The sequence below is a fragment of the Streptomyces sp. NPDC055140 genome (assembly GCF_053607285.1).
Genome location: NZ_JBSGTG010000025.1, coordinates 54,222 through 111,892, shown reverse-complemented (window position 1 = coordinate 111,892; position 57,671 = coordinate 54,222). Strand labels below are relative to the sequence as shown.

37 protein-coding genes and 5 pseudogenes (2 of these 42 cut by a window edge) are annotated in these 57,671 nt (G+C 68.6%); 24 read left to right on the top strand and 18 right to left on the bottom strand.

Annotated elements, in window-relative coordinates; translation table 11 throughout:
- A pseudogene (locus ACWFR4_RS36075) lies at positions 1-151 on the bottom strand (integrase core domain-containing protein) (its annotated part extends 762 nt beyond the left edge of the window); the annotation flags it as partial.
- A gap of 448 nt (positions 152-599) precedes the next feature.
- Between ACWFR4_RS36075 and ACWFR4_RS36070 the strand changes: the two are divergent.
- The 3 genes from ACWFR4_RS36070 to ACWFR4_RS36060 all read left to right on the top strand — a co-directional run bounded on the left by ACWFR4_RS36070 (position 600) and on the right by ACWFR4_RS36060 (position 4,170).
- Complete coding sequence (locus ACWFR4_RS36070) at positions 600-1,172, top strand: helix-turn-helix domain-containing protein (protein WP_453461264.1); 573 nt, start codon at positions 600-602, stop codon at positions 1,170-1,172.
- Between the two features lie 65 nt (positions 1,173-1,237).
- Entirely contained in the window at positions 1,238-2,668 is a 1,431-nt protein-coding gene (locus ACWFR4_RS36065; RefSeq protein ID WP_453656099.1) for an NAD(P)/FAD-dependent oxidoreductase, read from the top strand.
- Positions 2,665-4,170 carry a peptide MFS transporter gene (locus ACWFR4_RS36060; RefSeq protein WP_453461259.1) on the top strand — a complete coding sequence of 502 codons (1,506 nt, stop codon included), beginning with the start codon at positions 2,665-2,667 and terminating at the stop codon, positions 4,168-4,170. Before ACWFR4_RS36065 ends, ACWFR4_RS36060 begins: the two co-directional genes overlap by 4 nt.
- 79 nt (positions 4,171-4,249) lie before the next feature.
- On the opposite strand, the gene ACWFR4_RS36055 is transcribed toward ACWFR4_RS36060, so the two are convergent.
- Positions 4,250-6,220, bottom strand: a complete 1,971-nt coding sequence (locus tag ACWFR4_RS36055; protein WP_453656098.1) for a potassium transporter Kup — start codon at positions 6,218-6,220, stop codon at positions 4,250-4,252.
- A gap of 228 nt (positions 6,221-6,448) precedes the next feature.
- On the opposite strand from ACWFR4_RS36055, the pseudogene ACWFR4_RS36050 reads away from it, so the two are divergent.
- Positions 6,449-6,684, top strand: a pseudogene (locus tag ACWFR4_RS36050) (transposase family protein); the annotation flags it as partial.
- A 471-nt stretch (positions 6,685-7,155) separates the two neighbouring features.
- Here the strand turns inward: ACWFR4_RS36050 and ACWFR4_RS36045 are convergent.
- Positions 7,156-7,929: a polysaccharide deacetylase family protein gene (locus tag ACWFR4_RS36045; protein WP_453656097.1), complete on the bottom strand. Its 774-nt coding sequence runs from the start codon at positions 7,927-7,929 to the stop codon at positions 7,156-7,158.
- Positions 7,930-8,498: 569 nt separating this feature from the next.
- A complete protein-coding gene (locus ACWFR4_RS36040) occupies positions 8,499-10,508 on the bottom strand; it encodes a GxGYxYP domain-containing protein (RefSeq protein ID WP_453461252.1) in 2,010 nt (669 codons plus the stop codon).
- Between the two features lie 229 nt (positions 10,509-10,737).
- Between ACWFR4_RS36040 and ACWFR4_RS36035 the strand changes: the two genes are divergently transcribed.
- Genes ACWFR4_RS36035 through ACWFR4_RS36010 form a run of 6 tightly spaced genes read left to right on the top strand, consistent with a single transcriptional unit; the run spans position 10,738 to position 18,842 of the window.
- Positions 10,738-12,090, top strand: a complete 1,353-nt coding sequence (locus ACWFR4_RS36035; protein ID WP_453461249.1) for an extracellular solute-binding protein — start codon at positions 10,738-10,740, stop codon at positions 12,088-12,090.
- Between the two features lie 2 nt (positions 12,091-12,092).
- The gene (locus ACWFR4_RS36030) at positions 12,093-13,001 is read left to right on the top strand and encodes a carbohydrate ABC transporter permease (protein WP_453656117.1); all 909 of its coding nucleotides are present in this window, start codon (positions 12,093-12,095) and stop codon (positions 12,999-13,001) included.
- A complete protein-coding gene (locus ACWFR4_RS36025; RefSeq protein WP_453461243.1) occupies positions 13,001-13,822 on the top strand; it encodes a carbohydrate ABC transporter permease in 822 nt (273 codons plus the stop codon). The genes ACWFR4_RS36030 and ACWFR4_RS36025 overlap by 1 nt, the downstream gene beginning before the upstream one ends.
- A 4-nt stretch (positions 13,823-13,826) precedes the next feature.
- Positions 13,827-17,918 (top strand): glycoside hydrolase family 38 N-terminal domain-containing protein, encoded by a 4,092-nt coding sequence (locus tag ACWFR4_RS36020; RefSeq protein WP_453656096.1) that lies wholly within the window; start codon positions 13,827-13,829, stop codon positions 17,916-17,918.
- Complete coding sequence (locus tag ACWFR4_RS36015) at positions 17,915-18,484, top strand: DUF7158 domain-containing protein (RefSeq protein ID WP_453656095.1); 570 nt, start codon at positions 17,915-17,917, stop codon at positions 18,482-18,484. The genes ACWFR4_RS36020 and ACWFR4_RS36015 overlap by 4 nt, the downstream gene beginning before the upstream one ends.
- 22 nt (positions 18,485-18,506) lie before the next feature.
- The gene (locus tag ACWFR4_RS36010) at positions 18,507-18,842 is read left to right on the top strand and encodes a nucleotide pyrophosphohydrolase (RefSeq protein ID WP_453461234.1); all 336 of its coding nucleotides are present in this window, start codon (positions 18,507-18,509) and stop codon (positions 18,840-18,842) included.
- Here the strand turns inward: ACWFR4_RS36010 and ACWFR4_RS36005 are convergent.
- Together ACWFR4_RS36005 and ACWFR4_RS36000 are read right to left on the bottom strand one after the other, a co-directional pair.
- Complete coding sequence (locus ACWFR4_RS36005) at positions 18,814-20,013, bottom strand: extracellular solute-binding protein (RefSeq protein ID WP_453656094.1); 1,200 nt, start codon at positions 20,011-20,013, stop codon at positions 18,814-18,816. The two genes, ACWFR4_RS36010 and ACWFR4_RS36005, sit on opposite strands and share 29 nt — an antisense overlap.
- Positions 20,013-21,881: a glycoside hydrolase family 2 protein gene (locus ACWFR4_RS36000; protein ID WP_453656093.1), complete on the bottom strand. Its 1,869-nt coding sequence runs from the start codon at positions 21,879-21,881 to the stop codon at positions 20,013-20,015. Before ACWFR4_RS36000 ends, ACWFR4_RS36005 begins: the two co-directional genes overlap by 1 nt.
- A gap of 937 nt (positions 21,882-22,818) precedes the next feature.
- Between ACWFR4_RS36000 and ACWFR4_RS35995 the strand changes: the two genes are divergently transcribed.
- Positions 22,819-23,829 (top strand): NAD-dependent epimerase/dehydratase family protein, encoded by a 1,011-nt coding sequence (locus ACWFR4_RS35995; protein WP_453656092.1) that lies wholly within the window; start codon positions 22,819-22,821, stop codon positions 23,827-23,829.
- A gap of 428 nt (positions 23,830-24,257) precedes the next feature.
- Here the strand turns inward: ACWFR4_RS35995 and ACWFR4_RS35990 are convergent, their stop codons facing one another.
- Together ACWFR4_RS35990 and ACWFR4_RS35985 are read right to left on the bottom strand one after the other, a co-directional pair.
- A complete protein-coding gene (locus tag ACWFR4_RS35990) occupies positions 24,258-26,000 on the bottom strand; it encodes an FG-GAP-like repeat-containing protein (RefSeq protein ID WP_453656091.1) in 1,743 nt (580 codons plus the stop codon).
- Positions 26,000-26,587 (bottom strand): hypothetical protein, encoded by a 588-nt coding sequence (locus ACWFR4_RS35985; RefSeq protein ID WP_453656090.1) that lies wholly within the window; start codon positions 26,585-26,587, stop codon positions 26,000-26,002. Before ACWFR4_RS35985 ends, ACWFR4_RS35990 begins: the two co-directional genes overlap by 1 nt.
- A gap of 1,549 nt (positions 26,588-28,136) precedes the next feature.
- Between ACWFR4_RS35985 and ACWFR4_RS35980 the strand changes: the two genes are divergently transcribed.
- The 5 genes from ACWFR4_RS35980 (at position 28,137) to ACWFR4_RS35960 (ending at position 38,319) form a co-directional block, all read left to right on the top strand.
- The gene (locus ACWFR4_RS35980; protein WP_453656116.1) at positions 28,137-35,726 is read left to right on the top strand and encodes a DNRLRE domain-containing protein; all 7,590 of its coding nucleotides are present in this window, start codon (positions 28,137-28,139) and stop codon (positions 35,724-35,726) included.
- Positions 35,720-36,247, top strand: a complete 528-nt coding sequence (locus tag ACWFR4_RS35975) for a hypothetical protein (protein WP_453656089.1) — start codon at positions 35,720-35,722, stop codon at positions 36,245-36,247. Before ACWFR4_RS35980 ends, ACWFR4_RS35975 begins: the two co-directional genes overlap by 7 nt.
- A gap of 200 nt (positions 36,248-36,447) precedes the next feature.
- Positions 36,448-36,972 (top strand): YcxB family protein, encoded by a 525-nt coding sequence (locus ACWFR4_RS35970; protein ID WP_453656088.1) that lies wholly within the window; start codon positions 36,448-36,450, stop codon positions 36,970-36,972.
- Positions 36,973-37,103: 131 nt separating this feature from the next.
- Positions 37,104-37,763, top strand: coding sequence for a hypothetical protein (locus tag ACWFR4_RS35965; protein ID WP_453656087.1), 660 nt, complete (start codon positions 37,104-37,106; stop codon positions 37,761-37,763).
- Positions 37,756-38,319 carry an SMI1/KNR4 family protein gene (locus tag ACWFR4_RS35960; protein ID WP_453656086.1) on the top strand — a complete coding sequence of 188 codons (564 nt, stop codon included), beginning with the start codon at positions 37,756-37,758 and terminating at the stop codon, positions 38,317-38,319. Before ACWFR4_RS35965 ends, ACWFR4_RS35960 begins: the two co-directional genes overlap by 8 nt.
- 67 nt (positions 38,320-38,386) lie before the next feature.
- Here ACWFR4_RS35960 and ACWFR4_RS35955 read toward each other — a convergent pair whose 3' ends face one another.
- Positions 38,387-38,812, bottom strand: coding sequence for an integrase (locus ACWFR4_RS35955; protein ID WP_453656085.1), 426 nt, complete (start codon positions 38,810-38,812; stop codon positions 38,387-38,389).
- A gap of 181 nt (positions 38,813-38,993) precedes the next feature.
- Here ACWFR4_RS35955 and ACWFR4_RS35950 point away from each other — a divergent pair, with 181 nt between their 5' ends.
- Positions 38,994-41,534 carry a PEP/pyruvate-binding domain-containing protein gene (locus ACWFR4_RS35950; RefSeq protein ID WP_453656084.1) on the top strand — a complete coding sequence of 847 codons (2,541 nt, stop codon included), beginning with the start codon at positions 38,994-38,996 and terminating at the stop codon, positions 41,532-41,534.
- Positions 41,535-41,852: 318 nt separating this feature from the next.
- On the opposite strand, the gene ACWFR4_RS35945 is transcribed toward ACWFR4_RS35950, so the two are convergent.
- From ACWFR4_RS35945 to ACWFR4_RS35915, 7 genes and pseudogenes are all read right to left on the bottom strand, one after another.
- Positions 41,853-42,515, bottom strand: coding sequence for a recombinase family protein (locus ACWFR4_RS35945; protein ID WP_453656083.1), 663 nt, complete (start codon positions 42,513-42,515; stop codon positions 41,853-41,855).
- Between the two features lie 14 nt (positions 42,516-42,529).
- Entirely contained in the window at positions 42,530-42,955 is a 426-nt protein-coding gene (locus ACWFR4_RS35940) for a DUF4267 domain-containing protein (RefSeq protein WP_453656082.1), read from the bottom strand.
- A 325-nt stretch (positions 42,956-43,280) separates the two neighbouring features.
- Positions 43,281-43,493 (bottom strand): annotated as a pseudogene (locus ACWFR4_RS35935) (anthrone oxygenase family protein); the annotation flags it as partial.
- A pseudogene (locus tag ACWFR4_RS35930) lies at positions 43,493-43,807 on the bottom strand (transposase); the annotation flags it as partial. The pseudogenes ACWFR4_RS35935 and ACWFR4_RS35930, both read right to left, overlap by 1 nt.
- Before the next feature lie 43 nt (positions 43,808-43,850).
- Positions 43,851-44,237, bottom strand: a complete 387-nt coding sequence (locus tag ACWFR4_RS35925) for a VOC family protein (protein ID WP_453656081.1) — start codon at positions 44,235-44,237, stop codon at positions 43,851-43,853.
- A gap of 140 nt (positions 44,238-44,377) precedes the next feature.
- A complete protein-coding gene (locus tag ACWFR4_RS35920; protein WP_453656080.1) occupies positions 44,378-44,728 on the bottom strand; it encodes an antibiotic biosynthesis monooxygenase family protein in 351 nt (116 codons plus the stop codon).
- A 180-nt stretch (positions 44,729-44,908) separates the two neighbouring features.
- On the bottom strand, positions 44,909-45,355 hold the full coding sequence (locus ACWFR4_RS35915) for an anthrone oxygenase family protein (protein WP_453456063.1): 447 nt from the start codon (positions 45,353-45,355) through the stop codon (positions 44,909-44,911).
- Positions 45,356-45,446: 91 nt separating this feature from the next.
- Here ACWFR4_RS35915 and ACWFR4_RS35910 point away from each other — a divergent pair, with 91 nt between their 5' ends.
- Together ACWFR4_RS35910 and ACWFR4_RS35905 are read left to right on the top strand one after the other, a co-directional pair.
- Complete coding sequence (locus ACWFR4_RS35910) at positions 45,447-46,025, top strand: TetR/AcrR family transcriptional regulator (protein WP_453456060.1); 579 nt, start codon at positions 45,447-45,449, stop codon at positions 46,023-46,025.
- A gap of 62 nt (positions 46,026-46,087) precedes the next feature.
- Positions 46,088-46,438 (top strand): annotated as a pseudogene (locus tag ACWFR4_RS35905) (LysR substrate-binding domain-containing protein); the annotation flags it as partial.
- Between the two features lie 62 nt (positions 46,439-46,500).
- Here the strand turns inward: ACWFR4_RS35905 and ACWFR4_RS35900 are convergent.
- Positions 46,501-47,688, bottom strand: coding sequence for a permease (locus tag ACWFR4_RS35900; RefSeq protein WP_453656079.1), 1,188 nt, complete (start codon positions 47,686-47,688; stop codon positions 46,501-46,503).
- Positions 47,689-48,556: 868 nt separating this feature from the next.
- Between ACWFR4_RS35900 and ACWFR4_RS35895 the strand changes: the two genes are divergently transcribed.
- Positions 48,557-49,438 carry a universal stress protein gene (locus ACWFR4_RS35895; RefSeq protein WP_453656078.1) on the top strand — a complete coding sequence of 294 codons (882 nt, stop codon included), beginning with the start codon at positions 48,557-48,559 and terminating at the stop codon, positions 49,436-49,438.
- A 13-nt stretch (positions 49,439-49,451) separates the two neighbouring features.
- Here the strand turns inward: ACWFR4_RS35895 and ppk2 are convergent, their stop codons facing one another.
- Positions 49,452-50,255 (bottom strand): polyphosphate kinase 2, encoded by an 804-nt coding sequence (ppk2, locus tag ACWFR4_RS35890; RefSeq protein WP_453456054.1) that lies wholly within the window; start codon positions 50,253-50,255, stop codon positions 49,452-49,454.
- A gap of 48 nt (positions 50,256-50,303) precedes the next feature.
- On the opposite strand from ppk2, the gene ACWFR4_RS35885 reads away from it, so the two are divergent.
- The 4 genes from ACWFR4_RS35885 to ACWFR4_RS35870 all read left to right on the top strand — a co-directional run.
- Positions 50,304-52,688, top strand: coding sequence for a phosphoketolase family protein (locus ACWFR4_RS35885; protein WP_453656077.1), 2,385 nt, complete (start codon positions 50,304-50,306; stop codon positions 52,686-52,688).
- Between the two features lie 80 nt (positions 52,689-52,768).
- On the top strand, positions 52,769-53,515 hold the full coding sequence (locus ACWFR4_RS35880; protein WP_453456048.1) for an HAD family hydrolase: 747 nt from the start codon (positions 52,769-52,771) through the stop codon (positions 53,513-53,515).
- Positions 53,516-53,517: 2 nt separating this feature from the next.
- Entirely contained in the window at positions 53,518-55,896 is a 2,379-nt protein-coding gene (locus ACWFR4_RS35875; RefSeq protein ID WP_453656076.1) for a glycoside hydrolase family 65 protein, read from the top strand.
- A gap of 344 nt (positions 55,897-56,240) precedes the next feature.
- Positions 56,241-57,671, top strand: partial view of a GAF domain-containing protein gene (locus ACWFR4_RS35870; protein WP_453656075.1) — the 5' portion only. The gene runs 294 nt beyond the window's last position; the window shows 1,431 of its 1,725 coding nt (coding positions 1-1,431); the start codon lies at positions 56,241-56,243; its stop codon lies off the right edge, out of view.

Genomic DNA, 57,671 nt, shown 5'->3' with positions numbered 1-57,671 from the left:
TAGCGCACCGGCTTCGTGAGCTGCCTGCGCAGCACCGCGTTCTCGTACCGCAGCACCAGCAATTCCGCGTCCTTGGCCACGTCCCGGCGTAGCAGCACCGCCGGGACTGCGAGCAGCTCCGTGCCACCTGGTACTCCAGTGAAGCGATCACTCGGACAGGGTTCCAGCGGACAGTGGTGCCGCGCCAGACCGCCTCCGAGCGGTAGCGATGAGTTTCCGAACGGCACACGGCGACCCGCAGCCTGTGGGTGCGGTGTTCGAGGGCGCCGGCTGTAGGGCCGCCTGCCGGTGATCGTGTCGACGTGGGAAGAGTCCGCCGTGAGGATCCCGTCGGCCTGTGTGGTGAGGAACTGAGGTCCAGCTCGGGCCTGTTCGGCGCGGGGCCGAGGCGACGCCGGTCGCGTGCAGGATCTCCAGTCACCGTCGATCACGCTCTACGCAGCGCCTACCTGCAGCGATGACTTACGAGCCCTACGGGACGAGCCGGTGGGAGCTGACCGTGGCCCCGTCGGTAACAGCGTTCCACTCCTCATCTAAGAAAAAATTGATGAAACTACAGACCATTGTGATGTCGGCACAGTGTTGTTAGGTTTCCGGCCATGGTGAAAGATCACTCCGGCCCTCTGGCCGAGGTCGGCGCACGGCTGCGCCGCCGCAGAAAGGCCCTGCACCTGACCCTCAAGGAAGTGGCCGAGCAGAGCGGACTCACAGAGGGCTATCTCTCCCAGGTGGAGCGTGACCAGGCCAATGCGAGCGTGCGCACCCTTCAAAGACTGTGCGACGTCCTGAAGCTGACGGTCGGTGACCTGTTCGACCACGGGGGGAGCGAGACCGGCTGCGTTCTGCGGTTCCGTGACACCCACGGCATGTCGTTCGGGGAGGGTGCCACGAAGATCAAGCTCACCCCCGGATCCTTCGACCACCTGGAAGTGCTCCTCGGTCACTTCGCACCGGGCGGCTCCACTGGAGTCGAGCCCTACACCCATGGCAGTTCCGAGGAGTTGCTCCTGGTCCTGACCGGTGAGGTGGACGTCTGGGTCCGGGACCAGCATCACAGGCTCTCCGCACTGGACTCGATCCACTACCGCAGCAGCGACCCGCACCGCGTCGCCGAGGCCACGGGTACGGACGAGGCCAGGGTGCTGTGGGCCATGGCACCCCCCACCTACTGAGCGCACGCGCTGATCCGACGCATCGAACCTGTGCCGACGCACCATCGCATAGCCAAGGAGTCAGGATGACCGCCTACCGCAACGGCGAGATATCGCACTGGATGAGAGCCTCCCGAACCGCAGGCGTTCCGCCTGAACCCAACGCTCAAATGCCGGACGAGATGCAGGATTTCGTCATCGTCGGCGGAGGCCTCACCGGACTGTGGGCCGCCTACCACGCCGCTCTGGCACACCCCACCGCGAAGATCACCGTGCTGGAGGCCGAAGAGGTCGGCTACGGGGCCTCGGGGCGTAACGGTGGCTGGCTCTCCCCGCTCATCCCGGGCAACCGCGCCGTGTACGCGAAGGCCGCGCGCAAGCGAGGCCAGGACGGCGCCGCCGCCGTTGCCGCCTTCCAGCGCGCCATGGACGGCGCTGTCGACGACACCCTCCGCGTCCTCGAACAGGAGGGGATCCAGGCAGACCAACAGCGCGGCGGACACCTGCGCGTGGCCACCACCCCTGCGGCGATGAAGCGCCTCGAACTCACCCACGCCGCAGACCTGGCCAATGGCTACCGCGCCGACGATCTCGAACTCCTCGACGTCGACGCCGTCAAGAAGCGGATCGCCATCAGCCCGGCGCTCGGCGGCCTGCTCACCCGCACTACGGCACGCGTCGACCCGGCCAAGCTCGTCCACGGCCTCGCCGACGTCGTGACAGCCAAGGGCGTACGCATCCTGGAGCACACCCGCGCCACCCGTATCGCGTCCGGCGCCGTCACCACCTCGCGCGGCACCGTGCGCGGCACAACGATCCTCACGTGCCTGGAAGCCTATTCGGGACAGGTCGACAGCGACGTCCGCGCTCTCGGTGCCCGCGAGGTCATCCCGGTCAACTCTTCGATGGTCGTCACGAACCAGCTCCCCGACCACGTCTGGGAACAGATCGGCTGGCAGGGCCGGGAATGCCTGGGCGACGCGGCCCACACCTTCGTGTACGCACAGCGCACCGAGGACGGCCGTATCGCCATCGGCGGACGCGGTACTCCCTACGCCTTCAACTCCGGCACCCCCGGTCAAGGGTGTGTGGACGCCCGCACTGTGCAGACCTTGAGCGAGCGGCTCCAACTCTTCTTTCCCGACGTGCGGTTCACCATCGAGCACGCCTGGCGGGGCGCCATCGGTGTGACCCGCGACTGGTGTGCCGGCGTCACCTTCGACCCCGCCACGCGGATAGGTGTGGTCCGCGGTTTCGCCGGCCACGGCGTCACGGCCACACAGCTCGCGGCACGCACTCTGCTGGAACGCGCCGAGGGACGTGACACCGACCTGACCCGGCTGCCGTGGAACGACCACGACTCCGGCCGCTGGGAACCCGAACCCTTGCGCTGGATCGGCGTGCACGCCATGTACCGGCTCTTCGGCGTCGCCGACCGCTGGGAGGAGAAGCGGCACTCCCAGAACACCTCGCTCATTGCCCGTGTCGGCTCCCGATTGGCAGGACTCAGCGAATGACAAGAACCACCACGCCATCCACCGCACGCCGCGACGACACCCACCCGACACCGGCCGACGTGAATGGGCGTTCCCTGCGGCGCGGCCTGTGGAGCATGGCCTTCACAGAGTTGTGGGAGCGATACTCGTTCTACGGTCTGCAGGGCATCCTCTCCTTCTACCTGCTGTATGAGGCGGCGGATGGCGGTCTGGCCCTCGATCCGGCCGTGGCTGCGGGCACCGTGGGTGCGTACGGCGGCGCGGTGTACCTGTCGCAGATCCTCGGCTCGTGGATGGGGGATCGGCTGGTCAGTCCGCGGAACATGGTGCTGTACGGCGCCGTGGTCATCACCGCCGGACATGTGGTGCTCGCTTTCGCGCCGGGCCTTGCGGGTCTGGGTGCCGGACTGATCTGCATTGTGCTGGGCACAGGAGCGCTGAAGACGAACATCACCTCGATCGTGGGGTTCGTCCTGGACCAGAACCCGGACGAGCGGTACCGGGATGCCGGGTTCTCCTACTTCTACATGGCCATCAACATCGGTGCGGTGGTCGGCCCGCTCACCACCGGCCTGGCCCAGAACGAGCTCGGTTTCCACTACGGGTTCGGGCTTGCTGCCATCGGTATGGCTGGTGCGCTGGTGCAGTACGTGGCGTCGATGAGGCACCTTCCCCAGCGGGCCCGGATCGTCAACAACCCTCTCCCGGCAAGACGGCTGCCGCTGCTTGCCGTGGGGGCCCTGGGATTCATTCTGGCAGTGGGCGCTGCCGTTGCCACCGGACTGCTGAGGGCGGAGAACCTGTCCACGGTGGTGACCGTGTCCGCTCTGGTGGTTGCTGCCACCTACTTCCTGACCATGACCACCTCGAAGGCGGTCACCCGCGACGAACGCCGGCGCGTCCTCGGCTACCTGCCGCTGTTCCTGGCCTCCGGCGTGTACTTCGGCTTCCTGTTCCAGAAGTTCACGGCGATCTCAATCCTCATCACCGAGCGCATCGACCTGCACCTGGGTGGGTGGACCTTCCCCGTCGCCTGGATCACGACTGTGAGTCCGCTCGCGGCGGTACTGATCACACCACTCATCGCTCGGATGTGGAGCCGCCTGGGGGAGCGCCAGCCGGGGCCGGTGACCAAGGTCGCCATCGGCCTGACCCAGATCGGCTGCGCCTACCTGTTCCTGCTCGTTCTGTCCGAAGCCACCGGGGATGCGGAGATCCCCTTGGCGCTCATTCTGGTGTTCATGATGGCGGCCGGTTCCTCGGAGGTCTTCGTCGGCCCCATCGGACTGTCTTTGGCCACGCGAATCGGCCCGGCGACGTTCCGTTCCCAGATGGTTGGCCTCAACTTCCTCACGCTCGCACTGGGCTCGTCGCTGGCAGGTCTGCTCGGCCAGCTGTTCACCGCGATCGACAACGCCTCCTATTTCACGATCACGGCTGTGTGCGGTATCGGCATCGGCCTGGCACTGATCGCCACCCGCAGGCCGCTGGAACGCCTCCTGCGTGCGGGACTTGATCAGTAGGCGGGCAGCGGGTGTCTGGCTGCTGAGTCTCTCTGCTCCCCGCGCAGGCCGAACGGGCCCGGCTTCCCGCGGTGCGCGCCTACACCTCGATGTGCGAGCCCATGATGACCGTGCGGTCGCGGGGCAGGCTGAAGTACTCGGCGGCGTCGGACGTGATGTAGGAGGTGGCAATGAACAGCCGCTTGCGCCAGGGCGCCATCGTCGGTGTCTTCCCGCGTCGGAGCTCGATCTTCGACAGGAAGTAGGACGCCTGGTCGAGCTGCAACGGCCCTTCGGTATCGGCCGGGTCGAGCGAGGCCAGCAGACCGGGCACGTCCGGTGTCTCCATGTAGCCGAACCGGGCGGTGACGTGGACGATCCCGTCGTCGGCGTAGCCGAGGTCGTCCACGACGACCCGCTGGTCGGCCGGGACACGGGGCACCGGCTCGGTCTGCAGGGCGAGGATCACGACCTGCTCGTGCCGGACATGGTTGTGCACGACGTTGGCCCGCATGGCCAGCGGCGTGGTCTCCTTGCCCCGGTTCAGGAAGACGGCCGTGCCGGGGACCTGGAGCGTGGAAGCCTTGCCGCTGCGGAGGTCGTCGACGAACTCGGGCAGCGGTCCCTCGGCGCGAGCTCGTTCCGCGGTGACCAGCTCGCGGCCCCGCTGCCAGGTCGTCATGACGGTGAACGCCGTGAGGCCGATCAGCAGCGGCAGCCACGCGCCGTGGACGAGCTTGGTCATGTTGGCCGCCAGGAACAGCAGGTCCACGAAGAGGAGCACGCCCGCGCCGATGCCGAGCAGCCACCGAGGCGTGCCCCACCTGGCACGGGCGACGTAGAAGAACAGCAGGGTGGTGATGGTGATGGTGCCGGTGACCGCCATGCCGAACGCGTAGGCCAGCGCCGCGGAGCTGCGGAAGGCGAAGACCAGGGTGAGGACCGAGACCATCAGGAGCCAGTTGATCCAGGGGACGTAGATCTGACCGATGGTGGATTCGGAAGTGTGCGCGATGCGCAGCCTCGGCAGATAGCCCAGCTGGGCCGCCTGGGAGGCGACCGAGTACGCGCCGGTGATCACGGCCTGGGAGGCGATCACGGTCGCCGCCGTAGCCAGGAGGACCATCGGCCAGCGCCCCCAGTCGGGCACGAGCAGGAAGAACGGGCTGCTGATGTTGGCCGGATCGTCGAGGATCAGCGCGCCCTGGCCCAGGTAGCTCAGGACGCAGGCGGGCAGTACGAGGAACAGCCAGCCTCGGGTGATCGCCCGGCGGCCGAAGTGCCCCATGTCGGCGTAGAGCGCCTCGGCGCCGGTGACCGAGAGCACGATCGCGGCCAGGGCGAAGAAGGCCGTACCCCAGTGGCCGAACAGGAAGCCCAACGCGTACGTCGGTGACAGGGCCTTGAGGATGTCCGGGTGGTCGGTGATGCCGACGACGCCGCACGCACCGATGGCCACGAACCAGGCGATCATGACCGGCCCGAACACCCGGCCCACCGCCGCGGTTCCCCTGCGCTGCACCAGGAACAGGATGACGATGATCACCGCGGTGATGGGCACGACGGCGTCCTCCAGGGACGGCTCGACGACTTTGAGTCCTTCGACCGCGGACAGCACCGAGATCGCCGGGGTGATCATGCTGTCGCCGAAGAAGAGCGACGCGCCGAAGATGCCGAGCGCGGCCAGGACGACGGCGGCCCGGCGTCCGCGCTGTGAACTCAACCGTCGCAGCAGGGTGATGAGCGCCATGATGCCGCCCTCGCCGTCGTTGTCGGCGCGCATCGCGAGCAGCACGTAGGTGACCGTGACGATGATCATCACCGACCAGAACACCAGTGAGACCACCCCGTAGACGTTGTCCGTGCTGACCGGGACAGGGTGCGGGTCGTCGGGATTGAACACCGTTTGCAGCGTGTAGATCGGGCTGGTCCCGATGTCGCCGAAGACCACGCCGAGAGCACCGATGACCACCGCCAGGCGCACCGTGTCTCGGGCGCTCGCCCGACGGGGGTCCAGTGTCCGCGATGGGGATCCGTCATCCGAGGCGGGTTCCTGTCGGCGATCGGCCATGGTGCTCCTCCTCGTGCGGGCCGCTGAGCCGCGGACCGGGGCGTCGGGGCGGACGATACCGATCCCATGGCGCAATCGTCGGTAGGGGCGCCACTTCGTCTCGGCGACGGTCGCCGGCGCGAATCCAGGGCCGGCAGGGAGCACGTCGGCGGCGTGGCCGTGTCGTATCTGAGGGGTGGCAGGCCGAAGTCCTCCCGATCGAGGAGGTGGGGCGTGGCACAGGTGAGAGTCGCGGCCTACTGGCGCAGAAATGTGACGTTGCGCCAGCTCGGCTCGCTGTTCGGGGTCTCGAAGTCGGCCGCTGACCGGGTCATCGACCATCTGGGGCAGCTGCTGGCGCTCCAGCCCCGGCGCGTTTCGCAAAGGACACCGTGCTCATAGTGGACGGCACCCTGGTGCCCATCCGAGACCACACGATCGCTGAGAAGTCCAAGAACCACCGGTACTCCACCAACCACCAGGTCGGGCGACCATGGCAACGGACTCTGCGGTGGCCCCGCCGCGGGTTCTCCTGTGCCAGGCGCAGGACGAGCTTCTTGAGGGCTGCCGCGGTGGGCGGGCAGCCGGTGCGCCGGTCGGAGTGGTTGTACGTGCCGGCGATCAGCCTGCGGTGCCAGGCCAGCAGCGTTCCCGGCGTGATGGGAAGACGTCCCTCCAGCAGCGGCGGGGTATCAGCGACGACAGCGCGGCCAGCCGGACTCGGTCCGTGGGCTCGTAGCGGAGCGGACCGTTGAGCTGTCGTCGCAGCACCGTGTTCTCGTTCCGCAGCAACAGCAGTTCGGCGTGCCCCTGCCGAGAACCTCATCCGTGCAGGTGGGAGGGCTTCCGGTAGCTATGGGCTTCTCCCTTGGGTGACGTCGGCGGCGATGCCACTGTGGGCTGCGTGCCAGCTGCGTGCGGGCATCGACCCCGAAGCACCGAGCCAGGGTCGAGGTTCAGCGCACCGGGAAGCCGAAGGAGTAGCCCTGTTCCTTGAGGCGGGGGAGAGTGCGGCGCAGGGCCTCGACGGTCTGGGAGCGGTCGCCGCCCGCGTCGTGGAAGAGGAGCGTCGGTCCGTTGGGCAGCTCTCGTTCGACGGTGGCGACGATGGTGTCCGTACCTGGACGCTCGAAGTCCTTGCTGTCCACGTTCCAGCCCAGCGGGCGCATGCCCCTGGAAGCGGCGAGCTTGCGGCTGTAGGGGGTGAAGGCTCCACCGGGTGCCCGGTAGTACATCGGCCGTACGCCCCCGGAGGCCCTGGTGATCATGCGTTCGGCGTCGAGTACCTGCTGCGACTGGTAGGCCTCGGACTTCTTGTCCATGGCGGTGTCGTGCGAGACCGAGTGGTCGCACAACCGGTGCCCGGCCGCGACGACCTTCTTCACGAGGTCCGGGTGCGCCTGGGCCTGCGGGCCCACCATGCAGAACGTGGCCTTCACCTCGTACTCCCTCAGCACGTCGAGGACTTGGGGGGTCCACTCGGGGTCGGGACCGTCGTCGATGGTGATGTTGATCCCGCGGGTCCCCGCGTCCGAGGCGTGTGCGATGGTCACCGCGGTCGGTCTCACGTCACTGCCCGGTGTGGCCGGGGCGGTCGCCTCCGGTGACGAGCCGTCCGCGGCACCGGCCTGCGCGGTCCACACCGAGGCACTGGTGGCGAGCAACGTCACCCCGAGTGCGGCCCCGACCACCTTGCTGTTCCAGCCCCGCCCGTTGCTCCGCCGCGCCATGTCCGTCCCCTTCACGCAGTGCCTCACCGGTCCCGATCACCTTGCGATCACTGGACAGGACGAGACGCACATGCCCACGGATGCGTCCGTTACCGATCACGGACAACTCCGGGAAGGTTCGCGGACAACTCCTGCGGCCCGGCAGCAGAACAGGAAGCCACAACACCGGCGGTTTCATGTGTCGGTTGTGTTGTGTTGCGTTCTTCAGGGAAGGCCAGGAAGGCCCGGCTCAACAGGCCTGTCAGGGCACACCAGTTGAGCGCACCCCGCTCTCCGGCGCGTAGGCGGGGCGCCGTCATGCCGCAGCACACGCACCGCCTTCGCTCGACAGCAACGGGAAGTTCAGGTACGTCGACCGACGACGCTGGCGGGGGGATTCCCGGTGCCGTGCGTCCGGCAGAAGCCTCTTGTCGCCGCCCCTGGAGGCCGCCCGAGACCGCAGCCGCGAACTGGCCGCCGGCAACAGCTGACCCACTGCCCGTGCCCCCTCCACCGTCCCGCGCCGCCCGCGCCCGAGTGCTGCGCGGGCGGCGTCATGAGGAGAGGGACGAGCGATGCGAGGGCAGCCCTCACATGGGGCTGCGGTCCATCAGTGAGAAGAACGTGTCACCGCGGACGACCTCGAACGGGTCCTCCAGCAGCGCGGCGAGGTCCGCGATATCGCTCGGGGTCCAGTCCCAGGCGTTGATCGCGGCGGCGATGAACATCGGCTTCGACGTGTCCCGCCCCTCGATGTGCCGGAGCAGCGCGTCGCGGAACTCCTTGCCCTTCCCCTGCGGGTAGAAGTTGCCGATCACCGGGATCCCGGCCGGCCGCACCTGCAGGTCGCCGGTCTCCCAGGACTGGATGACGCCGCGCACCGGCGTGTTCTTGCGGTAGGACGCCATGACCCGCTCGTCGAAGGGGATCCAGCCGTCGCCCGCGGTGTTGCGGGGGTTGTAGGCGTAGGCCAGATCCATACCGGTGCGGCGCAGGAAGCGGCCGCTGAGCGCCGTGTACGCGTCCAGAGCCTCCTCGGGCCAGGATCCAGGGTAGGTGTAACCCGCCCCTGACGGACCGGAGATGAGCAGGTCGTTGGCGGTCGCGGTCCTCTGGTAGTACGCGAGGAGCGCCGGTCCGATGTCGGCGAGCAGCGGGCTCACCGTCCAGTTGACGGGGACGGCGCCGCGCTTCGGGTCGTCCCAGATGTCACGCATCCGGCGCTGGCAGTACTGGACGTTGTCGCCCTCGCCGACCGTCAGCGTCACGTACACGCGGTTGTGGAGTTCGGCCTTCGGGCGGGGCCGTACCCGGTCGGAGATCTTCGCCCCGGTGCCGGCGTGCACCGTCCCGTTCATGTAGAAGTCGGCGGGCACGACCTGGATGCCGTGCTGCGAGGCGCGGTCGACGCCGCCCCACTCGCCGGCCACGTCGTTGGAGAACCAGCCCGTGTACGGGGTGGTGGGCTCGAGCCTGGCGAACGTCTCGTCCAGCAGCTTGCCGGTGTCGCCCGACGGCGGCAGCCACAGCACCATGCCCCTGCTCGCCACCACGTAGTCCCGGAAGTACGGGAAGGGTTCGACGCGGGTGGGCGCGGTGGTGGCGGCGGTGACCAGGTACTGGTTCCACAGGTCGACGTCGACCGTGAGTTCCTTGGCACCGGCGGGCGCGGTGAAGTGGTAGACGAAGTAGCCGCCGCCGTCGCTGAACCGGTTCGACTTGTCCCCGATGGAGGAGTTGAGGCCGTCGAACAGGTACGGCTTCTCGGCGTCGGTGCCCGGCGTGAAGGAGGCGATGTCCTTGCCGTCCGCCTTCACGGTGACCGAGGCGACCGAGGCGCCCCAGCCGTCGTCCCCGAAGGAGTCCTGGAACCGGAGGTAGACATCGTTGTCGCCGCCGAGTTCCGGGCTGAGGTCGAGCGTGCGCACCTTGCGGTTGGAGATGTCGCGGATCCGCTCGGTCTCCCGGGCGACCTCACGCCACTTGACCCCCGCCACGTTGACGGTCCGGCTCGGCGGCAGGCCGGCCAGCAGCGCGTGGCTGCAGTGTGGGAAGAGGTGGTCGAGCTGCCAGCGGTAGGTGGCCAGGACGTCGTCGGCGTCGAAGCGGCCGCGCAGGTCGGTGACGGTCTTCAGGCCGTGGGTCTTCGCCTGTTCGGCAGTGGCGGCGACGGCGTTCTGGAGTCCGGCGAGCGTGGTCGCGACATTCACCGAGTCCGGCACGTCGGGGTCGATGAGGACGGCGCCGCGCACCTCGTCGCGGTAGCGGCCGACCAGGTCGAGGGCGTCGGCGTGGTGGGTGGCCTTCGCGCCGGTGCCGGCGAGCCAGCGCAGGTCGACCTCGCCGCTGTCGAAGTTGAAGTAGAGGCGTGGGCTGCGCCGGTTGACGACGCCCTGCAGGGTCGTCAGCAGCAGTTGGTCGTTGCCGTTCAGCTCACTGACGTCGGCGACGTCGAGCCGGGTGGCCCGGCCGAATGACGGCAGGAGGCGGGCCGCTGCTCCGCGCTCGGCAGCCCCTGCCTGTTGCGGCAGGGAGATCCCGAGTCCTCCGACTGCCAGGACCGCGCCGCCCGCCTGCAGGAGATTTCTTCGTGACACCATCGACGATCACTGCTCCTCGAAAGCCTGACATCGTTGTAAACAGTCGGCGAAAGTAAGCCGGTCGAGGGCATGTTGTCCATGGGTACGCGCAGATTTCTGCCGCGGTGGACCAACTTCGTTGCCACTGACCGGCAATGACGTCCCAAGTGTTGACGGCCTTGTGTCAACCGATCTACGGTGCGCGGCACTTGGCTTTCTATCGTTGTAACTCGGTCACCGGGAGCATGAGTTGAACAGACGCACCCTCCTTGCCGCCTCCCTCGCCGCCGCGGCCACCGCCGCCGTCTCGGGCTGCGGCAGCGGGTCCGGCCGCAAGCCGGGTGAGCTCGAGGTCCTCTACCGCGTGGAGAAGACCTGGCCGCACCTGGAGAAGATGCTGAAGGAGGCCAAGAAGGAGTACGAGGCCGCGCACAAGGGCGTCACCGTCAAGCTGACACCGGTCCAGGGCAGCAGCGAGGACTACTACACCAAGCTCGCCCTCCTGAACCGCTCGCCCGGTTCCGCCCCTGACGTCTACTTCCACGACACGTTCCAGGTCAACGCCGACGTCGCGGCCAAGAAGCTGGCCCCGCTGGACTCCTACCTCGCCAAGTGGCCCGACTGGGAGGAGCAGTTCCCCGAGTCGCTGCGCCAGGCGGCCCGGGGCCTGGACGGCAAGACGTACGGCGTCCCGATCTCCACCGACAACCGCGGCCTCTGGTACAACAAGGACGTCTTCAAGTCCGCGGGACTGCCCGAGAACTGGGCCCCCAAGACCTGGGACGACATCCTCGACGCGGCCCGCACCATCAAGCGCAAGGTGCGAGGCGTCACCCCCTTCTGCATGTACTCCGCGAAGATCCACGGCGAGGGCGCCACCATGCAGGGCTTCGAGATGCTCCTGTACGGCACTCCCGGCGGCACCCTCTTCGACAAGGGCAAGTGGGTGGCGCGGAGCAAGGGATTCACCGACTCCCTGAAGTTCATCGACACGATCTACCGCGAGGACCTCGGCCCCAAGAAGGCCGACGCCCTCAACGCCAAGCTCGCCGACAAGGCGCTGTTCGAGTGGTTCCCCGAGGGCAAGCTCGGCATCAGCCTGGACGGTGGCTGGATCTCCGGCTCCTGGAAGCCGGCCGGACCGCACCCGTGGCCGGAGTGGACCAAGAAGATGGGCTGGGTCCCGATGCCCACGCAGGGAGGCGAGGCACCGGGCGCTGTCAGTATGTCGGGCGGTTGGGTCATGGCGGTCAGCTCGTACAGCAAGCTCAAGCAGAAGGGCTTCGACTTCATCACGGTGGCGCTGAACAAGAAGAACGCCGCCATGTACTCCGAGGGCTCCGGCGACCTCGCCGTCCGCAAGGACGTGGCGTCCGACCCGGCGTACCTCAAGAGCGACCCCTCGATCGAGTTCTGGACGGACCTCGCGAAGGTCACCCACTACCGGCCCGCCTACGAGCAGTACCCGAAGGTCTCCGCTCAGATCCAGGAGGCGATGGAGGCGGTCACCACCGGAAGCAGTTCCCCGGCGGACGCGGCGCAGCGGTACGCCCAGGAAGTGAGCCGGATCGTCGGTGCCGACAACGTTGTCTCGACCTCATGACGATGACCGTCTCCGCCCCGGCGACGCGCACCCCGGCGAAGACGCCGTCGCCGTCGCCGGGCCGCCGCTCGCTGCGGTGGCTCCTGCCGCTCGCGCCGGCTCTGGTCCTGATCGCGGTGTTCCTGGTGGGGCCGGTCCTGTGGAGCGTCTGGATCGCCTTCACCAACGAGACCCTCACCGGGTCGGCCTCCGTGAACTCGCACTTCATCGGCCTGGACAACTTCACGAGGCTCTTCGGCGACGACGCGTTCACCGGCTCGCTGGTGCGCACCCTGGTCTTCGTGCTGTTCTCGGCCGTCCTCGGCCAGAACGTGCTCGGCCTGCTGATCGCCCTGGTGCTCCGTGGCAAGAACCGGGTCGTCAGAGGCGTGGTGAACGGCGTCGTCATCGCTGCCTGGGTCGTCCCCGAAGTCGTCGCCGCCGCCTGCTGGTTCTCGTTCCTCGACGAGAAGGGAACGCTCAACTCGGTGCTCGGTGTGCACCAGGAGTGGCTCGTCTCCGCGCCGATGCTCGCCGTGATCCTCGCCAACACCTGGCGCGGCACCGCGTTCTCCATGCTCGTCTACTCGGCGGCCCTGTCCGAAGTGCCCCGTGACGTGCTGGAAGCCGCGAAAGTCGACGGCGCCTCCACCGGCCGCACCTTCTTCAGCGTCACCCTGCCGCTGATCCAGCGCTCCGTGCTCTCCAACCTGATGCTGACCACGCTGCAGACCCTCGCGAGCTTCGGCCTGATCTACGCCCTGACCGGCGGCGGCCCGGGCGAGGAGAGTCAGACCACGCCGCTGTACATGTACGAGCAGGCGTTCAAGTACTTCGAGGTCGGCTACGGCAGCGCCATCGCCTTGGTGATGCTCCTGTTCGGCGCGCTGCTTTCGCTGGTGTACCTGCGGCTGATCAAGGTGGAGGACTGATGACCCGCTGGGGCGCGCGCACCGCGTCGCACGCCGTGATCGCACTGATCACGCTCTGCTTCCTCGGCCCGTTCGTGTGGGTGCTGCTCTCCTCCGTGCAGCCCGGCTCCTCGCCGGCGGCCGAGCCGTCGTTCTCCTTCTCGCTCACCAACTTCCAGGCTGTCCTGAACTGGGACACGGTGTACGGGCCGCTGCTCAACTCCGTGATCATCTCCGGCTCCACGGCTCTGCTCACGGTCGTCGTCTCCGGCCTCGCCGCCTACCCGCTCTCGCGCTACCGGCTGCGCTACAAACGGCACTTCATGCTCACGCTGCTGTTCTCCACGGGCCTGCCGCTCACCGCGATCATGGTGCCGGTCTACGCGATGTTCTTCCGCTTCCAGCTGTACGGCTCCGTCCCGGCGATGGTGCTGTTCCTGACGGCCAGCGCGCTGCCGTTCGCCATATGGATGATGAAGAACTTCATGGACGGCGTGCCGGTCAGCCTGGAGGAGGCCGCCTGGGTGGACGGCGCGGGCTGGGTCCAGTCACTGCGCCGCGTGGTGGCGCCCCTGATGGCGCCGGGCGTCGCCGTCGTCGCGATCTTCGTGTTTGTCGGCCAGTGGGGCAACTTCTTCGTCCCGTTCGTGCTGCTCGACACCCCTGAGAAGCAGCCGGCCGCGGTCACCATCTACTCGTTCTTCTCTCAGTACGGCCAGGTGGCGTACGGGCAGCTGGCGGCGTTCTCCGTCATCTACACCACGCCGGCCGTCCTGCTCTACGTCCTCGTCAACAAGTACCTCTCCGGCTCGTTCAACATGGCCGGATCGGTGAAGGGATAGCACGGTGCGCATCATCGGTGTCGAGCCGACCGACCTGTTCGTCGGTCCCGCTGACAACCCCCTGCAGGTCGTCCGGGTCGAGCTCAGCGAGCCCGCCCCGGTCGTAGTCACCGGCCCCGGTGCGCAGGGCGAGAGCGCGCCGGGGGAGCCGGGGCAGCCCGTGGAGATCGGGGTGCGTTGCGACGCCGCACCCGGCGCCGTGGTCCCCCTCACGGTGACCGCCGGCGACCAGGTGGCACACGCCGAACTGACCGTGTCCGAGCCGGGCTGGACGGTGTGGATGGTGCCGCACTTCCACTACGACCCGGTGTGGTGGAACACCCAGGCCGCGTACACCACCACCTGGGACGACGCGGGCGACACGGCGCAGCAGTTCCGTATCGACTGGCAGTACACCGGCTTCGAACTGATGCGGCTGCACCTGCAGACCGCGCGCCGCGACCCCGACTACCGGTTCGTGCTGGCCGAGGTCGACTACCTCAAGCCGTACTGGGACGCCCACCCCGAGGACCGCGCCCTGCTGCGCCGGCTGCTCGCGGAAGGCCGCGTCGAGCTGATGGGCGGCACCTACAACGAGCCCAACACCAACCTCACCTCCGCCGAGTCGACCGTCCGCAACCTCGTGTACGGCATCGGCTTCCAGCGCGGCATCATGGGCGGCGACCCGCAGACCGCCTGGCAGCTGGACGTGTTCGGGCACGACCCGCAGTTCCCCGGCCTCGCCGCCGACGCCGGGCTCACCTCGTCGTCATGGGCACGCGGCCCGCACCACCAGTGGGGCCCGATGCTCACCGACCGCGACCGGGAACAGGACGGCTGGGGCGACCCGTCCACGATGCAGTTCCCCGCCGAGTTCGAGTGGCTCTCGCCCAGCGGCCGCGGCGTCCTCACCCACTACATGCCGGCCCACTACAGCGCCGGCTGGTGGATGGACTCCGCCACCAGCCTCGCCGAGGCCGAGGAAGCCGTCCTGGAGCTGTACCGGCTGATGAAGAACGTCGCCGCGACCCGCAACCTGCTCCTCCCGGTCGGCACCGACTACACCCCGCCCAACCGGTGGGTCACCGAGATCCACCGGGACTTCGCCGCCCGCTACACCTGGCCGCGCCTGAAGTGCGCCCTGCCGAGCGAGTTCTTCGCGGCCGTCCGCGGCGAGCTGACCGAACCCTCGCCGCAGACCCGGGACATGAACCCCGTCTACACCGGTAAGGACGTGTCGTTCATCGACACCAAGCAGGCGCAGCGCGCCGCCGAGTCGCTGCTCACGGAGGCCGAGACGTTCGCCACCCTCGCCTCCGTCGAGACGGGCGCCGACTACCCGCACGCCCGCATCGACAAGGCGTGGCGGCAGCTCGCGTACGGCGCCCACCACGACGCGATCACCGGCTCCGAGTCCGACCAGGTCTACCTGGACCTGCTCACCAGCTGGCGGGAGGCGTACGACACGGGACGTGATGTCCTCGATGTCTCGCTGCGCCGCCTCGGCCCCGCCGCCGAGGACACGGTGACCGTCTTCAACCCGTCGGCGTGGCCGCGCACCGACCTCGTCCGCATCCGCCTCACTCACCCCGAACCCGGCTTCCACGGCTGGGAGTTGACGGACGGCACGCCCCTCGTTCTGGAACACGCGAGCCACCACGAGGACGGGTCGCTCGCCGAGGCCGACGTCGTCTTCCTCGCCGCCGACATCCCGCCGCTCGGCTACCGCACCTTCCGCCCCCGCCCCTCCCGCACGGCAGCGCACTGGGCGCCCACGCCCGACGGCACGACCCGCATCGCCAACTCCACGCACGTCCTCGAAGTGGACCCGCGACGCGGCGGCTGCGTCTCCCGGCTGACCGTCGAAGGCCGCGAACTGCTCCAGGCCGGCCGCGTCGGCAACGAACTCCTGGTCTACGAGGAGTACCCGGCGCACCCCCGCTACCACGAGGGCCCCTGGCACCTCGTGCCCAACGGGGCCGTCACCGGCTCGGCGTCCGCCCCCGCCTCGTCGGTGCACACCGAGACATCCGTGCTCGGGGAGCGGATCACGGTGACCGGCACGGTCGGCCCGGTGCGGTACACGCAGACCCTCACCCTCTGGCACGGCGTCGACCGTCTCGACGGCGTCACGCACATCGACACGTTCGACGGGGCCGACCGGCTGCTGCGGTTGCGCTGGCCGGTGCGGGTGCCCGGCGCCCTGCCGGTCAGCGAGGTCGCGAACGCCGTCATCGGGCGCGGCTTCGGCCTGGTCGACGTCGACTCGGCTGAGCATCCCTGGACCCTCGACAACCCGGCGAACAACTGGTTCGCCCTGTCGTCCACCGCCCGCGTCCGCCTCCCCGACGGGTCCCGCGCCATCGGCATCGCGGAGATCGTCACGCCCGACGGCGCCGGCGCCAAGGACCTCGCCGTCGCCCTGGTGAAGGCGGGCGTGACCAGCACCTGCTCGGCCGCGCCCGGCGCCCGCTACGGCGACCTCGCCGTGGACTCCAACCTCCCCGACGTACGCATCGCCCTCGGCGGCCCGGACGAAAACCCGTTCACCGCCGAGGCGCTGACGGGGGAGTACGCCGACGCGTTCGCCGCACAGCTCGCGGCGACCGGCCGGGCCCGCCTCTGGGTGCCGGCCGACAGTCCGCTGGAGAAGGTGTGGGTGCCGGGAGCCGACCTGCGCGCCGCACACGCGCTGCCGGTGCTCGTCGTGGCCGGCGAGGGCGCGATGGACGACCTGGTCGCGGACCTGGACGACGCGACGATCGAGGTCGCGCACGGCGGCCCGCTCACCGAACCATCGCTCGACGACTACACGGTCGCCCTCGTCAACCGGGGCGTTCCCGGCTTCGCGGTGGACTCCGGAGGCGCCCTGCACCTGTCGCTGATGCGCTCGTGCACCGGCTGGCCGTCCGGCGTCTGGATCGACCCGCCGCGCCGCACCCACCCGGACGGCTCCACGTTCCAGCAGCAGCACTGGACCCACTCCTTCGACTACACGCTCATGGCAGGCCCGGGCGACTGGCGCGCGCAGAGCGTGGTCCCGCGTGCCCACGACGTCAACCACCCGCTGCGGGCGGTACGCGGCGAACGCCCGGGCCAGCCGGAGACCCGGTCGTTCCTCGCGGTGGAACCGGCGGGCCAGGTCGTCCTCAGCGCGCTCAAGCCCACGGGCAACGCCCTGGCGGAGGGTGAACTCCCGGAACCCGTATCAGGGTTGACGATGCGGCTCTACGAGGCGACCGGCCGGCCGGTCCAGGCCCGTCTCGCCACGGACCTCCCGCTCACCGACGTCCGCAGCGCCACCCTGCTGGAGCGCCCGGAAGCACCCCTCGCCGGACTCACCGTCGACCTCGGCGGCATGGACATCGCGACGGTCGTCGCCCCACTCTCCGAGCGGCGTGGCGGGGTGGAGCCGGGCCGCGAGCCCGACCAGCCGGTGTTCACCCGCTACTGGCTGCACAACACCGGCCCGGCCCCGGCCGGGAACCTGCCCGTGGCCGTCCATCTGCACCCGCAGGTGCTGCACGGCGCGGGCGACGTCACGCTCACCGTGGCTTCGAGCCTCACTGAGGCATCCACCGCCGGAGAGGTCCAGCTCCTGCTCCCGGAGGGCTGGTCGGCGGACACGACAGCGGTGCCGTACGACCTCGAGCCGGGCGGCCACCTCGCACGCGAGACGCGTGTCACGCCACCCCCGTCGGCGGAACCGGGAACGTACTGGCTGCGGGCGCGCACGACGTACGACGGACAGACCTTCGAGGACGTGACCCGCGTCCGGATCGGCGAGGCGCCGCCGGCCGAGCCGGTGGCGACCCTCCGGACGACGGCCCTGCGCCTGGCCCCGGGAGAGGCGGGCACGCTCGACGTCCACCTGACATCGGACGCCCGCACACCGGTCCACGTCCAGGCCCAGCTCATCAGCCCCTGGCAGACGTTCGACCTGTTCCCGCGGTGGAACACGGGCGCGGAGGTACCGGCGCGGGGGGAGCACACTCTGAGCTTCCCGGTGTCCGTCCCCGCCGGCACCCGGCCCGGCCGCTGGTGGGCGGTCGTCAAACTGGCCGCCGCGGGCCATCTGCACTACACCGAGGCGGTCGAGATCGAGGTCGCCCCGTGACACACACTCACATCGCGGCCGTCGTCGGTGACCGGACCCTCGGCGAGGCCGAGGTGGAGGCCAGAGTGGCCACACTCCGAAGCGGCCCCCTGGCCCCCCGCCTGCCCCGCCCCGGAACAGCGGACGCGCGCAACCTGCGCCGCTGGGTGGTCCAGGTCATGACGTACGAGGCGGTCGTCGAAGAGGAGGCGGCGATGCTGAACCTGCCACTTCAACCACTGGACAGCAAGGGTGAGTTGAGCCTGGTCGACGCCTTGCGGATGGGCGGCGTGGCGGCGGCGGTCCTGACGTCGCTGCCGGTGGCCTCCGCGGTACGGGCCCAGGTCACCGCCGACGTCGCCGTGCCGGAGTCCGCAGTCCGCGACTACTACGCCCGCAACCGCGACCTGCACCCCGGCCCCTTCGAAGCGGCGCGCCTCGCCATCGAGGACGAACTCCACCAGGCAGCCGCCGACCGCCATTTCACACTGTGGCTGGAACGCCGCCACGCCGAATCGGTGACCCTGATGCCCGGCTTCGAGCACCCCGCGGACCCCCGGCACGCGGACGCCACGCATCGTCACTAGACCCGATGAGCGGGAGGTGTCTGTGGCCGAGCTCGACGAGCTGCTGCAGCGAGCACGACGGATCCACGACCTGTACGACGAGCTGAACCTGCACGAACGAGGGCGGGTGCGGACCCGCGAGGAGTTCATGCTCGGCTTCATGGGCGACGTCGGAGACCCCGCCAAACTGGTGATGGCCGAGGAAGGCGCCCGGGAGATGCCCGGCGGGCGGCAGGCGCTCGAGCACGAACTGACCGACTGCCTGTGGTCCGTGCTGATCCTGGCGCACCGTTACGACGTGGACCTGCGGGCCGCCTTCGGCCGCACGATGACGGAGCTGGAGCAGACCATCAGCGCGCGGCTTCCCGCGGAAGGGTGAGCGGTTGAAACGGGAGGACATGGACCTTGACGCGTACGTCGCCCGTGCGCGCACCGGCCCCTGCTACATCTGCGCCTACGTCGCGGGGGACCCGGAGCACCGGCACGAAACGGTCTACGAGGACGACGCGCACGTGGCCTACCTGGACAAGTACCCGACCATGCCGGGGGCGGTGCGTGGTACGCCGCCGCTCCGGATCGGGGTTGTCCTGGTGCGGCAGGACGAACATGTGGCTGTCGGCCCAGGACGCGGGCCTGTCGTAGATCTGCGGGAAGGGCGCGGCGCCCAGCTCGATCCCCTTGATCTGGCTGAACGCGGCCGAGTCCCACTCGCCGGTGAAGATGAACGGGGCCTTGCGACTGGCGAAGGAGCCCACGGAGGTGGCGGGGTCCATGGTCCGGCACTGGGGCGCGGTCAGCTGCTGCATGAAGGTGATGACCTTCACGGCGGCGTCCCGGTCGATGGCGGCCTTCTTGCCGGACAGGTCGAACTCGCCGCCCGTCTGTGTGAACAGGGACCAGAACATCCGCCAGTTCTGGGCCGTGTCGTTGACGTGCCCGTACACCGGGCCGAGCCCGCCCTTGTTGACGGACCGCAGCCGCTTGGCCGCGTCCAGATAGCCCTCGGGCCCCGCGAATGGCAGCAACTTGCCGTCGCTGTCGACCAGTTCGGCCTTGTCCATCACCTCCTTGTCGTAGAAGACGACGAAGGGGTGGGTGTCGAGCGGCAGCGCGTACTGAGCGCCCTGGTAAGTGCCGCGCTTGTACGTCTTCGGGTTGAGCGTCCGCGGTGTGACACCGAACTCCTGGAAGAGGTCCATGTCCCACGGGTCGAGCAGCCCGCCCGGCGCGTAACCCGCGAACCGCGACGCATGCATGATCGCCACGTCGGGTGCGCGGCCGCCGGCCGAGGCCATGGCCAGCTTGGTGTAGTACGAGGCGCCCCAGTCGAGGACCGTGGTGGTGGTCTTCAGCCCGGGCACCCGGCGCTCGACCTGGCTCACCATCTCCTTCATGAGGCCGCCGTCGCCGCCGGTGAAGGGATTCCAGTACTGGATGGTGCCGGTGCTCGCGCTGGCGATCGAGCTGCACGCACTCAGCGCCGGGGCCGTCGTGACCGCTGCGGATCCGAACAGGGCGCCGCGCAGCAGGTTCCTGCGGGAAACGGCCATCACGCCGCCCCCTCGGCGCCCGACTCGATGGCGGCCGGGCGCAGTTGAGCGGCACGGACCCGCTCGACGTCGAGCTTGACGGAGCGGTCGAAGCGGTAGACGCCGTTCTGCTCCTGGAACACGTCGGTGAGCTGGGTGTAGCAGTAGCCGAACATGTCCGGGTCGTCCAGGAGCACCCCGGTCAGACCGGCGAAGCGCTGATGGAACTCCTCCTCGTCCCGGGGCCGCTGTCCGTATCCCCACGAGGCGTCCCGGTCCTCGCCGCCCGCTGCCGCGGCCTCCTCCGGGTTCCACCAGATGCCGCCGAACTCGCTGCAGAAATAGGGCTGTCCGCGGTACGGCACCGACCATTCGGTGTCGCCCGGCTCGTCCTGCGGATTGATGAACGGCGCGTTCTTGCCGAGCCCCGCCATCAGTTCCCGGAAGGCTTCGGGGTCCTGCTCGTAGCAGTGCGAGTCGTAGACGTCCGTCTCGGCGACGCGGTGGGAGTAGCCGGAGGCGTCGAGCACCGGACGCGAGGTGTCGGCGGCCTTGGTGGCGAGGAACATCGCACGGGTCGCGTCGTCGAGCGTGGTGTGCCGGTCGTGGAGCTGCTGGCGGGTCTCGTTGAGCGGGCACCAGCCGATGATCGAGGGGTGCGAGTAGTCCCGCTCGACGGCCTCCAGCCACTGGGCAGCGAAGCCGGCGGTCTGCTGCTGGTTGTCGCCGCTCAGCGGGCCGCTGCTCGCGCCCCAGTCGCCGAACTCGCCCCACACCAGGTAGCCCAGGCGGTCCGCGTGGTGGAGGAAGCGCTCCTCGAAGACCTTCTGGTGCAAGCGGGCCCCGTTGAACCCGGCGGCGAGCGACAGCTCGATGTCACGGACCAGCGCGGCGTCGTCGGGCGCCGTCATCAGACCGTCCGGGTACCAGCCCTGGTCAAGGACGAGGCGCTGGAAGACCGGCTTGCCGTTGAGCAGGACACGCTTGCCCTCGATGGTGACCGAGCGCAGCCCCGCGGTGCAGCGGGCACTGTCGACGACGGTGCCGGAGCCGTTCACCACGTCGAGCTGGATCTCGTACAGGTGCGGGTCCTCGGGCGACCAGGTCCTGCGCCGCTCCTCCGGGAGAGGCAGCACCAGGCGCGGCGCGAGATCGAGGTGGGCCGCGACCGAGGCCTCGACCACGGTGCCCAGCTCGTCGGTGAGACGGCCTCGGATGCGATGGCCCGCGCGGCTGCCGGACAGGGGAAGTTCGAGGTGGAAGCAGCCGGCGGCGAGGTCCGGCGTGATGCGGGGCCGCCCCAGATGCGTGTCGGCCACCGGCTCCAGCCACACCGGCTGCCAGATTCCGGTCGTGCGCGTGTAGTGGCAGCTGTAGTTGGCGTACTGGTCGGACTGCTTGCCACGGGCCTGCGGGCCCTGTCGGGAGTCTCTGGCGCGCACGACGACGACCGCCTCGTCGCCCGCGCTCACCACGCCGCCGAGGTCGGCGCTGAAGGAGGTGAACCCGCCGCTGTGGCGGGCCACTTCACGCCCGTTGACCCAAACCGTGGCGTCGTGGTCGACAGCCCCGAAGTGCAGGACGGGACGCCGGCCCCGCCAGTCCTCGGGGATCCGGACCGTGCGGCGGTACCAGACGGCCTGGTGGAAGTCGGTGTCCCCGATGCCCGACAGCTCCGACTCCGGGCAGAAGGGGACGGTGATCCGCTCGGGCAACTCGGAGTGGACCAGGCCGCGTTCGAATCCACTGTCGCCCGGGTCGAAGGCGAACTGCCAGGTGCCGTTGAGAGTGAGCCAGTCGTCCCGGACGAAGCCGGGGCGAGGGTACTCGGGGCGGGGGACGTCGGTCTGGGGATCGGGATGGGGGCGTTCTTCAGACAGAGTTGACATCGTTGTCTCCTGGGACGGCCTCAGCGATGGCGCTCATCACAGCACAGGACTTACATCGTTAAAAAGACTTGCGGGCCAGGTAGTTGAACGAACTCGCCGAGCGGCCCCGCCCGTATGGCCCGCTGCCGCACGCTCCGCGGCCGTCGGGGCGGCCACGCTGCAGCTCAGGAGAGAACAACTGCAGACAACAGCTGCGCTCGTCAACTCCTGCGCCGTGAGACGTCCGGCCGCAGCGCCTTGCACGACAACGGATTGGGTGACAGCCGTGCACCGGGACTGGTCCCACGCCCGGCTGTGGGGCTCGGAAAGTCATCGCTGCAGATCAAGCGGCGTATCGGTACTCGTTGATGAATCCGCCGAGGACGCGTGTGCGCAGGAGCCGCCCGGGCTCGAGCTGGTACAGGACTGCTGGCTGTTCCTGGGCCTCGGGCGGTCGTTGGTCCCGGGATCGGTGCGGCCGATGCCGGTTGCAGGGAGCCGGTACTCGGCGAGGTGTTCCGACCGGCGCACCGGCCGTCCACCCACCGCGGCAGCCCTCAAGAAGCCCGCAGCGTCCCCGGCCGCACACTCTTCGAGGTCTGCTACGTGACCGACTCCGCAGGAAGCGGCCCTGCCGATCAAGGAGTTCCACGTCGAAGAGGCCGACGGCCGCATCACCCCGGACGCCCTCGTCGTCGACCCCGCGGCCGCGCCACCCGCCTCCTCGGCACCGGCCCACCCCGGCCCACACCGCCGCCACCGCCACCGGCTGGACCGTCACCCTCGACCCCCTGCCCACCCGCCCCGCCCCCTCAGACGCCGGCTGTGTCGCCTACCTTTAGGCCATCACCGACGCACGCACGGGCTTCGGCGCGCGGACCGACATCGACCCGGCCGCGGCACAGCTGGCTGTGGTGACCACGCGGCGGCCGATCTCTCGACGGGCAAGGAACGAAACATGCGCATTCTCGTGATCGGCGGCTCGGTATTCCTCGGACGGGCCTTCGTGGAAGACGCCGTCGAACGCGGTCACACGGTCACCGTGTTCAACCGCGGAAAGTCGGGTCGGGACCTCCCCGGCACGCACAGCATCCGCGGCGATCGCGAGGACCCGGCCGACGTCGCCGCGCTCGCGGAACACGGCCCCTGGGACGCCGTGATCGACACCAGCGGTCAACACCCCCGCACCGTCGGCCTGTCGGCCCGCGCGCTCAGCGGCCACGCCGACGCCTACCTCTTCGTCTCCTCCTTCCACGCCTACGCCGACTGGCCTGCCGGGCCCGTCGGCGAGGAATCGAAGCGCCACCCCTGCGCGCCCGACGCCGCCGTCGAGGACGTACCCCCCAACGCCCTGAAGGCCGGCTGCGAACGGGCCGTCGAGGCCGATTTCAAGGGCCGCACGGTCATCCTCAACCCCGGCCTCATCATCGGACCCCGAGAGGTCCCCGGCCGACTGCTCTGGTGGCTGGAACGCATGGCGCGCGGTGGCGAAGTCCTCGTACCCGGCGGCCCCGACCGTTCAGTCCAGCTGATCGACGCGCGGGACATCGCAGCGTTCGGCACCCGGCTCCTCGAGACGGGAGACGAGGGCCGCTACCTCGTCGCCGGACCGCAGGGCACCGAGACCCTCGGCACCCTCCTCGACACCTGCGCACGCGTGACAGGCGCCGGCGCGCAACTCGCCTGGGCCGACGACGACTTCCTCCTGGAGCAGGAAATCGGACCCTGGACCGAACTGCCGTTCTGGGCCCCCGACCAGCCGGCCATGGCCGGAGTCTGGTCGGCGTCCACGACGCGCGCCGTCACGGCCGGTCTGCGCTGCCGCCCGCTGGCCGACACGGTCACCGATACCTGGGCCTGGCTGCGTGAACGCGGACCGGCTGACGCGCCGTACCGACAGGGGAAGATCCCGCTCGGTATCGACGCGGACAAGGAAGCCGTCGTGCTCCGGACCCGGAACACCCGATAGCCCCCTGACACTCATCGGGCTCCACCAGTGGTTCGCTCGATGGGTCCGCGAACACCCGACCGCTCGTCGCTGCTCGATGCGCTGGAGAGGCGCGAGCGGGTGGCGCCGGCCCGGGCCGGGCAGCTGTGGGCGGAGCTGTGGCCTCGAACTGCGTGCTCCAGGCCTGAAGTTGCGCAAGAGGCCGTGTGACCGGTGTCCGAGGTCCCCCAATGGCCGGCCTCGTCCGGCGAGAGCTGGCGCTGGGAGCGACCGTACCGCTGGGGGATGACGGCTGCCTTGATCGAGTCGTCGTACTCGGGCGTGCCGTTGGAGTCCGTGTCCGCGCTCCACTCGGCCTGCGTGATGACCGGAGGATCGACGACCGTCGACGGGCGGGCGGCCGGGACCGTCTCGGACGGCTCCGGCGACGCCGACGTGTCGCCCAGGGGTCACCTGCTCAGTTCACCGCCGATACCCGCACCTGCAACCGCGCCGAGCGCGGTGGGCCCGTACGACGCGCCCGTCGCGCCGCTCACGGTCATCACGGTCCCGTCGCCCGCGTTCTCGCCCTCGGCGCCGATCGCGAGGTCGGCCACGCCGTCCTCGGTGAGATCGGAGACGGTGACGGCGGACCCGAACCGGTCGCCCGCCTCGGGGGTGCCGGGCACCCCGCCCGCCCCCTGCACGTACGCGACCGCGCCGGTCGCGCTCAACCCGCTCGCGCCACCGCGCAGCAGGAACGCCCGCCCCGCGCCGGAGTCGTCCCCGGGCGCACCGGCCAGCACGTCGGCGTACCCGTCGCCGTCCGTCTCGCCGACGGCCACGGAGTCGCCCAACTCGCCCCCTCCAACGGGCTGTTCGAGCTCATCCCGGGCGATGACGGCCGCTCCGGTCGTCGTGAGCCCGTCCGCCGAGCCGTGGTACGTGGCGACCTCGCCGCCGGCTGCCGCGTCGGGGCGACCCACGACCAGGTCGGCGAAGCCGTCGCCGTTCAGGTCGCCGACGGCCAGGGACCGCCCGCCGTCGCCCGCGAGTACGGCGGGCTCCGCGGTGCGAAGCCCGCTCGACGACCCGCGCAGCATAATCAGCGGACGCTCGCCGGCGGGGGTACGGAACGTGATCGCCGCGTCCTCGAACCCGTCGTGGTCGAAGTCCCCGGTGGCGACGGAGGAGTCCTGTACGGGCCCGTCGGACAGCGCGGCCGCCGTGGAGAAGGCGCGGTCGGACCCGTCGATGGTCCAGGCGCGTCCGGCGCCGGGCGCCACGGCGAGGATGTCGTCGCCGCCGTCCCCGTCGAAGTCACCGGTGGCGAGCGCGGAGCCGAAGTTCGCGCCGCTCTTACGCACCGCCGTCGGCTCGTTGATCATCCCAGCCTGTCCGGTGAGCCCGTCGGCCGTGCCGCGCAGGATGCTGACGCCGCCCTCGTCGCTCGCGCCCGCGGTGACCTCCTCGCCGGGAGACGCGACCACGAGGTCGGTGTAACCGTCGTGGTCGAGGTCGCCGTACGCGGTCGCGGCTCCGAAGCCGTCGCCGGTCTCGGAGCCGCCGGGCACGCCCTCGGACTCCTGCGTGATGACGGACTTGTTCGCCGCGTAGGGCGAGGTCCGGGCGCCGGGTACGACGCTGACCTGGCCGGATCCGGCCAGGTTGTTCGCGGTGGCTTTCGGGATGCCGGCGGCCAGGTCGGCGTGGCCGTCGCCGTTCACGTCGGCGCCCTTGGCGGATGAGTTCTTCGACGCGGCGAGCGTGCGGATGGCGGGCAGGTCGCCGTAGAGGTTGTTGCCGGGGCACTCCGTCGGGTAGCCGTCGCGATGCCCGGAGATCCGGTTCATCGTCACCAGCTGGCCCTGAGTGAACTTCCCGTTGTCGGCACCGGCCGCCATGACAATGCTGCCTGCGGGGTTGATCCCGTACAACCCGAGTTTCCAGGCGGCGAGTTGGGCGATCGAGTCACGCACGGCGGGGGTGGACGCCGCGGTGTTGAAGTCGCCGAGGCTGAACGGCTCCGTCGAGCGGGCGCCGAGGACGCGCTGGGCACCGTCGGGGACCGTGATGGTGTGCACCGCTCCCTTGTGCACGGTGGCCCGCGCCGCGGCGGTTTGCGCACGGCCGGACAGGGAGATGACGCTGAGCACGACGGCGGCGGCGAGCGCGGTACGGGCGGCCTGACGGCCGAGGCCTCCTCCGTTCATCACTGTTCCCCCTGAGCGGACACCGGCGACTCGGAGACCTCGGGCGCGGGCAGCTCGCCCTGACAGGAGGCACGGCCGAACTTGCCGAACGCGGTGGCCGTTTGCACGTGCTCGCCCCGGATGGCCAGGTGGCAGCTCACCCGCCCGCCCTTCTCGCCGAGGGCGATGGTCACGATGGGCGGCTTGCCGAGCGGCACACGCACCGTCTTCCTCCAGGGCAGCGACACCTTGCGCACGGCCACTGCCGTCCCGGCCTCGCTGCGGGCCTGATAGGTCAGATCGGCACTGCCTTCACCGTCCACCTCATAGGTCACGGAGGCGGTCGGAACGTGTCGCTCGGGCTTCTCCTCGGTGTCGAGCACGCCGTAGAGAACGAGCCCGGCACAGGCGGCGAGCAGCACGCCACAGGCGGCTATGCCACGTCGGTCAACTCCCTTGCCACTCTTGGCGCCCTTGCCCTTCTCGGCATCCTCGGCGTCTTGGGCGTTCTTGGACTCGTCCGAGGACTTCGCCTCCTTCGCGCCCTCGGTGCCCGCGGCTTCGCCGGGTGCCTCCTCTTCTTCCGTGGTCGTTACGTCCGCTTCCATGGGTTCGGTCGGTTCTGACTGTTCGGACGGTGGCATGGGCCTGGCTTTCGTGAGGCGAGCATTCCTCGCGCGAATGCGTCGCGCTCGGCGGAGAACCGGGCGGTTATACCCCACGGGGGCGCGGCCGTTCCAGTGCCCGGAACAAGCGGGCGAATGGGACGGCGCGAATTGTGATGGCCGTCTTCCCGGGGCTGAACGGGAAATCAGTGGTCCCAGCGAGGTGATCTGTCCGACCAGGTTCCCAACTGCCCGTTTGATTCCCATCCTTGACATGGTCATGTACGGCTGACTAGAAATCATCCGCCCACGAAGAGGAATCCAGAACCGCCCGACGCATGCCCGGAAGGCCTCATTGGCCTGGGCCCTCCGGACGTACGTCGGTCAATCCGCGCTGCCCAGATACCGACCCTCCCGAGTGGTGCACAACAGGCGTCCGGACGGCATTAGCCGTTCGGAGATCCGGCATGCCCGCATTGCGCGCGGAGGCAATACCGCGGAAAGCGGGTGTGCCGCAAAGGAAAGGGCACGGGACGTGAAAGTCCGCTATGGGAGATTGATCTCCTGCCTTGTGGTGTCGGCGGTGGCGAGTGCCGCGCTGCCACAGATCGCGTATGCGGCGCCCGCATCCGCGAAGGGTGACGATGACAAGGGGGTCTTCGACACCGTCAAGGGATGGTTCTCGGACGACGACGGCGCGGATCAGGCCAAGCCGCCGACCGGCGGGAAACTGGAGATCCCCAGCCGCGAGAAGCTCCCCAAGGGCAAGAAGGTCGCCAAACCCAAGCGGGTCAAGGAGCTGACGTCCCGCCGCACTGAGCACGCCCGTTTCTGGCAGCTGTCCAACGGCCAGATCCAGGCCGAGCTGTCCCAGGTGCCGACCGCACACCGCTCGGGTTCCGGCAAGAAGAAGTCCTGGAAGTCGATCGACACGGGTGTCGACGCGACGAAGGCCAAAGGCTTCGACTTCGCCAACACGTCCAACTCCGGGCGCAGTTGGTTCGGGTCCGACCCCGACAAGTTGCTGAAGTTCCAGGCGGGCGCGGATGGACCGGCGGTGACGCTGGGTCTCAAGGGCGCATCCGGCAAGTCGGTGGACCCGACGGCCAAGGGCTCGGCCGTGACGTACAAGGACGCGGCGGCCGGTGGGGCGGACCTGGAGTACCGGGTCGGTCCCGGTCGGGTGAAGGAGAACATCGTCCTGGCGAAGGCGCCGGACGGGCCCGTCTCCTACACGTTCACCCTGGACGCGGACGGTCTGACGCCGAAGGCCCGCAAGGACGGCGCGATCGAGCTGTACGGCGAGCTGCCGAACACGCCGGTGATGACGATCCCGGCCGCCTACATGTCGGACACCCGCAAGGATGCCGACTCCCCGTACGGGGTCTCGTACAGCCCAAAGGTCAAGCAGCAACTGAAGCGTGACGGCAAGAACTGGACCATCGAGGTCACGCCGGACGCCAAGTGGCTCGCTTCGCCGAAGCGGCAGTACCCGGTGTCGATCGACCCCACGATCACGATCACGCCGACCCCGTCGCAGTCGCAGGACACGATGGTCCTGTCGGACCAGCCGGCGGCCAACTTCAACAACACCTGGAAGATGTCCGCCGGTAAGACGGACACGGGCATCGCCCGCTCGCTCATCCAGTTCCCGCTGGACGAGATACCGGCCGGCACGAAGATCGACTCCGCGCGTCTGGGCATGTACTTCGACCAGGCGCACACCACGAACGCCAACGACGTCACGATGGAGGTGCACCGGGCCACCGGCCCGTGGACCGAGTCGGGCGCCACCTGGTCCAACACCAGTGGCCTGTCGGGCGAACTGTCCGGTACCACTGTGCAGTTGGATGACGGTGACACCGGTACCGCGGCGGTCGGCGAGTGGCCCCGGGCCACCACGACCGGCGGCGCGGCGACCAACGACGACTTCGCCTACAACAAGAACAGCCTGACGGGCGAGTCGTACACCTGGCAGCCGATGGTCAACGAGACCGCGTCCTACCGGGTCGAGGCGCACTTCCCGCCGGCCTCGGACGGGGCGACGGCGGCGCCGTACACGATCACGCACCGGGACGGCACGGGGACCGGCACGGTCAACCAGTCCGGCACCACGTCGGCGTGGAAGACGGTGAACAGCACCCAGTTCTACTTCTCCAAGGGCAACGCGGGGAAGATCGTCCTGGGCGACACCAACAGCTCCACGACCCGCAACATCGCGGACTCGATCCGTCTGGTGAACCCCGCCCAGATCGTCAAGAACACGGGCGAGTACAACCAGTGGCACGACTTCGCGGTGACGGACACCGTGCAGAAGTGGGTCTCGGGCACGGCCACGAACAACGGGTTCGTGATCCAGGCCCAGGACGACACGCTGGCCGCGACGCCCACCGGTGGTCCGCGGTACGAGTCCGGTGACGGCGACTACGGCGGTGAGACCTCCTCGTACCCGCGCCTGACCGTGACGTACGGCAAGGTCGGCTCGGCGCTCAACTCGCCGACGATCGTGCACGACACGGGCCCGGAGCTGTCCTGGTCGAAGTACACCAACTCGACCGGCGACACCGGCCAGGACATCGTCGAGTACCAGCTGCACCGCTCCACGCAGCAGGTCTTCACGCCGAACGCGGCCACGCTGGTGGCCCCGGTCGACAAGGCGGCGACCGCCTACACGGACACCACCGCGACGCCGACGCCCGACTCGTCCACGGACGAGATCGGCCGCTCGTACTACTACCAGATCGCGGTGAAGACGAAGGACGGCTCCGTCATCGGGTCGCCCACACGCATCGTCGGCGTGCCGAAGGCCGGCCGGACGATGAAGCTGATCCAGGGCACGGCGGGCGGCGTCGCCGACACCACCCTCTCGTCCCAGCAGCCGACGACCAACGAGGACACGATCCTCTCGTACACGCCGCAGAAGTGGCTGAGCGTCGGCAACAACTCGGGCGCGTACGGCAAGACGCGTGCGGCGCTGAAGTTCCCGACGAGTTCGATCCCGGCGACGGCGACCGTTCTCGACTCCAAGCTCTACATGTGGGGTGCGGAGACGACGACCGGCACGGACGGCGCGATCTACGAACTCCATGGCCTGACCAAGGACTTCGACGAGACGACGTCGACCTGGAACAACGCCACGTCGACCACCCCGTGGACGGCGCCGGGCGGCGACTTCTCCGCCACGGTGTCCGACACGGTGGCGCAGGTCTCCGAGGTCGGCCGTCACTGGTGGGACGCCACATCGCTCACGCAGGGCTGGGTGAAGACCCCGTCCAGCAACAAGGGCGCCCTGCTGAAGCTGAAGGACGAGACGGGCACCGGGCCGCAGGAGCGCACGCTGTTCCTGTCGTCGGAGACCGCCGACCAGCAGCTCGGCCCACTGCTTCGCGTGATCTACGTGGATGCGACGTCGGAGAACACCTACTACGCGCCGCAGACACCGGCCCGTATGACGCCGAACTCCACGTACTCCGTGGACGTGACGGTCACGAACACGACCGGCACCGAGTGGCTCGCGGGTGAGCGGCAGCTCTCGTACACCTGGAAGCTGCCCGACGGCACGGACATGACGACCGGCGGCAATCAGCTGTCCACGGCGATCCCGAACCTGAAGCCGGCCCAGTCGGCGACGGTGCATGCGCAGGTCAAGACGCCGATCAACTCGGACGAGGGCAACAAGCGCACGGACTACGTCCTCGGCTGGGACGTCCGCAAGATCTCGGACGGCAGCTGGCTGTCGGCGGGAACCGGCGGCATCCCGTCCCTGAAGCAGAACGTGGCGGTCGAGGACCCGACGTCGGACTCGCTCGGCCTGGAGAAGTTCTACTCCTACACCGGCAAGAACACGGGCGCCGGCTCGACGGTGATGAGCAACCTCGCGTCCGGCAACAGCGTGTGGTCGTACAACGCGTTCACCAACCCGGGCCGCGGCCTCAGTACCTTCGCCCGGTTCTCGTACAACTCGCTCGACACGTCCGACACCGTGCTCGGTGCCGGCTGGTCCGGGCAGGCGGCGGGACCCATTCGCCTGGGCGCACCGCTGGACTTCCACCCGAACCCGAACCCGACGGAGATCCGTCTCCCGGACGGTGACGGTACGACGCACGTCTTCGCCAAGCAGCCGGACGGCACGTGGAAGGCGCCCGCGGGTGTCCACTACAAGGTCACGATGAAGTCGGGCCTGGACTGCACGCCGAACAAGGACCCGATCCCCGACGCGTGGACGTTCACGCGCCCGGACGGGACCCGCTTCCTGTTCGGCTGCGACGGCTACATGACGTCGACGGTCGACAAGAACGGCAACACGCAGACGTACACGTACGAGGAGCACAAGTCCGGCGGCAAGCCGACCAAGTACCTCAAGTACATCACCGACCCCGCGGGCCGGCAGACGCTGAACGTCGACTATTTCGACAAGTCGACGGCGCCGTTCCCGAAGGTCGCCGACCACGTCCAGTCGATGACGGACATCTCCGGCCGCAAGGTCACCTTCGAGTACTCGGACAAGGCGCTGCTGACGAAGATCACTGACGGTGCGGGTTCGTCCCAGCCGAAGGTGTTCGCCTTCACCTACGACGCCACGCAGGGCAACAAGAACGTCAAGCTGGTCCAGGTCGACGACCCGCGCGGCAAGGCCACGAAGCTCGACTACTTCGCGCCGAAGACCGGCGACGACCCGAAGTACCACTGGTGGACGAAGACGATCACCGACCGTCTCAACGGAGCGACCGGTTTCGGATACGGAGTGGATGCGGGGAACGCGAAGTTCACCGACACCACGGTCACCGACGCCGAGTCGCACGCCACGAAGTACGTGACGGACGACTTCGGCCGCCCGGTGCAGACGACGAACGCCAAGTCCCAGATCAGCAACATGAGTTGGGACGCCGACAACAACGTCACATATCTGGAGGAGGACAACGGGGCGAAGACCGCGTACTGCTACGACCAGAAGACGGGCTACCCGCTGTGGTCGCGTGACGCGGAGAACAACAAGGCTGGGGTTCCGCCCCAGTCGGACTGCACGCCGGGCACCTATCCGGCGAACTCGTCGCAGTACACCTACCAGACCCGGTTGGACGGCTTCTCGGCCGACCTGTTCACCAAGACCTCGCCCGAGGGGCGCAAGTGGCAGTTCGGGTATGACTCGTTCGGCAACCTGAAGACGGTCACGGACCCGAAGGGTGTGTCCACCGCCACCGCCGGTGACTACACGACGTCGTACGAGTACGACTCCTATGGGGAGTTGACGAAGACGACGGACGCGAACAGCCACGCGAGCACGAACAGTGACTTCGGTCCCACCGGTTATCCGGCGACGATGACGGACGCGCTGCAGAAGTCGACGGCCTTCGTGTACGACGAGCGGGGCCAGGTCACACAGGTCACCGATGCGCTGGGCAAGAAGACCACGCAGACGTACGACACGTACGGGCGTTCCCTGGTCAAGACGGTGCCGAAGGACCAGGCAGCGGGTGTCCTGATCACGAGCCCCGCGCCGGTGTACGACGCCAACGACAACATCACCACCTCCACCGCTCCCAACGGTGCGGTGATGACGGCGACGTACGACTCCGGGGACCAGATGGTCTCGTCGACGGACCCCACGGACACACCGAGCGGACCCGAGCGCAGGACCGACTACACGTACGACAAGGCCGGCAACCTGAAGACGACCACCCAGCCGAAGGGAACCGCGACCACCGCGGACCCGAACGACTACGTCACCACCTACAACTACGACGCGATCTACCAGCCCGCCTCGGTGGTCAACGCCGCCAGTGACAAGATCTCCTACGAGTACGACAACGTCGGCAACGTCGTCACGGTCATCGACCCGAAGAAGAACGCGACCACGGACCCCGCCGACTACACCTCCAAGACGGCATACGACCTGAACCACCGGGTCGTATCGGTCACCGACGCGCTGGGCAAGACCAGCTCGCGTACCTATGACAAGGACTCGCTCGTCGTCGCCAGCAAGGACGCCGAGAACAACGAGACCCTGATCACCTACGACGAGCGGGGCAAGCAGACCGAGGTCAAGGTCCCGCACGAGGGCACCACGCCGATCACCTACCGCTCGACGAAGTACGAGTACGACCAGGCCGGCAACACCACGAAGGCGATCACTCCGCGCGGTGTGGCGACGGCGAACGCCGACGACTTCGCCTCCCGTACCGAGTACGACGAGCTGAACCGCCCGGTGAAGCAGTTCCAGCCGTACGACCCGGCGGACGGCCGCTACAACAACCCGAACGTCTACACCCAGACGTCCTACGACGCGGTGGGCCGGGTCTCCAAGACCTCGATGCCGCCGTCCGAGGGCCAGACGGTTCGCAATGACACCACGTACTCGTACTTCGACAACGGCTTGACCAAGTCGTCGACGGATCCGTGGGACATCGTCACCACGTACGACTACAACGAGCTGGGCCGGCAGACCGCCCGGACCAGCACCTCGGCGGGAGGCTCCGCCAACCGCACGATGAGCTGGTCGTTCTACCCGGACGGCAAGCTGAAGTCGAAGGCGGACGACGGTGTGCCGGTCGGCAGCGCGGTCCCGCTCGTCGACAACTCCGACACCCAGAACACCTCGTCCACGGGTACGTGGGCGAAGGGTGACATCAGCGGACAGCAGGGCTACGACCACCGGACGCACGCGTCCGGCACCGGCTCCGACGCCTTCACCTGGACGCTCAACATCCCGAAGGACGGCACGTACACCGCGTACGTGAAGTTCCCGAAGGTGACCGGGGCGGCGACGGGCGCCAAGTACACGCTCGTGCACGACGGGACCACCGAACCGGCCGTCACGAAGGACCAGAACGCGGGCACGGGCACGTGGGTGTCGCTCGGCTCCTACAGCCTCAAGCAGGGCAACGGCACCACGCTGAAGCTCGACCAGAGCAGCACCGGCATCGCCGTCGCCGACGGCGTCAAGCTCGTCCGCGACAACTCGGGCGACACGGACAACGAGAAGCACACGTTCGCCTACGCCTACGACGTCAACGGCAACCTGACGACGATCGACGACACCTCCCCCGGTGCGCCGGTCGATGACTACACCGTCGCCTACACGGGCCTGGACCAGATCCAGAAGGTCACCGAGTCGCTCGCGGGCCAGGATAAGAAGGCCACCTCCTACAGCTACGACGCCAGCAGCCAGCCGCTCACGGTCACCCACCCGGACCAGTACTCCGCGTACACGTACGACGCGCGTGATCTGACCAAGACGATCTCGGTCGGCAAGTCCGCCACGGACACGTCTCCCAAGGTCACGTCGTACACGTACACCGATCGCGGCCAGGTCCTGAGGGAGACCAAGAACAACGGCAACACGGTCGACAACACCTACTTCCTCGACGGTGTACTCAAGACCACCGCGGAGAAGAAGGCCGACGGCACTCTGGCGGCCTCGCACACCTACGACTACGACGCCAACGGCAACCAGGCGCAGGACGTCGCGAAGAAGATGAATGCCGACAACCACTCGGCGTACCTCGACTCCACGACCAACTACACCTACGACCCGGTCGACCGGCTCGCCAAGTCGGTCAAGACCGGCAACGGCGCGTCGACCGACACGTACGTCCACGACGACAACTCCAACGTCATCAGCCAGACGGTCAAGGACACGTCCACGACCTTTGCCTACGACCGCAACCGGCTGCAGAGCGCGGCCGTCGCGGGTACGGCGTTCCAGTACAACTACGACCCGTTCGGCCGCCAGGAGTCGGTCACCAGCAACGGAAAGGTCGTCGGCCGCAGCGTGTACGACGGCTTCGACCACGTCGTCGATTCCCAGAGGATGGACGGGACCGGCGCGATGAAGTCGACGAAGTACACCTTCGACCCGCTCGACCGTACTCTGTCCAAGACCGCCGACGGCAAGACCACGGACTTCGAATACCTGGGTCTTTCCAGCGAGGTCCTGGACGAGAAGGTCGCCGGTCAGCTGTCGAAGTCCTTCCAGTACAGCCCGTGGGGCGAGCGCCTGTCCCAGGTCAAGCAGAACACCGACGGCACGACCGAGGACACGTACTACAGCTACAACAGCCACACCGACGTCGACGCGGTGACCGACAAGAACGGTGACACCAAGGCCACTTACGGCTACACCGCCTACGGCAGCGACGACACCTCCGAGTTCACCGGCATCGACAAGCCCGACGCCCAGAACCCCTCCAAGGAGGACTACAACCCGTACCGGTACAACGGCAAGCGCTGGGACGCCCAGTCCGGCACGTACGACATGGGCTTCCGCGACTACAGCCCGGGCCTCAACCGGTTCACCAGCCGGGACATGTACACCGGCGCGCTGGCCGACATGAGCCTCGGCGCCGACCCGTTCACCGGAAACCGCTACGCCTTCGGCGGTGGCAACCCGGTGAGCAACGTCGAAATAGACGGCCACATCTTCGGCATCGACGATGCGATCGAAGGCGTCGCCGCGGTCGTCGTGGTCGTCGCGGTGGTGGCGTACGCGGCCGCGACCGACAAGGACGTGTCGGACTCCCTCAACTCCGCCTTCAACTCGATCACGTCGAGCATCCAGGACCTCTTCAACAGCGACGACGACCCGGAGCCCGAGCCGGAGCCGGAGCCGGCCCCCCGGCCGCGTCCCGGTCCCCTGCCCGGCGACTCGAACAACAAGCAGCGGTGTGACTCCGAGCCCAAGTCGTCCCGCTTCCAGTACCAGCCGCTGGACGGGGCGGACCGTTCCCAGGGGGCGACCGCGCTGATCTGCCCCAGTGACTACAAGCCCAGGGGGGCGAAGAGGTCCACCAGTAGCAAGGTGGACGTCTACGGATTCCCGGACCCGGCGCAGAACAAGGACCTGAACGGCGACCCCATTTTCCACCGCTCGCACATCCTCGGGGACAAGATGGGTGGCGACTGGGTCTCGGAGAACCTCTTCACCGGGTTCGGGCGCCAGAACACCAGTGGTATGCGGCGTTGCGAGACCAAGATGGAGAAGCAGCTCGCGTCCGGTAAGTGGGTCCAGTACACAGGGAAGCTCAACTACAGTCACACCACGGGAATACCGGACAGCATCACCATGTCCGCCTACACCGAGGACGGGCCATTGTTCACCAACGTCGTGGTTCAGAACAGCATGGATTGGCAGACGACATGCTGAGGGTCGAAGAGCTGGAGGCCGCGCTTCCGTCGATGACGCAGTGGCGTGTGCCGACGGGGCGTAGCGTGGACTGGACTGCGCTCGAAGCGGACCTGGGTACGGCGCTGCCGTCCGACTACCGGTCCCTGGCGGAGGCGTATCCGGCGCTGGTCATCGACGACTTCCTCTTCCTGTCCGTTCCGCGGCCCGGGGTCGAGACGTCATGGGCGTCCGGGGCCAGGGAGTCGGCCGAGATCCTCCAGGATCTGTACGAGATGGGCGACACCGAGGACTACGTCCCCTACCCGCGGCCCGGTGGTCTGTTGCGCTGGGCGGAGTCCAATGAGGGGGACTACCTCTACTGGAGGATGAGCTCACCCGACCCGGACTCCTGGCCCGTGGTGGTGCGTGGAGCCAACGGCGACTGGTCGGAGTTCCCGGTTGGCGCCGTGGAGTTCCTGGCCGGCGTGTACCGGCGGACCATCGACGTGCCGGGCCTGCCAGAGGGCTTCCCGAGTGACGCCCCGACGGTAGTGGCCTGAGCGACCGCATCGACTGATCGGCAACTGATCCACAGGCACATGTGAACAGCGATCGCCCCCAGGCTTCCTGGGGGCGATCGTCATTGAGCAGGATTGGGGTTTGCTCCCGGTCCGAGGATCACAATTTCGGGGTGGTTTCCGATCTTGATCGCATCCCGCCCATGCTGGGACGATGCCGCATCGTCCCCACCCGGAGGCCCATGGTGAACATCGACCTGTCCTACGAATTGCAACCAGGCGAGCTCAGGCGTGCCCTCCTCGGGATGGCCCGGCGAAGGCGCATCATCCTGTGGGCCGTCACCACCGTGCTTCTCGTCCTCGGCCTCACCGCCCTGACGCTGGGGGACGGTGACCACGGCCCGAATTCCCCCGGCTCCCTTTGCGTAGGCGTCGGGGTGGCGTACGTCCTGCTGCTGACGCTCGGCACAAGGATGCGCGTCAAGAAGCAAGCCGCTCGCTTGTGCAAGCCCACGCAACTTCTTCTCACCGTGCATCAGTTCACGATCGAAACGGACCTTGAGCGTGGTGAATTCAAGTGGGCTGCCATCATCAAGATCCGCGAGACGCGCGAAGCCTTCCTGCTTCACTGGTCAGCGCGACTTGCCATCGTGATACCCAAGCGCGCGTTCGACCCCGAGCAGCTGACGGAGTTCTCGGCCTTCGTCGCCGGTTCGGGTGCGATGCCCCCCAACGACGCTCCAGTTGCCGGGACCGTGTCTCAGTAGTCGACAGCCCGCCTGCGTTGGCCCAGGTTCTACTAGCGGACGCGAGGCTACCGACTCCGCCGAGAACCAGCGTTCGGCGTCGACGGCATGGGCGTAGACCTGCCGCCGAACTGGACCGCCGGGAGAAGCGCATGGCCAGGCCGCAAGCGGCCCGCACGCACTTCGAGGCCGAAGCCGCCGACAAGGCGCACGAGCAGCCGAGGAGATCGAATGCCGCCGCCAGGAGAATATGGGTGCGCTCGGCAGGACTCGGTGCGGGTGGTCCGGCTGAGGTGGCTGGGCGATGGGAGGGCCGGCCGGAGGCTGGGCGGAATTCATCTTGGAGAGTCATGTTCAGCGTAACCTTCGCCCCGGAATCGATGCGGGGAATGACCGATAAACAGCGTGAGAAGTTGGAGCGTGCCAGTGAAATGGACCTGCGCTACGAGTACTTCTGGGCGAATATCCAACTGGCCGCAGGTGGCCTCGGGGTCGAGGAGTTCCCGGGAACTCCGGTGCTCGACTTCATGTTCTGCCTCCTGCTTTCCTCGCAGGAAATCAGAGAGGGAAACGCTGGAAGCGTCGCCTTCACGGAGAGTGACGTGGTGATTGTTCTCGCGCCCAGTGGTGAAACCCTGACCATCTCGAGGTCTTGGGACCCGGTGGCGGGGAACTGCACAATTGCAGAGTTCCTGGCCGGCGTCTCCAGGTTCTCCGGCGAGACGTTGGAGTACATCGCTCGCAGGTACCCGGCCTTCCAGGAGCACCCCACACACCGAAAGTTGATGGACATGCTGGAACAACTTGGGTGAACAGCCCGGATCGGCGGACGACATGCTGAGGGTCGAAGAGTTGGAGGCTGCGCTTCCGGCGATCACGTCGTGGCGTGTGACGGCGGGACGTAGCGTGGACTGGGCTGTCCTTGAGGCCGCTCTCGGAACGGCGCTGCCCTCGGACTTCCGCTCTTTGGCGGATGCGTACCCGGTACTGGTCGTCGACGACTTCCTTATGGTGTCTTCTCCGACCCCCGGCGCCGAGGCGTCATGGGCATCCGAGGACGAGATCCTTGAGGATCTGTACGAGATGGGCGACACCCAGGGCTATGTTCCCTTCCCGCAGCCGGGAGGCCTGATCTCCTGGGCGGCGTCCTATTCGAGGGACTCCTTCTACTGGAAGACGAGCCCTGCGGACCCGGACGCATGGCCGGTGGTCGTCCGCACGGACAACGCCGACTGGATCGAGTTCCCGGTCGGCGCCGTCGAGTTCCTGGTCGGCGTGTACGGGCGCACCATCGACGTGCCGGGCATGCCCAGGGACTTCCCCAGCGACTTCCCGAAGGTACTGGGCCTGAGCGACCGTATCGACTGATCGGCAACTGATCAGCAGGCACATGTGAACAGCGATCGCCCCCAGGCTTCCTGGGGGCGATCGTCATTCAGCAGGGTGGGGCTTGACCCCAGCTTGTGGACATCTCTTGAGCCGTGCGGAAGCCCCAGCGGGGGTTCTCGGTGCCGAGCCTAATGATCAGGTCGCGAATCTCTTCCGGCAGGGGCGGGCGTCCCGGGGAGGGTGGGTGTGTCCACTTCTTTCTCGCCAGCCGCTGGTGCCGGGACAACAGGGTGGCCGGGGTGACGAGCCGGTGCCGGTGCCGGCGCAGGGCTCGGGGGAGCGGTTGGGTCAGGGCGGCGAGCAGCGCCCGGTCCGACCAGGTGGGCTTGGGTGCGGTGACCTGTCGACGGAGAACCGCGAGCCCGTGGCGCGGGATCAGTATCTGGGCGTTCTTGGCCGCGGAGGATCGGGACAGCAGGACGAGCCACGCGAAGATCCGCATGGTGGTCAGGTAGGAAAGTCGTACCAGCACGAGCACCGATCACACCGGACAGGTGGTGTGCCTCGCGCATTCCGCCGAGGTCAGGGCCGGTGAACCCATCCGCCAGGTGCATTGACTCCCACGCCTTATTCATCGCATGATGAATAAGGGCTCGGCTCGGCATCACAGGACGATCGCCGACAGCCACCACCCCAAGGTAGGAAGGCAAGCCATGCCACTCGTTCTCGACTTCAGCTCCATCGACGCCACGATGCCGGCCGCCGTCGGGGGCAAGGCCGCCAACCTCGGCGAGCTGACGCGGGCCGGGCTGCCCGTGCCGCAGGGCTTCTGCGTGACCACGGACGCGTACCGGATGATCTCCGGCACAGACGGCCTCGCGGACGTGAGGCCCGACAAGGCGCGGCAGCGAATCCTCGAGGCAGCCGTCCCGCCGGAGCTGAGGGGCGCGATCCTAGCCGCGTACGCGGAACTCGGTGACGACGTCCCCGTCGCGGTGCGCTCCAGTGCCACCGCCGAAGACCTGCCGTTCGCGAGCTTCGCCGGGCAGCAGGACACGTACCTGAATGTCGTCGGCGCCGACGCCGTCATCGACGCCGTACGTCACTGCTGGGCATCGCTGTGGACCGACCGCGCGGTGAGCTATCGCGAGACCAACGGCATCGACCACGGCTCCGTCCAGCTGGCCGTCGCCGTACAGCGGATGGTCCCATCGGCGGTGGCCGGCGTGATGTTCACCGCGAACCCCGTCACCGGCAAGCGCGATCAAGTGGTCATCGACGCGAGTCCCGGGCTCGGTGAGGCCGTCGTCTCCGGGGCGGTCAATCCGGACCACTTCATCGTCGACGGCGGCGAGATCGTCGAACGACGCCTGGGTGACAAGCGGTTCCTCATCTGCCCACTGGACGGTGGCGGCACGGAGAAGGTCGACATCGGCGAGAACGACGCGCCCTGCCTCACGGACAGCCAGATCCTCGAACTCGCCGAACTCGGCGGCACGGTGCAGGCGCACTACGGCAGCCCACAGGACACCGAGTGGGCGATCGACGGGCAGGGCGAACTGCACCTCACCCAGTCCCGACCCGTGACGACGCTGTTTCCGGTGCCAGAGCCTTCCGGCTCCGACGGCTTTCACGTCTACTTCTGCTTCAGCCTCGCACAGGGGCTCGAGCGGCCGATCACCCCGGCCGGGCGCGCAGCGTTCCGGGAGATCGCCGGAGCCGCCAGCGAGATCATCATCGGCAACCCGGCGTCGAACGGCTACACCGAAGCGGCGGGCCGCGTCTTCCTCGACGTCACCAACGTCCTGCGCAGCAGGACGGGAAGGGCCTTCTTCCCGCGCCTGCTCGACGTGATGGAGGCCCGTTCGGCGCAGGTGCTGCGCGGCCTGTACGACGACCCGCGCCTGAGTCTGACACAGACGTCGCCGTGGCCCGCGGTCAAGCGGGTGGCGCGCCTCGCCCGCAGATTCCACGCTCCCGCCATCGCGATGCGTGCACTCGTCAACCCCGAGGCGGCGGTACGGCGCGCACGGACGACGGAGACGGAACTCCTGGCGGCCGCCCAGAACAAGTCCATCGAGGAGGCGCTGCGCGACTGCGTCGTCCCGGTGCTTCCCACAGTTGCTCCGACCGCCCTGGTGGGCTTCGCGATGCTGGCGCTCACCAGCAAGCTCGTCCGGACGGAACCCGGCGAACTGCAGACGATTCTGCGCAGCCTGCCGAACAACGTCACCACTGAGATGGACCTCGACCTGTGGCACCTGGCGCGTGGGGTCCGCCAACAGGCCGACACCGTACGGGAGTTCCAGGAGTGCGATGTCGAGGAGCTGGTCGACAGATACCGCGACGGCGAGCTGCCCGAGACCGCGCAGGACGGCATCCACGCCTTCCTCGACCAGTGGGGTCACCGCGCCGTGGCCGAGATCGACCTCGGCCTGCCGCGCTGGTCCGACGACCCCACGTACGTCATCGGCGTCGTCCGCAACTACCTGCGCCTCGACGACCAACAGGCCCACCCGGACGCGGTGTTCGCGCGCGGAGCGTCCGAGGCCGAGGCGATGATCGACCGGCTCGCACGGCGGGCGAAGGGGCGCGGCCGCCTGGTCCGGTTCGCGTTGCACCGCGCCCGGACGCTGGCCGGCCTGCGCGAATACCCGAAGTACCTGGCGATCACGCTCTTCGGGGCCCTCCGCGAGCGCATCGCCGAACGGGGAACGGAGCTGCACGCGCAGGGACGCGTCGACGCCGCGCAGGACGTCTTCTTCCTGGACTTCGAAGAGATGCGTTCGACGCACGGCGACCTGCGCCGGAAGGTTGCCACGCGCAAAGAGGAGTACGAGCGTGAGATGCGCCGCAAGCACATCCCGCGCGTCCTCCTCTCCGACGGCACGGAACCCGAGGCGCACCACCCGCAAGCCACGCCCCTCGCGCCCGGAGACCTGATCGGCACCCCGGCGTCGGCGGGCGAGATCACCGGCCCCGCGCGCGTGGTGACTGACCCGGTCGGCGCGCGCCTGGAACCGGGCGAGATCCTGGTCGCCCCGTCCACCGACCCGGGCTGGACCCCGCTGTTCCTCACCGCGGGCGGCCTCGTGATGGAGATGGGCGGCGCCAACTCCCACGGCGCGGTCGTGGCCCGCGAGTACGGCATCCCGGCGGTGGTCGGCGTACGTGACGCGGTCGCGCGGATCGAGACCGGTGACGTCATCACCGTGGACGGGAGCACGGGGGCGGTGCGGACGCACCAGGACTGAGCGGCGGTACGGAGCGTTGAGGCCGGCTCGGTCCCGTGACCGAGGTCAAGCCTGACGCAGTCGGCCGCCCGGAGCAGACCCACCGCCCGCACAAGGATGTCGACGAGCATGTCGGCCTGCTCCCGGTCGCGGCTGACGTGTTCCAGCGTGATGCCCTCCGGGGTCCCAGTAGTAATCGCCGAAAAACAACGGACATCCCTGGCCTGCGCTGATGCGGCCTGGGGATGGTCGGCTTTGTCGCGCAGATGGGCAACGGTCATGACCCGGCCCCGGGGAACAACGGAACAGCCATTGGCGCCAAGGGATTGATCTTGCTGGCTACTCAGCCTCGGCGGACTGGAGGCCCTGGTCCTGGTGCAGCATGTCCTCGGCGATGACGGGCGGCCGGCCGGCGTGCTTGCCCTTGCGGGCCGCCGCGTCGAGTCCTTCGAGGGTCGATTCCCGGATGTTCTCCCGCTTGGTTTCTGCCATCGCCGCGAAGAATGCGAACAGCAGGCTGCCGGGCCCGCTGGGGTTGTACATCCCGGGTAAGGGTCCGGCGAGCATCTCCAGGACCAGGCCGTGGGCGGTGAAGTGGTCGGCGAGCGCGGTGAGTTCGGCGGCGTCGCGGCCGAGGCGCTTCATCTCGTACACGGTGAAGATGACCCGGCAGTGCGGGGCGTGGGCCTTGATCTGGCGGGCCGGCGCGAGCGCGGCCTCGAACTGCGGACGGACGCATACGCGGGTGCTGATCTTCTCGGAGAACACCTTGTCGCGCGGGATGCCGTGCTTGGCGAGCGCGTCCAGCTGCGACTGGAGTTCCTGGGTGAGCGTCGAGCGCCGCGCGTACCCGATGCGGATGTCGGCAGTCGGTGTGTCCGGCGCGAGGGCGAGCGGAACGGGGGTGCCGGGACGCCAGGGCTGGCCGGGGCCGTGGTCGGCCGGGGTAAAGATCGTGCGCCTCGCCTTTCCTGGCGGGTGCTGACAGGCGAATACGGCCACGGGCCGAGGTGGCGTTAGGCGGGCTGCGGGGCGGGCGTTGCCGGAGCGGCCGCGACCTTGCGGGTCTCGCGCATTATCAGCAGGCCGTTGACCACCATCAGTGTCGCGGTCAGGCAGTGGACGCCGAGCGCGGTGGCCACGGAGCCGTGGTGGGCGAGCACGGTGGTCATGTCGCCGTACGCGGCGAGGGCCTCCACCAGCAGCGCCCAGCCCAGCGCCCGGCGGTGGCCCGTCACCAGCAGGATGCCCAGGACCAGGGCCATGACGACGTCGCGGATTCCCTTGATGATCAGGAAGCCGTCGCCGTCGCCGGACGGCCAGCTCGGCAGGCCGAAGCCCGGTGCCGTCGTCTCCGGGCTCAGGATGAACTCCGCCCCGAACCAGAGGATGAAGAGGATGAAGGCGGCGGCCAGGACGGTGTTGATCTTCTTCAGCGGCATTGTTCTTCTCCTTGCGATTCTTCGTCAGCTGGGTGAGCTTCGTGGAGCTTGCTGAGTCGTGTGGGGCCTGATCAGGCCGCGCGACGTGGCTGATCGAGGGGCGTGGTTTGCCGGGATCGCATTTGTGGGATCCGAGCGGCAGATGCATTCCCGAATGTCGGGATTTCGGTGGCCAGTTGCCGCCCGGGGAGTGGGGATTGTGCGCCACCGGCGCGGCGTCGGCCCGCGGGGTCAGTAATCCGATGCCCTGTCGGGCTCACCCCGACGGGGTGAAAGCCGTCGACATACAGGGGGCGAACCAGTGCATGTCGGGGCGGCTTTGGTATCAGGCGAGGGGGGCGACCGGCTGGGCGACAGCGGCGATGATGACGGCGACGCGGACGTAGTGGAAGCGGTCCCAGCGGTTCATGTGCTCCTTCCAGTCGGCGGTCCGATTCTCGGGGGTCCACGTCTTGCTCCGGTTGTTGATCGGGACGAGCAGCAGGATCGACATGATCACGCTGAGGATCAGCAGCGCGCCGGCGGTGACGACGAGGCCGGGATGAACTGGTCGCTGGAGCGCCCGTCACGCCCGTGGACGTGACAGAAGAGCCGCTCTGCCGATCACGCCACGTCCGAGCGCAGCCACGGTGACACGTCGACGGCCAGGACCAGCCGGCCGTCCGGAGAGCGCGGCAGTGGCAGCCCGGCCGGCAGCACACGCAGCCGGTCGACGTCGATGCAGCCCCGGTTGAGATCCCCGTACGGCCCGCCGCGCCCCCGTCGGTGTTCGGGCAGCAGCGTCAGGTCGACCGGTGGCGTCACCGGACCGTCCGCGCACATCACGGCGTCGGTCGCGACTACGAACGCGATCCCGCCACAAGCGAAGACATGATCCGCTGGGCCGCCATCGGCCTCACGACCCGGCGCCGCCCGGGGTGAGGATCTCCATGAGATGTCCGTCGGGGTCATGGAAGTAAGTGCCCCTGCGGCCTATGGGGCGCTTACTGTGATAAATCTGCCCAATCTCTTGGCATGCGGGATCGCCGTAGTGGGTGATTCCACCGTGCTGGATGCGGGCGAGGGCAGCGTCGAACTCCTGCTCGCTGAGCATGAACGCGTAGTGGTGTGGCTCGAAGTCGTCCAGCTGGTCGTAGTCCAGGCTGACCCGGTTGGCGAGCGTGACCGGCGTGAAGTGCGCCACCGGCGGATCGACACTCAGGCCGAGGATTTCAGCCAGGAACTGCGCCGAGGCTTGCGGGTCACGGGCGGGGACGATGGTGTGATTCAGTTCCACGGTCATAGTGACTCCTTTTCAGGGACGGGGCTACGCGTGCTGGGGTGCTCGGCGGCCTCGGCGACCCGGCATGGTGCATGCATGTGTGACTGCCCGGCGGAAGGCAGGGCTTCTCCGGCTGCCCTCCTCCAACTACGACTGCCGTGTCATACGTCGATCTGCTCGAAGATGTGCGGGTACGACACGATGTCGTCGGGGAACTCGGCCGCCATGCGCTGGAACTCCGGGCTGCCGAACGCCGTGGCGAGCGCCTCGGTCGACTCCCAGACAGCGACGTTCATCAGAAGTTGACTGTCCGCCGTTCCCTTGTGCATCTGCAGGGAGACGAATCCCGGTTGAGCCTTCATGAACTCGGCCTGCCTCCGAAAGAGGGCCAGGAACGATTCAGCCCTCTCCTTCGGGACGAAGAAGGTGTTGGCCAGGACGATGGGCCCGGTCTTCTCCTTGAACTGCGCGAACATCGGCGTGTGCGGGTCGAGACTCTGCAGCTTGGCCATTCTCGGCACTTCCTCTCGCCATCGGTCAGTGGGTGTCGCTGGCGCCCGCGTCCTGGGGATACCAGCGGAGTTCGAGGGTGTTGGTGTCCGGGTCCTGGATGTAGATGGAGGTGGCGGTACCGCACTTCGGGCGCACGCTCGAGCGGTTGCGGCTGACGGCCGGGCGGTGAGCCCGCGGGCTCAGGAGAGAGCGGCGGCCAGCAGGGCGAAGGCGGCGATGATGACGGCGACGCGGACGTAGTGGAAGCGGTCCCAGCGGTTCATCTGCTCCTTCCAGTCGGCGGGCCGGTTGTCAGGGGTCCACGTCTTGCTCCGGTTGTTGATCGGGACGAGCAGCAGGATCGACATGATCACGCTGAGGATCAGCAGCGCGCCGGCGGTGACGACGAGGCCGGTGCCGTGGTGGTGCCATCCGGCGATGGCCCAGACCGCGACGAGGACGAGCGAGCCGATGTACCAGACCGGCATCACGGCGCCGAGCATCCGGCCCCCGTGGGCGCGGCCGAGTTGGCCACTGTCCTCAGGGAGTGCGTTGAAGATCCGGTTCATGACGAAGGCGACGGAGAACTCCACCCCCACCATCACGCCGACGACCACGGTGGTGAACACCTCGAGTGCGTTGAGCATGATGACCCCTCCTGGGATCTAGCATTGCTAGCTGATGAGGCAATGCTAGTACTGCTGCCGCTCGATTGTCTAGCGATGCTAGGATCGAATCATGTCGGTACAGGAACGCAAGCAGCGCGAACGGGCGGAGCGCGAGCGCCTCATCTTGGTGACGGCCCGCGAACTCGCCGAGCAGCAGGGCTGGGACGCGGTCACCACCCGCCGGCTCGCCGAGCGCATCGAATACAGCCAGCCCGTCCTCTACAGCCACTTCCGCGGCAAGCGCGAGATCATCGGCGCCGTCGCCCTCGAAGGCGCCGCCGAGATGGCTGTGGCGGTGCGGGCCGCGGCCTCCAGCGCGAACAGCCCGCGCGAGCGGGTCGCCGCCCTCGCCCGCGCCTACCTCGACTTCGCCGCACGCAACCCGGCGGTCTACGACGCCATGTTCCAGCTCGACGGCGGCCTGGCGTTCGCGCAAGAGGACACCCCGGAGCCTCTGAAGGACGCCTTCGCCGCCCTGCTGGAGAGCCTCGGCGAGGTCGCCGGGGACGGCGTTCACCCGGGGCTGTTCACCGAGGTGTTCTGGGCGTCCCTGCACGGCCTGGCGACCCTGACCCGGGCGGGACGGCTGCCGCCGGAGGACATCGAGCCGAGGGTGGAGCTGCTGGTGGACCGGCTCGCCATGGTCTGACATGCGTCATTCGCCGGTGCCCTCGTCGTCCTCGTCGAGGTGGACGGTCACCGGGTCATGCCTACTCGCTGGTGCACCCGGCCGGCCACCCCGCCCCGCGCTCCCTGCCGCTGGTGGACTGGCACGAGAACTGCGGCTCCTACACCCGCCAGTGGTGGGCCGAGCAGGACTGGATTCCGAAGGCGACCGTCCTGACCGAGGACGACGGAGCGGTGCTCTCAATGGTGAGCAGAGGTCTCGGCATGGCGATCATGCCTGCACTCTCGCTGAACGAAGCACCGGACGGCATCGAGATCACCGATCTCGGACCCGAGCGCCCGACCCGTTCCGTGGGCTACATCACCACCCCGGAGCTGGCCTCCAGCGTCTCCGTCCGCGCCCTGATCCGCGGGCTCAGAGCGGCCCGCCAGTGAAGCCGGAGTCGAGTACGAGCGGAGCGGAGAGTGCAGTAAAGGACCGGGCTTGAAGGTAGTGCTCAGTCGTGGTCGTGGTCGTGGTCGTGGTCGTCGTGGTCGTGTTCGTGGTGTGTGCTGGGTGTGCCGCCCATCATGCGGAGCATGTCCCGTCCGCCGGTGTGGAAGAAGCGGAAGAGGAGGGCGGCGGCCAGGGTGAGGAAGGCGATGTTGAGCCAGGTGGTGTAGTTCCAAGTGATGCCTTCCATGGGGACCTTGGCGTCTGCCTGATCGGGGATGAGGCCGAGGCCGCCGAACGAGAACTCCACGATGTAGCCGGCGACGACCGTGGCGAGATAGAAGGTGCCGAGCAGGAAGAGGGTCATTCTTGCGCCGTAGTACTTCCGGTAGATGTTGAGGATGGGCAGGATCAGCAGGTCGGCGAAGATGAACGCGACGACGCCACCGAAGCTGATGCCGCCCTTCCACAGCACCACCGCCAGCGGCACATTTCCGATGGAGCAGACGAACGACGCGATCGCGACGAGCGGGCCGATGATGGGCCCCCACAGTTTGGATGCCAGCGGGTGGCCCTCGAAGAAGAACGTGCGCCAGAACGAGTCCGGCACCCAGGCGGCGATGGCGCCGGCGATGAGCAGGCCGATCACCAGGTCGCGCAGGATCGCGGCCCACTCCATGACGAAGACGTGGCTGGTGGAGGTGAAGCCCTCGCGGGAGAACAGGCGTCGGGCGAAGGACCCTTCGCGCTGAACGGACATGTCCATCGCCGCGTGCCCCTCCATCGAGCCGGCGATTCCGCGGTCGGCCTGCTCGCGGGCCTGACGCAGGAGCTTGTCGCGCAGGAACAGCCGGAACAGGACCGCCAGCACGACGATCATGATGGGGCCGCCGATGAACTCGGCCGCGGTGAATTGCCAGCCCATCAACAGGGCGAGGATGACGCCGAGCTCGACGACGAGGTTGGTGGAGGCGATCTCGAAGGCCATCGCGGCGGTGAAGTTCGCGCCCTTGCGGAAGAGGGAGCGGGCCAGGGCTACGGCGGCGTAGGAACACGAGGAGGAGGCCGCGCCGAGGCCTGCGGCGATGGCGAGGGTGTGGGGGCGGTCGTCGCCCAGCAGCGTGACAACGGTGGCTTTGCGGACGACGGCCTGGACGAGGGCGGACAGCGTGAAGCCGAGGATCAGGGCCCAGGTGATCTCCCAGGTCATGGAACCCGCGATCGACAGTGCGTGCAGTACGGCATGGGTCATCTCTGAAGCCTTCCGGGGCGAGCACGGCATGGGGCCAGCGACACGTCGCACCGGGGGCTGTCGTGTGGCGGGGGCGGCGCTGTGGGGCGCCACTCAGATGGGGGCGCCCCCCCGCCAGGGTCAGCCGACGTTCAGGGTCAGCGCCGCGGTGTGGAGATTTCCGCCGGTCTGGAACTGCAGGAACAGCCGCCAGTTCCCCGAGGTGGGCAGCTCGGCGTCGAAGGACAGCTCCAGGCCGCCGTGGTCCTCTCGACGTGATCACATCGTGAAGCGGAAGCTCAGCGAAGGTGACGGGGTGGTCGGCACCCATAGGCCTGGACCTGGGGCCGAGCCGTACTGCAATCGGCTGGCCGGGCCTGCAAAGGTCTGGCCGGGCCCGGAGGAGGGCCGTTCGGCCCACGCCGGGGCCCTGCGGCCCCTGCAGGACGGCTGCTCATGGCACGAGGCTGGTAGCAGATCCGGTCGCGCCTGCTCGTCCCTTTGGGAGGTAGGAACCATGGTCCCCACCGTCAGCGCCCGATTCGTGGACGACGAGGCCGCCGCCGTGACAGAGGCGCTGCGCCCCTGGCGGCAGAATTCGCGACAGTGGAGGTCACCGAGGACTCCCGGTCGGGAAAGCCGGCCGAGTACTTGGTCGAGCCGCCTGCAACGCCTCCCTGGTGGTGGACCGTCGCGGATGCCGCTGTGCACTCGGCGCCGACACCGGGCCGGTCACCTACGCCGTACGCACCGTGCCACTGCTCCCTGTCGCCGTGGCGCCCCATGGGTGATCACCTGGGAGAAGCGATTCTCGTGACACAGCACTGATGTGGGCATGTGTCGTGGTGCTGAGCGTCTCCGCTGACGCCGGTGAAGGAAGGTGAAGGCCGTGGAACTCCCCCTGGTCGTGGGCGTCGACGGCTCCGAGTCGAGCATGCGTGCGGTGGACTGGGCGGCGGACGAGGCCGTAGTGCGTGGTGTGCCGCTACGGCTGGTGTACGCGTCGTTGTGGGAGCGCTACGAGGGAGCGGCGCTCGCCGAGACCCTCGGCAGGACTTCGGAACAGGCGCTGGAGGACAGCATTCTTGATACTGCGGCGCGGCGTGCCGAGCGCCGTGACACCGATCTGAAGGTCACCACCGAGGTGCTCCCCGAAGACGCGGTCAGTGCTCTCCTGAACGAAGGGCGGAACGCTTGTGCCCTGGTTCTGGGATCGCGCGGCCGCAGTCGTGTCGTCGAGCTGCTGCTCGGCTCGGTCTGCCTCGCGGTGGCCGCCCGCGCGAACTGCCCCGTGATCGTGCTGCGCGGCAGTCACGACAACCAGGCCAGTAGCGGGATGCTCCGGCGGATCGCTCTCGGAGTCGGCGAGGAGCAGCAGAGCTCGGAGGCCCTGCGCTTCGCCTTCCAGGAGGCACAACGCCGTGGCGCCGCCCTGGACGCGGTGCGGGCCTGGCGCTGCCCGGCACGCGAGTCGGCCGACCATCCGCTGCTTGCGGGAGAACCCGCCCGTTTGCACGAGGAGCGGGCGGTGGAGATCCTGGAGTCGGCGCTGAACCAGTTCGCTGCGGAGTACCCGTCGGTGGAACTGCGTCGGCGGACGGCCGAGGGGCCCGCTCGCCGGGTGCTGCTTGACGCCTCGACGCGGGCCGACCTGCTGGTCGTCGGTGCCCGGCGGCGGCAGGGCCACCAGGGTCTTCGGCTCGGCCAGGTCGCGCACACGGCGCTGCACCGTTCACGCTGTCCCGTCGCCGTCGTTCCGCAGCGGGGCTGAGCACGTGCCCCGCTCAGAGCCCCGCCGCGTGGTCGGGGACATATGTCTGCAGGTCACGCGGCGGGCGTTCGTAGCCGGTCGACGGGGGCCTGGATGGGAGCTCGAGCACCGGAGGGGGCACCTCGTGGTAGGGCACGGAGTCCAGCAGGTGGGCGATCGTGTTCAGTCGCGCCCTGCGCTTGTCATCGCTCTCCACGACGAACCACGGCGCGTCCGAGGTGTCGGTGTGCACCAGCATCTGGTCCTTGGCCCGGGAGTAGGCCTCCCAACGGGTGATGGACTCAAGATCCATCGGGGAAAGCTTCCACCGCCGCGTCGGATCCTCGAGCCGGCGGCTGAACCGCTCCTGCTGAACGGCGTCGCTCACGGAGAACCAGTACTTACGCAGCAGGATTCCGTCCTCGATGAGCATGCGCTCGAAGACGGGGCATTGGCGCAGGAAAAGTTGGTACTCCTCCTGGGTGCAGAAGCCCATCACATGCTCGACACCGGCGCGGTTGTACCAGCTCCGGTCGAAAAGCACGATCTCCCCGGCAGCCGGCAGATGCTCGACGTAACGCTGGAAGTACCACTGGCCGCGTTGGCGTTCGGTCGGCGTGGGGAGGGCCACGGTCCGGGCGACGCGCGGGTTGAGGTGTTCGGAGACCCGCTTGATGGTGCCGCCCTTGCCTGCCGCGTCCCGTCCTTCGAAGACGACCACCAGCCGGGCGCCCTCGGTGCGCACCCACTCCTGAAGCTTCACCAGCTCCGTCTGCAGACGCAGCAGCTCCCGCTCGTACGCCGCGCGCGGCACCTTCGCGGACTTCTCGCCGGCCATGCCGCCTCCTCCGTCCGATGACATGCTTCGATGACTTACGGAGTCACCATGCCCAAGGTCGAACACCAGAACAGCACGGTACTGACCGACGACGAACTGCGCACCCTGGACGCCCACTGGCGGGCCGCGAACTACCTTGCCGTGGGACAGATCTACCTGCTGGCCAATCCGCTGCTCGCGGAGCCTCTGACACCCGCGCACATCAAGCCGCGCCTGCTCGGCCACTGGGGAACATCGCCCGGCCTCAACCTCGTCCACACTCATCTCAACCGCGTCATCAAGGCCCGTGACCTCGAAGCGCTGTGCGTGTGGGGCCCCGGCCACGGCGGGCCCGCGGTTCTCGCGAACTCCTGGCTGGAAGGTAGCTACAGCGAGACCTATGCGGACGTCACGCGTGACGCGAAGGGCATGGAGCGCCTCTTCAGGCAGTTCTCGTTCCCGGGCGGAGTACCCAGCCACGTGGCACCCGAGACGCCCGGATCGATCCATGAGGGCGGTGAACTCGGCTACTCACTCGCTCACGCCTACGGCGCCGCCTTCGACAATCCGAACCTGCTGGTCGCCTGTGTGATCGGTGACGGGGAGGCGGAGACCGGTCCGCTCGCCGCGTCCTGGCACTCGAACAAGTTCCTCGATCCGGTCCACGACGGCGCCGTCCTGCCGATCCTCCATCTCAACGGCTACAAGATCGCCAACCCGACCGTGCTGTCGCGCATCCCCGAGCCCGAACTCGACGAGCTGCTGAGGGGATACGGGCACGAGCCGATCCATGTCACCGGCGACGACCCGGTCCAGGTCCACCGCGCCATGGCAGGAGCCCTCGACCAGGCGCTGGATCGCATCGAGCTGATGCAGCGCACAGCCCGTGAGGGCGGCGTGGCCGAGCGGGTGCGCTGGCCCGTGATCGTGCTGCGTACGCCGAAGGGCTGGACGGGACCGGCGGTGGTCGACGGCGAGCCGGTCGAGGGGACCTGGCGGGCCCATCAGGTCCCCCTGGCCGGCGTACGCGAAAACCCGGATCATCTGCGGCAGTTGGAGGCCTGGCTGCGCTCGTACCGGCCCGAGGACCTCTTCGACTCCGGCGGGCAGCCCGGCGCGGACGTCCTTGCCTGTGTCCCTGAGGGGGACCGCCGCCTCGGCGGCACCTTGCACGCCAATGGCGGCCGTCTCGTGCGCGATCTGCCGATCCCGCCCCTCGACGCCTTCGCCGTCCCCGTGGACAAGCCGGGTGCCACCCTGCACGAACCCACCCGCGTCCTGGGCAGCCTCCTCGAACGGATCATGGAGGAGACTTCCGGCCGCCGTGACTTCCGCTTGGTAGGGCCCGACGAGACGGCCTCCAACCGGCTGGAGGCCGTCTACCGGGCCAGTGGCAAAGCCTGGCAGGCGCAGATCCTTCAGGTGGACGAGCACCTGGAACGGCACGGCCGCGTCATGGAGATCCTCTCCGAACATCTCTGTCAAGGCTGGCTGGAGGGCTACCTCCTCACCGGCCGGCACGGACTGTTCTCGTGCTACGAGGCGTTCGTCCACATCGTCGACTCGATGGTGAACCAGCACATCAAGTGGCTGAGGACGTCGCGGGCACTGGAGTGGCGTGCTCCGATCGCCTCCCTCAACTACCTGCTGACGTCGCACGTCTGGCGGCAGGACCACAACGGGTTCTCGCACCAGGACCCCGGCTTCGTGGATCACGTCCTCAACAAGAGTCCGGAGGTCGTACGGGTGTACCTGCCGCCCGACGCGAACACGCTGCTGTCCGTCGCGGACCACGTCCTGCGCAGCCGTGACTACGTCAACGTCGTCGTCGCGGGCAAACAGCCGTGCTTCGACTGGCTCTCCATGGAGCAGGCCCGCGCCCACTGCGCGCGCGGCGCCGGAATCTGGGAATGGGCGGGGTCCGCCGGCGGGGACCGTGAACCCGATGTCGTCCTCGCCTGCGCGGGCGACGTCCCCACCCAGGAGATCCTGGCGGCGTCCGACCTGCTGCGGCGCCACCTGCCCGAACTCGCCGTCCGGGTCGTCAACGTGGTCGACATGACCCGCCTCCTGCCCCGCGAGGAGCATCCGCACGGGATGAGCGACTTCGAGTACGACGGGCTGTTCACGACGGACAAACCCGTGATCTTCGCCTACCACGGCTACCCCTGGCTGATCCACCGTCTCGCCTATCACCGCACCGGACACGGCAACCTCCATGTCCGCGGCTACAAGGAAATGGGCACGACCACGACGCCGTTCGACATGGTGGTCCGCAACGACATGGACCGCTACCGCCTGGTGATGGACGTCATCGACCGCGTTCCCGGCCTCGCTGTCCGGGCCGCCGCCGTACGCCAGTGCATGGCCGACGCCCGAACCCGGCACCACGCGTGGATCCGCGAGCACGGAACCGACCTGCCCGAGGTCGCCGACTGGGCCTGGAGCGCGTAAGGCTCCCTTTCCTGCAAAGGAGTTCATCGTCATGACGGACTCGACGCGCGGCACGAAGCCAATTCGAGGGCCGGCGAACGATGCGTGGTGAACGGCGCGGAACAGCCGCTGTGCCCCGTGCGTTGCGAGGGACGGCAGCCGTGGTCTTCGACACCGACGGCGTCGTCACGGACTCCGCGCGGGTGCACGCCGCCGCGTGGAAGACGGCCTTCGACAGCTTCCTTCGCGCCCGGGGCCCTGAGGGACAACCGCCCTTCGACATGCGCGACGACTATCTGCGGTACGTCGACGGCAAATCACGCCTCGACGGAGCCGCCGCGTTCCTCCGCGCCCGGGGGCTTCGGCCGTCCGGCACGGAGATCCAGGCCGTCGCCGCCCACAAGGAAGCGCTCTTCACCGAGCGGCTGCGCGCCGAGGGCGTCGAGGCCTGTCCCGGCACGGTCCGGCTGGTGCGCACCCTGCGGTCCGCCGGGATGCCGCTGGCCGCGGCCTCGGCCTCCCGGCACGCCGGTGAACTCCTCGAGCGCGCGGGCGTGCGCGACTTCTTCGACGTCCTGGTGGACGGCGCGGAGGCAGGACGCCTTGCCCTTCCGGGGAAACCCGATCCCGCGCTCTTCCTGGAGGCGGCGCGTCGCCTGGGCGTCCCCGCCCGGCAGGCCGCCGTCGTCGAGGACGCTCTGGCCGGGGTCGAGGCCGGACGGCGCGGCGGCTTCGGCCTCGTCGTGGGGGTGGACCGCGCTCACACGCCCGACACCCGGGGCGCGCTGCTGCAGCACGGCGCGGACCTGGTGGTCGACGACCTCGCGGAACTGATGGGGGAGGGCTGACGATGCGGGACTGGACACTGGAGTACGAGGGCTACGATCCCGCCGAGGAGCGGCTGCGTGAGTCGCTGTGCACCCTGGGCAACGGCTATTTCGCGACGCGCGGAGCAGCACCGGAGTGCGCCGCCGACGCCGTCCACTACCCGGGCACGTATGCGGCCGGCTGCTACAACCGGCTCACCTCGGACGTGGCGGGCCGCAGGGTCGAGAACGAAGACATGGTCAACCTCCCCAACTGGCTGCGACTCCGCTTCCGTACGGACACCGGGACCTGGCTCTCCCCGGACACCCATAAGCTCCTCGACCACCGCCAGAGTCTTGACCTGCGTACGGGCACGCTGGAACGCGTCGTGCGGTACGAGGACCACGACGGTCGGCGCCTCGCCGTACGACAGCTGCGCGTGGTCCACATGGCCGATCCGCATCTGGCCATGCTCCGGACCCAGGTGACCGCCGAGGGCTGGTCGGGACGCTTGGAGGTCGAGTCGGCTCTGGACGGGACCGTCACCAACACAGGAGTCGAGCGCTATCACGCGCTCGCCCATCGCCATCTCACGCACGTCCGGACCGGATCGCCGGCGCCCGACACCGTGTGGATGCGCTGCCGTACCAGCACCTCGGACATCAGGATCGGTCTGGCGGCCCGGACCGTCGCGGACGCGCAGGTGGAGACGGTGCTGTCGCACGAGAACGCGTGCGCCGTCCAGGTGCTCAGGTTCTCCCTGGCCGACGGGTGCACGGTGACGGTCGACAAGACCGTTGCCCTGCACACCTCGCGTGACCCGGCCATCAGCGACCCGTTGCACGCGGCGGTCGACCGGGTCCGCCGTGCCGCGGGCTTCGAGACGCTGCTGGAGTCGCACCGCTCGGCGTGGCAAAGGCTTTGGCGCAATGCGGAGTTGGATGTGCCGACCCCTGCGGGTCCGGTGCTGCGACTGCATCTCTTCCACGTGCTGCAGACCTTGTCCCCGCACACCGCCGGCCTCGACGTCGGCGTCCCGGCCCGGGGGCTGCACGGCGAGGCCTATCGCGGGCATGTCTTCTGGGACGAGCTGTTCGTCCTGCCGTATCTGAACCTGCACTTCCCCGAGGTCTCCCGGGCCCTGCTCATGTACCGCCACCGCCGTTTGGACCAGGCTTGCTCGGCTGCGCGTGATGCCGGGCACACCGGCGCCATGTATCCCTGGCAGAGCGGCAGCGACGGACGTGAGGAGACCCAGCGGCTCCACCTCAATCCGCGCTCCGGACGCTGGCTGCCCGATCACTCACGGCTCCAGCACCACGTCGGATCGGCGATCGCCTACAACGTGTGGCAGTACTGCGAGGCGAGCGGCGACACGGAGTTCCTGCATACCAAGGGCATCGAGATGCTCCTTCAGGTCGCCAGGTTCTGGGCCGGCGTCGCGGAGTTCGACCAGACACTCGGCCGCTACCGGATCAGGGGAGTGGTCGGCCCCGACGAGTATCACGACGCGTATCCCGGCGCCCGCGATCCCGGGCTGGACGACAACGCGTACACCAATGTCACCGCCGCGTGGGTGCTGGCCCGCACTCTCGACGTCCTGCGCGGCCTGCCCGAACCGGTGCGCCGGGACCTGTGCGAGACCACCGGGCTCGAGCCCGCCGAACTCGACCTGTGGGAGGACGTCTCCCGCAGGCTGCACGTGCCGTTCCACGCCGGCGTCATCAGCCAGTTCGAGGGGTACGGCGATCTGGTCGAGCTCGATTGGCGGGCCTACCGGGACCGCTACGGTGGCATCCGGCGCCTCGACCGGATCCTTGAGGCCGAAGGCGACAGCGTCAACCGCTATCAGGCGTCGAAGCAGGCCGACGTCCTGATGCTGGGCTATCTCTTCTCGCCCGCCGAACTGGCGGGCCTGTTCCGTCGGTTGGGCCACGAGCTGGACGACACCGTCTGGCGTCGCACGGTCGATCACTATCTCCGTCGGACGAGCCATGGTTCGACCCTGAGCAGTCTTGTCCACGGGTGGGTGCTGGCGAGGGCACGACGGGCCGAGGCGTGGACCTATGTCCATGAGGCTCTGGCGGGTGACATCGCCGATGTGCAGGGTGGCACCACGGGTGAGGGCATTCACCTCGGTGCCATGGCCGGCACCCTCGACCTCGTGCAGCGCGGACTGACCGGCCTCGAGACCCGCGGTGGCGCGCTGTGGTTCGACCCCGTGCCCTTGCCCGAGCTGTCCGAGTACGGGTTCGCGCTCCGCTACCGGGGACACCGGGGTGTGCAGCTGCGGCTGAGCGCGGGCCGGCTGCGGGTTTCCGTGCCGGCGTCCGACCACGACCCGATCGGCATCGCCCTCACGGACCGCACCGTCTCGGTGGCGCCCGGAGAGTCCTGCACGCTCACCCTGCCGGGGCGATGACGGGGCGACGCCCGCAGGAGTGCCGACCGCACGGTCGATGACGAGTGTGGAGCCGTGCGACGCGGTGGTGGTCGGAGGTGGGCTGCGCGCGGGACGCCGGCATAAGGGCGCCCGCCCTGCGCCGTCACCCGCCGTCATGTGGCGTCACCTTTCGCGGAGGGCCGGTGTGACGAGTGAAGGGAGAGGACGGTGTGCGTCCCGGAACACTGCGCCCGTTTGACCGGCAACGAGCCGCTTCGTCGCATGGAAGCGTGATGCCGAGCGCTCCCGGACAGTACGGTGAAGGCAGGGAGTTTTGTCCTGCTCTCTGTCTGCCTGTCTGCGTGAGTCGGTCGGAGGAAGCGGTGAGCGGAGAAGGGCCAGGGGGCGCCGCGCAGTATCTGCCCAAGCTGCGGCTCGATGACCTGCTGGGCGAGCTGCAGGTGCGCATCGCCGCGGCGCGCGGCACCCAGAACCGGTTGCACGGCTTGTTGGAGGCCGTTCTCTCGGTGGGGCGGGGGCTCGACCTGCCGCATGTGCTGAGGAGCATCGTCGAGGCCGCCGTGGTGCTGGTGGACGCCGAGTACGGGGCGCTGGGTGTGATCGGTGACGATCGCAAGCTGTCCCAGTTCCTCACGGTGGGCATCGACGACGAGCAGCGCGCGGCCATCGGGGCGCTGCCCAGCGGACACGGGATCCTCGGGGAGCTGATCCGGCACCCGGAACCACTCAGACTGCCGGAACTCTCGCAGCATCCGACCTCGTACGGCTTTCCGGCCAATCACCCGCCGATGCACTCCTTCCTCGGCGTCCCGATCCGGGTGCGCGACGACGTGTTCGGGAACCTCTACCTCACCGAGAAGCGCAGCGGTAAGGAATTCGACGCCGAGGACGAGGCGGTGCTCTCCACGCTCGCGGTGGCGGCGGGCGTGGCGATCGAGAACGCACGGCTGTACGAGGAGACCAGGCTCCGTGAGCGCTCGCAGCGTGCGAGCGGCAAGGTCACGAGCATGCTCCTCACGGGGGCTCCGAGTGACGAGGTGCTGGAACTGATCGCCGAACAGGCCCGGAAGATCGTCTCCGCGGACGTCGGGATGATCGCCGAGGGGGTGCAGGGCGACGAAGCCCTGCGGCCGGTGATCGCGGTCGGTCTGGACGCGGAGCGGCGCAACGGTCTGGTGATGTCTTGCTCGGACGGATTCGTCGGCGCCGCGCTGAGTTCGGCCGAACCCGTGGTCGCCGACATCGAGCACGATTCACGCACCGGCGGGGGAGAGCCGCAGTGGGCCGGCCTCGGTCCGGTGGCCGCCGTGCCGCTCGGCTCCAGTGGGAAGGCGCGCGGTGTGCTGATCCTGGGGCGTGTGCCGGGTGGGACGCCGTTCGCAGACGTGGACACCGGACCGCTGCTCGGATTCGCGGATCAGGCGGCCTTGGCACTCGAACTGGCCGAACGGCGGCGTGACGCGGAACGGATCGCGCTGCTCCAGGACCGTGACCGCATCGCGCGCGATTTGCACGACCTGGCCATTCAGCGGCTTTTCGCGGCAGGGATGACGTTGCAGAGCGCCCAGCGCTTCATGGAGCACCCCGAGGGCAGTGAGCGGCTCGCGCGGACCGTCGACGACCTGGACGACACCATCAAGATTATTCGGTCCACGATTTTCGGCCTGCGTACGCACGGCGGGGCAGCGCCGGACGCCGCGGGTCTGCGCGGCCGGGTCTCGGACCTGGTGAAGACGTCGGCCGCCTCCCTCGGGTTCCGGCCCGCGCTGAGGATCGAGGGGCTCGTCGAGACG

Coding starts and splice junctions, on each gene's coding strand:
- ACWFR4_RS36070 (WP_453461264.1), top strand. CDS start 600: ATGGTGAAAGATCACTCCGGCCCTCTGGCCGAGGTCGGCGCACGGCTG.
- ACWFR4_RS36065 (WP_453656099.1), top strand. CDS start 1,238: ATGACCGCCTACCGCAACGGCGAGATATCGCACTGGATGAGAGCCTCC.
- ACWFR4_RS36060 (WP_453461259.1), top strand. CDS start 2,665: ATGACAAGAACCACCACGCCATCCACCGCACGCCGCGACGACACCCAC.
- ACWFR4_RS36055 (WP_453656098.1), bottom strand. CDS start 6,220: ATGGCCGATCGCCGACAGGAACCCGCCTCGGATGACGGATCCCCATCG.
- ACWFR4_RS36045 (WP_453656097.1), bottom strand. CDS start 7,929: ATGGCGCGGCGGAGCAACGGGCGGGGCTGGAACAGCAAGGTGGTCGGG.
- ACWFR4_RS36040 (WP_453461252.1), bottom strand. CDS start 10,508: ATGGTGTCACGAAGAAATCTCCTGCAGGCGGGCGGCGCGGTCCTGGCA.
- ACWFR4_RS36030 (WP_453656117.1), top strand. CDS start 12,093: ATGACCGTCTCCGCCCCGGCGACGCGCACCCCGGCGAAGACGCCGTCG.
- ACWFR4_RS36025 (WP_453461243.1), top strand. CDS start 13,001: ATGACCCGCTGGGGCGCGCGCACCGCGTCGCACGCCGTGATCGCACTG.
- ACWFR4_RS36005 (WP_453656094.1), bottom strand. CDS start 20,013: ATGGCCGTTTCCCGCAGGAACCTGCTGCGCGGCGCCCTGTTCGGATCC.
- ACWFR4_RS36000 (WP_453656093.1), bottom strand. CDS start 21,881: ATGTCAACTCTGTCTGAAGAACGCCCCCATCCCGATCCCCAGACCGAC.
- ACWFR4_RS35995 (WP_453656092.1), top strand. CDS start 22,819: ATGCGCATTCTCGTGATCGGCGGCTCGGTATTCCTCGGACGGGCCTTC.
- ACWFR4_RS35990 (WP_453656091.1), bottom strand. CDS start 26,000: ATGAACGGAGGAGGCCTCGGCCGTCAGGCCGCCCGTACCGCGCTCGCC.
- ACWFR4_RS35985 (WP_453656090.1), bottom strand. CDS start 26,587: ATGGAAGCGGACGTAACGACCACGGAAGAAGAGGAGGCACCCGGCGAA.
- ACWFR4_RS35980 (WP_453656116.1), top strand. CDS start 28,137: ATGGTCCTGTCGGACCAGCCGGCGGCCAACTTCAACAACACCTGGAAG.
- ACWFR4_RS35975 (WP_453656089.1), top strand. CDS start 35,720: ATGCTGAGGGTCGAAGAGCTGGAGGCCGCGCTTCCGTCGATGACGCAG.
- ACWFR4_RS35970 (WP_453656088.1), top strand. CDS start 36,448: ATGGTGAACATCGACCTGTCCTACGAATTGCAACCAGGCGAGCTCAGG.
- ACWFR4_RS35965 (WP_453656087.1), top strand. CDS start 37,104: ATGGCCAGGCCGCAAGCGGCCCGCACGCACTTCGAGGCCGAAGCCGCC.
- ACWFR4_RS35950 (WP_453656084.1), top strand. CDS start 38,994: ATGCCACTCGTTCTCGACTTCAGCTCCATCGACGCCACGATGCCGGCC.
- ACWFR4_RS35940 (WP_453656082.1), bottom strand. CDS start 42,955: ATGCCGCTGAAGAAGATCAACACCGTCCTGGCCGCCGCCTTCATCCTC.
- ACWFR4_RS35925 (WP_453656081.1), bottom strand. CDS start 44,237: ATGACCGTGGAACTGAATCACACCATCGTCCCCGCCCGTGACCCGCAA.
- ACWFR4_RS35920 (WP_453656080.1), bottom strand. CDS start 44,728: ATGGCCAAGCTGCAGAGTCTCGACCCGCACACGCCGATGTTCGCGCAG.
- ACWFR4_RS35915 (WP_453456063.1), bottom strand. CDS start 45,355: ATGCTCAACGCACTCGAGGTGTTCACCACCGTGGTCGTCGGCGTGATG.
- ACWFR4_RS35910 (WP_453456060.1), top strand. CDS start 45,447: ATGTCGGTACAGGAACGCAAGCAGCGCGAACGGGCGGAGCGCGAGCGC.
- ACWFR4_RS35900 (WP_453656079.1), bottom strand. CDS start 47,688: ATGACCCATGCCGTACTGCACGCACTGTCGATCGCGGGTTCCATGACC.
- ppk2 (WP_453456054.1), bottom strand. CDS start 50,255: ATGGCCGGCGAGAAGTCCGCGAAGGTGCCGCGCGCGGCGTACGAGCGG.
- ACWFR4_RS35885 (WP_453656077.1), top strand. CDS start 50,304: ATGCCCAAGGTCGAACACCAGAACAGCACGGTACTGACCGACGACGAA.
- ACWFR4_RS35880 (WP_453456048.1), top strand. CDS start 52,769: ATGCGTGGTGAACGGCGCGGAACAGCCGCTGTGCCCCGTGCGTTGCGA.
- ACWFR4_RS35875 (WP_453656076.1), top strand. CDS start 53,518: ATGCGGGACTGGACACTGGAGTACGAGGGCTACGATCCCGCCGAGGAG.